Raw genomic sequence first — 57,671 nt, 5'->3', positions numbered from 1 at the left:
AACAAAGTGTCCTTCATTGATCTCGTTAAGGTGAATCTCTCTGGAGGTACACTCCGGTGCTGCATACTTGCAACGGGGCGCAAAGCGACAGCCAGGTGCCGGGTTGATGGGTGAGGTAATTTCGCCCTGCAACACTTCACGTTCCATCTTATGGTCCAGATGAATCGAAGGAATAGCCGATAACAAGGCCCTGGTATAAGGGTGAGTCGGGTTGCTGAACAAATCCCTCGCCGGTGCTTTCTCAATCAGTTGCCCCAGGTACATAACCGCGATTTCATCGGAGAAATGCTTAACCACCGATAAATCGTGAGTAATGAAAATATAAGTGAGTCCAAGCTGTTCCTGCAGATCCTGCATCAGGTTCAGAATCTGCGCCTGAATGGATACATCCAGCGCCGATACCGGCTCATCACAGATAATGAACTTTGGTTTCAGCGCCAGCGCACGGGCTATACCAATACGCTGCCGTCTACCACCGTCCAGCTCATGGGGATAAGTGTTGACCAGTCGAGGGCTTAGGCCAACCAGCTCCATTAATTCAGCGACACGTGCAGTAAGCTCCTGCTTGTTCTTCACTTTGTTGTGAATCAGCAGTGGTTCACCAATGATCTCACTGGCGGTCATCCGGGGGTTCAAAGAGGCAAAAGGATCCTGGAAGATAATCTGCATATCTTCACGCAGTCGCCGCATCTGATCTTTGTTGAAGTGGCGAATATTCTGCCCTTCAAACAGGATGTCGCCATCGGTGGCTTCCAGCAACCGCAGGATGACCCGGCCGGTGGTGGACTTACCGCAACCGGACTCACCGACAATGCCCAGGGTTTTCCCTTTCTTGATGGCAAAGTTAACGCCATCCACAGCGTGAAGGGTGCCTTTGGGGGTCGGGAAATATTTTTTGAGGTTTCTGACTTCCAGAATAGTGTCTGACATAACCTTACCCCTGCACCCTGTTAACGTCTGTTTGTTCTACCATTGACTGCAACATAAGACAGCGGGCAACATGGCCGGTTTCCGTCAAAACCGGTTCCGGTTCTGAGGCCGCACAGGTTGCTGTTGCATCCGGACAACGGGGATGGAACTTGCAACCGGACGGTGGGTCCGTTGGATCCGGCATCATGCCTTTAATGGGGTTCAGTCGTCCAACCGAGTGATCGAGATCGGGAATCGAACCAAACAGCCCTCTGGTGTAAGGATGTTTGGTATTTTCATACACATCGCGAATATCACCACTCTCCACCACTTCACCGGCGTACATAATCGCCACTTTGTCGCACACCTGGGCAACGACCCCCAGGTCGTGAGTGATCAGAATCATCGCGGTGTTGTAACGGCTTTTCAGATCTTTCATCAGATCCAGTACCTGGGCCTGAATGGTGACATCCAGTGCCGTGGTCGGCTCATCAGCGATCAGCAGGTCCGGGTTACAGGCAAGAGCAATGGCAATCACTACCCGTTGTTTCATACCGCCAGAAAACTGGTGCGGAAAGTCCCCCGCCCGGGCCGCCGGAATACCCACCATCTCCAGCATTTCGCCAGCTTTTCGGCAAGACTCTTTTTTGCTGACGCCTTCGTGGATAAGGATCACTTCGGCAATCTGCTCCCCAACCGTCATCACCGGGTTCAGAGAGGTCATGGGATCCTGGAAAATCATGGAAATCCGATTACCCCGAACGCCACGCATTTTCTCTTTGGGCATTTGCAGCAGGTCTTCACCATCAAAGACCACTTTACCACTGACAATTCGACCCGGAGGGTTAGGCACCAGGCCCATAATACCCAGAGCCGTTGTCGTTTTGCCGGCACCGGTTTCTCCGATCAAACCAAGAGTTTCCCCCCGCTTCAGACTGATATTCAAGCCGTTGACCGCGTAGGTGGTTTCACCATCCACTTCATACACGATGCTGAGGTCTTCTATAGACAACAGATCCTGTTTGTTTGCTTGTTCTGTCATAGCATTTCTCTAATAGAACGTAGGGCCTGTTAATGTTTCAGTCGTGGATCAAGGGCATCACGAAGACCATCACCCAGCAGATTCAGGGCAAGAATCGTGATCATAATGGTCAGACCCGGGAAAGTAGTCACATGCCATGCATGGCGCAGATACTGACGACCACCGGCAAGCATCGCCCCCCACTCCGGTTCGGGTGGCTGAATACCAAGACCAATAAAGCTCAAACCCGCTGTGGACAAAATGGCACCCGCCACTCCCAGCGCACCCTGTACAATGACCGGCGACAAACAGTTAGGAATGATATGGCGGAAAATAATCCGCAGATCGCTGGCACCAATAGCCCGGGCGGCTTCGATAAATTCCTGGTCACGAATGGTCAGCACGGATGCTCGCACCACACGTGCGTAAGTAGGAACGCTGGAAATCGCGATGGCCAGCATCAGGTTCATCAGGTTGGCCCCGAGAGCGGAAACAATGGCAATGGCCAACAGAATACTGGGTACGGCCAGGAAGATATCCATCACCCGCATGATAACGTTATCTATCTTGCCGCCGTAGTAACCGGCCACCGCACCGAGTCCGCCGCCCATGACAATGGCGATGGCCACAGAGAGTACACCCACCATCAGAGAGACCCGGGTGCCGTGAATGATCCGGGCAAAAATATCCCGACCAAACTCATCGGTTCCCAGCCAGTACTGGGCACTGGGTCCCTGCAGTCGATCAGCAAGATTCTGGGCAATGACCACCGTCTCATAGTCTGCAATCAGATCTGCAAAGATGGCCGCCAGCACCACCAGGGTGATGATAAACAGACCCAGCATGGCCATTTTGTCACGCTTTAGACGATGCCAGACTTCTAACCACTGGCTGCGTTTCTTCGGTGCCCCTTTTGCCGGGCTCTTATCCAGCTGACCCTGTACCGGATCCAGCGTCATTTCCTGAGACATGATTCTTGCTCCTTAGGCGTACTGGGATTTGATACGAGGGTCAACAAAACCGTACAGCAGATCCACCAGCAGGTTGACCAGACTGAACGTTGTGGCGAGGAATACCACGGTACCCAGGACGGTTGGCGCATCTTTCTGGCGAATCGCGTCCACCATCATCCGGCCAACACCTGGCCAGGAGAACACGGTCTCGGTCAGTACCGCACCGCCGAGCAACATACCAAACTGCAAACCGATCACCGTGATCACCGGGATCAGGGCATTTTTCAGGGCATGGCGGTTAATCACCACATTCTCAGCCACACCTTTGGCGCGGGCGGTACGGATGTAATCCTGACGGATGACTTCCAGCATGGAGGAACGGGTCATCCGGGTAATAATGGCGGCAGAACCGGTACCCAGAGTGATAGCGGGCATGATCAGTGAACTCCAGCTGGAATAGCCACCGGAGGGCACCCAGCCCAGGTTGACGGAGAACAACAGAATCATCATCAAGCCCAGCCAGAAGTTGGGCATGGAGACACCCAGCAGGGCGAAAAACATCGAACCACTGTCGATCATTGAATACTGTCGTGTAGCAGAGATGATCCCGATGGGGATACCAATAATCACTGCAATCACCACACCCAGCGCTGCAAGAATCAGCGTGTTAGGGAATCGGGAAAAAATTTCATCAAATACATCTCGGCCACTGGTGTAGGACTGGCCCAGGTCACCCGTCGCCGCATTCCCGACAAAACGGGCATAACGCAGCAAAAACGGATCATTTAGCCCCATTTCTTCACGCAATTCGGCCACTGCTTCAGGCGGTGCATTTTCCCCGAGAATCAATTGTGCCGGGTCGCCGGGGGTGAAGGACATGATGGCAAATACCAGCAGGGAGACACCCAGTAACACGGGTATCAGCAGCAATAGCCTTTTGAGTATAAATCTATGCATGGTTCACCTGATAAGGGGCTGAGCCCATCGGTAAAGCGTTTTGATGGGCATAAAGCTCACGCTGCTGGAAAGAGCAGCGTGATGGTCAGATTCAAATTAGCCCTGGAAGCGGACACCTCTGATTTTGTGGTGGCCCGCAGGTGCCATGTGGAAGCCAAGCACATTCTTCTGGATACCAATGTTCTGGTACTGATCATAGATGGAGAATGTTGGCACTTCGTTTTGCAGAATTACCTGAATCTTGCCGTACAGCTCTTTTCGTTCACCGGCGTCAGTAGAAGTACGGGCCTGATTCAGCAGCTGGTCCACCTCTGCATTGCTGTAGAACGAACGGTTACCGGCACCGCCGTGGGTAGCGGAGTTGAACAGTGCATAGAGACCGTAGTCAGCATCGCCGGTCACGGTTACCCAGCCCATAATGAACATGTCGTGGTCACCACGGGAGGTACCGTCCAGGAATGCGCCCCACTCAACCACTTCGATGGACATATCGATACCGATCTGACGCAGTTGCGCCTGCAGGACCTGGGCGATCTGGACACGGGTAGGATTGTCGTTGGTCCAGATAGAGGTTTTGAAACCGTCGGCATAACCCGCTTCTGTCAGAAGCTCACGGGCTTTATCAAAGTTCTGCTTGTATCTTTCAATATTCGGGTTGAATCCAAATACCTTGGGACCAATCGGTGAGCTTGACGGGGAACCGGCACCCATCAGCACCGCTTCGACAATGTCATCCGCATTGATGGCATAAGAAATCGCCTGACGTACTTTCACATTGTCGTAGGGTGCTTTTTTGGTGTTGAAGCCCAGGTAGGCAACAGAGAACGACTCTTCTTCCACCAGTGCCAGGTTGTCCTTACTGCGAACCGTGTCTTTGTCGATAGGTTCAAGGTCATAACCGATATCGATTTCTCCGGTTTCCAAAGCGATGGCACGGTTAGTGCCTTCAGGAATATTACGGAAGATAACGTTAGGAATTTCCTGTTTGCCACCGTAGTAATTATCGAAGGCTTTCAGCGTTATGCGATCACCCACAGCCCAGTCAACAAACTGGTATGGTCCGGTTCCCACTGGTTTCTGGCCATAGCTGTCACCCGCCGCTTTAACGGCTTTCTCATTCAGAATGGACGCAGCAGTGTGCGTGAGATGATAAAGCAGAGGACCAAAAGGCTCTTTGGTGATGACGTTCACCGTGTAGTCATCAACTACTTCTACAGTGCTGATGGAGTTGACGATATGAGCCACCGTTGGCGAAGCGATCATGGCTTCCAGTGTGAATTTAACGTCAGATGCCTTCAGTTCTTCACCATTATGGAATTTGACACCTTTTCTCAGCGTAAACTGAGTGGTTTTGTCATCCAGACTTTTCCAGGATTCAGCCAGACCAGGCACGATATTCATGTCCTTGTCTGTCTCAACCAGCTGGCTGTAAATCTGAACCGCCACCCGGGAAGAAGGCTGGTCATTGGTGGCATGAGGGTCAAGAGTCTTGGCATCTGCACCCTGGCCAACCACCAGCGTGTCTTTCATCTTGACTGCTTCTTCTGCTCCCCCGCAAGCGGAAAGGACAACTGCCATGCCGACGGCTATGGCAGCTTTTACTGCTTTTATCATCACTAAGCCCATCAATATTTCTAATTTATGATATGGAACTGCTAACTATATAAGCCCTGGTGCATGTTTATGCATCAGTCGTCGTGTTGCCAGGCTCCCGGGCTTTATCAGTAGCCATTCAAGAATTGCCGATATACCGACACGAATGCTTATAAAGAAAATTCAAGAAAAAATACCGCTCAGCGAGTATAAAATAAGAGTTTTTTCTTAATATTGATTTAAATCAGATGTTTATCTTGGGTAGGGCTTTCTTTCGGTGGTCGTTTGCTGAGAGGTTTGGTGTGCATTCCCAAGGGGAGAGGATTGCAAAAGTTATAAAAGCCTTGAACCACAAAGACACGAAGGCACAAAGGAAATCTTCTGTTTGCTGAGTGTAGCTCAGACAAACCCGGGAAAACCTTTGTGTCTTTGTTAAGAAATCACGGATGGACTGTAGTCAAACAGAAAGCGATCAAAAGAGTCTTCAGTATTGTCAGAAACCCGCAGGAGTGTGGTTTTTACATTCTCAAGATGTTGCCACATGGCATCCCGTGCCGCTTCCGATTTGCGCTGGGATAAAGCCTCAATAATCCTTTCATGATCGTTTACCCACTCTTCAAGATAGTCTACCTTATCAATCCATTCATGGAGACGTTTCCACATGGCGCTGTTTTTGCGGATATCCCAGAGTTGCTGGGTTAAGGCAACCAGCACACTGTTCTGGGTGGCTTCAGCGACTGCAATATGGAAAAGCTCGTCACCCTTGCCACTATTGATACCCTGGCGAATTTCCTTTTTCTCCAGTTCGAGAGCCGCTTTCATGTTTTGCAGGTTGGTTTTATTCAGCTGTGTTGCTGCAAATGCCGCGACATGGCTTTCGATGAGCTGCCTTGCCTGCAGTAGCTCAAATGGGCCAACGTCATTGGCACTGACGAGATCGTGGTCGTCGGATGCGGTGGCAGGCTGGTTACGTTCACTGGCGATAACATGAATGCCTGAGCCTTTACGCACTTCAATCAGACCTTCCAGTTCGAGCATAATCAGCGCTTCACGTACAATAGTGCGGCTGACATTGAGCATGGTTGCAATATCCCGTTCAGCCGGCAGGCGGCTGCCTACCGCGTAGACACCATCAATAATCTGCTGGCGGATATCACGTCCAATTTTCTGATATAGCCGCTTGGGTTCTGACAGGACAAGCATTGGGTTTTGTGCCACTTTTTGAGTCTGTTGGTTTATTTTATACCGCAATACCCGAGAAGTATTGCGGTAGGGAATCAGCGTGCCAACTGTTTAGCTAACAACGTTATTTCCCTCCAGTTGCCACTTTCAACCACCGATTTAGGTACCAGCCAGGAACCACCGACGCACAGAACATTATCCAGTGCCAGATAATCCTGGTAGTTTTCCGGATTAATGCCTCCGGTAGGACAAAAGGTCACCTGAGGAAACGGGCCAGCCAGAGATTTTAACATAGATTGTCCACCTACGGCTTCTGCCGGGAACAACTTCAATACATCGAACCCATAATCAAGGGCCTGCATAACCTCTGACGGAGAAGATACACCAGGCAATAACAGGATATTTTGCTCTCTGGACGCCGCAAGAAGCGCGGGGGTCGCACCCGGAGAAATAACAAAATCGGCACCGGCCTGATGAACGGCCAGTAATTGTTCCGGGTTCACCACCGTACCGGCACCCACCAAACAGTCAGGCATCTCCTGTTTAATCCGTTGAATCGCTGCAACGGCACACTCGCTGCGCAGTGTCACCTCAAATACCGAGATACCGCCATCGTACAGGGCTCTGGCCATGGGCAGAGCCTGGTCAATGTCGTCGATCACCATCACGGGCATGACGGGAAAAGCACGGTTTAAAACATCACGGGCGGTTAACATGACTGTGTTTGTTCCAATAATCGGGAGGTAACAGATGTGGGGATGATAGCGCCTTTGTACTGTATGACACTTGCCGCCAGACGGTGGGCAAAAGCGGCTGCGGTTTCCGGTACATCGCCTGACATTCTGCGGGCAAGATAACCACCATTGAAGGAGTCACCGGCGGATGTGGTATCTACGATCTGACTGACAACTGAGGCCGGTACAAAGGACAATGCCTGGTTAACAATGATGCTGCAGCCATCACCACCCTGTTTAATCACCACTTCCTGAATAGAAGACAGTCGATTTCTGGTGTCGGTAATAGACTGATCGCCAAACAGTGCCTGCTCGTCATCAAAGGTAACCAGCGCGATATCGGTTAACGCAAGAAACTCGTTGGTCACTGACTGGGCCTGTTCTCTGGACGACCAGAGACGTGGCCGATAGTTGCTGTCGAAAGCGACCTTTGCGCCTCGCTCTCTGGCTCTGGTCAGGGTTTTTTTCAGCAGTTCCCGGCTACCTTCATCCAAAATAGCCAGACTGATACCTGACAGGTAGTAGAGGTCGAATGATTCCGCCAGTTCAGAACGCTGTGCCGGTGTAAGACCATGGCTGAATAACGCCCTGGCAGCAGAATCGCTTCTCCAGTAACTGAAACTGCGCTCTCCATAGGCGTCCAGTTCAATGGCATACAGGCCCGGTACTTTTTCGGGTAGCCGTGAAATCCATTGGCAATTGATCTTCTCACTCTGGAAAAAATCAATCATGCGATCACTGAAGCTATCTTTGCCAATGGCGGTGATATAGCTGGTATCAATCGCGTGTGCTGCGGTTCGGGCTATATAGATAGCGGTATTGAGCGTGTCGCCGGCAAAGGCCTGTTTGAACAGGCCATTCTCTGCAGGTGACAGCTCCACCATGCACTCGCCAATACAGGCGACACGCACAGCATGGGCTGTCTGACTGATCATTACAGGCTCCGTTCAATGCCCATCATCAGGCCACGAAGTTCGGCAAGGCCACGCATACGGCCAATGCAGGAGTAGCCCGGGTTGGTTTCCTTGTTAAGATCGTCCAGCATCTGATGACCGTGGTCAGGACGCATGGGGATCATGCAGTCTACCCGACCTTCAGCCTTACGACGACGCTGCTCCATAACCAGTGCACGAGTAACGTCGTACAGGTTGGCCATGCCTTCCAGATGGTTGGCTTCATAGAAACTGCCATCGTCTTCCCGCTCCACACTGCGCAGGTGGACAAAGTGAATACGGCTGCCCAGACGCTCAACCATACCCGGCAGATCATTATCTTCCCGTGGGCTGAGTGAGCCGGTGCAGAAAGTAATGCCGTTATATATGCTATCTACTGCCTGGGTAATACGAATAAAGTCGTCTTCTGTGCTGGCAATGCGTGGCAGACCCAGGATCGCCCAGGGTGGGTCATCCGGGTGAATGCACAGACGTACGCCAGCTTCTTCCGCTGCAGGTACGACTTCACGCAGGAAGGCAGACAGGTGCTGGCGCAGGCCTTCGGCATCAATGTGCGCGTAGCTGTCCAGCGCCTGCTGGAACTGCTCCAGGGTGTAACCTTCTTCTGCACCGGGCAAGCCGGCAATCAGGTTTTTGGTCAGGCGCTGGATATCTGCTTCGGTCATGGTCGCAAAGCGTTCTTTGGCCCTGGCCTGCTCTTCTTCGCTGTAATCCACTTCCGCCCCCGGGCGCTTCAGAACATACAGTTCAAATGCTGCAAACTCGTAGCGGTCAAAGCGAAGCGCACGACTTCCGTCTCTTACTTCATAAGCAAGGTCGGTACGGGTCCAATCCAGCACTGGCATAAAGTTGTAGCACACCACATCAATGCCACAGGTACCCAGATTGCGAATGGTCGTGGCGTAGTTTTTCAGATGACGTGCAAAGTCACCGGTCCGTTTTTTGATGTCTTCGGAGACCGGCACACTCTCAACCACCGACCAGCGCAATCCGGTAGGACGGCCTTGTTCCTCATCCCACTCAATTTCCCGCTTGCGCTTTTCAATTTCCTCAACACTCCATACTTCACCATTGGCAATGTGATGCAGTGCCGAAACAATACCGGTTGCTCCGGTCTGCATAATGTCACGAATGGTGACCGGGTCTTTAGGGCCGTACCAGCGCCATGTCTGTTCCATGATGTTATCCTCTCCCGGGCAGAAGCCGGTTATTAAATCATTGGTTAAATTGTTTGTGCCAGCAGTGCCATTGCCTGTTTGGCACCATGCTCGCGGATTGAGTGGTAGGCTTTAGTCACTTCAGAAACGAATCGTTCATTATTCGCCAGGGCCGGATCAAACACTGCATCCAGCGCCAGAAATGCCTTTACCTGCTGTTCAGGATGTTCCTGATGTTGGCTCGCTGTGGCCTTTAACTGTTCTGCCATTGGGTCACGCACATCGATTTTATTGCCCTGCTCATCGGTTCCCGATACGTAATGCATCCAGCCAGCAATGCCCAGTGCGATGGCAGCAAATGCCTTATCTTCCGCCAGCAAGGTTCTGGCAGAATTCAGCCAGCGCTGAGGCACTTTCTGGGAACCGTCCATGGCGATTTGCCATGTCTGGTGTTTCAGGCCCGGGTTGGTAAAGCGCTCAATCAGTTTTTCAGCATAGCTGGCGAAGTCGGTAGGCTCCGGCATCTCCAGCGTGGCGGCCGCTTCATTATTCATGTAGTGACGGGTCACTTTGACAAACTGCGGGTCCTGCATACAGACGTCGATGGTTTTATAACCGGCCAGGTAACCCAGATACGCCAGAATGGAGTGGCTACCATTGAGCATACGCAGCTTCATCTCTTCATAAGGCTGCACATCGTCGACAAACATGGCACCGTCTACGTTGTCCCAGGGTGGACGCCCCATAGTGAAATGGTCTTCAATCACCCACTGGCGATAGGCTTCGGTAACAATGGCCCCTTTGTCGTCAGTGCCCAGATAAGCCTGAACATCGGCAAAGCTCTCTTCTGTCATCGCTGGCACGATACGATCGACCATGGTGCATGGGAACGCCACCTCTTCACGAATCCAGCCTGCCAGCTCCTTGTCCATGGCTTCTGCCATCTGGATCACCGCTGCACGGGCACGCTTACCATTGTCTGGTACGTTGTCACAGCTCAGAACGGTAAAGGGTGCGATGCCTTTGGCACGACGCTGATCCAGTGCCGTGACGATCAGGCCAAGGGCTGATTTCGGGTTTTGTGGGTTGGCCAGATCGTGGGCAATAAGGGCGTTATCCAGCATCAATCTGCCGGTAGCGGGGTTCAGACAATAACCTTTCTCGGTAATGGTCAGAGAGACAATACGAGTAGTGTCAGCACCCATAATTTCCAGCAGAGGACGTCGATCGTCTTCTACAGCAAGGGATTGCCGGATAGCCGTTGCCAGCTTCACCGTACGGGAGCCATCCGGATTCATTTCCGTGACGGTGTAAGCGTTGTCCTGACTTTGCAGGTCCGCGACCAGCTCCTGACCACCAAAAATATTGGCAGCACAGATGCCCCAGTGAAATTCGCCGGTGGCAGAAATCGCTTCATGGGTATAAAGCGCCTGATGAGCACGATGAAACGCACCAAGGCCAATATGCACAATACCGGCGCTCAGCTCCGAGGCGTCGTAGCTGTTGGCTACAATTTTGTCGCTGCTATATTGTTTATTAATCATCTCCGTCCCCTCACAATCGGTAAGCTTTCCTGGCCAATCCGCTGGTTAGCTCGTGAGCCAGTTCAAACGCTTCTTCTTCGGTAATGCGATGCTCACATACCAGCGATGCCAGAAAGTTACAGTCCACCCGACGGGCAACATCATGACGGGCAGGGATACTCAGGAATGCACGGGTATCGTCGTTGAAACCCACGGTGTTATAGAAACCGGCGGTTTCTGTCACCATGCGACGGTAGCGCATCATGCCTTCCGGACTGTCGTGGAACCACCAGGCAGGACCCAGCTTCAGAGCCGGATAATGACCCGCCAATGGTGCCAGCTCACGGGCGTAAACATCTTCGTCCAGAGTAAACAGAATGATGGTCAGGTTCGGATCATTACCCACTTCATTCAACAGCGGGCGCAGGTTGTGAACAAACTCCGCCTTCAAGGGAATATCTGCCCCTTTATCCGCACCAAAACGTGCCAGCAGGCTTTGGTTGTGATTGCGGTAAACGCCGCAGTGAATCTGCATCACCAGGCCGTCTTCCTGAGACATGCGGGCCATTTCAACCAGCATATGGCCACAGAACTGCTGCGCTTCTTCCGCAGAAATCTCTCCGGCCAGTGCTTTCGTCAGTAGTAACTGACAAGTGTCTTCTGATAGAACCGTGGTGTAAGGCGTTGGATAGCTGTGGTCAGTGGCGGTAGCACCTGTGCTTTGGAAAAACGCCCGACGTTTGCGTAATGCCGTCAGATAGTCAGACCACTGATGGACATCTTCACCGGTCTGCTCCGCCAGCAATGCCATATGGGCTGAGAAATCAGGATGGTACGGATCCGTTACTGAATCCGGGCGGAAGGTAGTGATTACACGTCCCTGCCAGTCACTGGCATTAATTTTCAGATGGCTCTTCAGCGTATCAACAGCGGTTTCCGTGGTCGCCAGCACTTCAATATTGAAGCGCTCATAAAGGCTGCGAGGCAGGAATGCTTCGGTCTTCAGCTGAGCATCAATATGATCGTAAATCCCTTGTGCTGTTTTGCTGTTTAACGGCTGATCAGCACCAAGCACTTCGGTCATGGCGTGGTCCATCCACATACGGGTTGGGGTGCCACGGAACAGAAAGTAGTTGTCGGCAAAAATCTGCCACGCTTTGCGAGGATCCTGCTCAACCTTTATGAATGGGTCTTGACTCTTGATACCAATGCTTTCCAGGGAAATACCCTGACTATGTAACATCCGAAACGCATAATGATCCGGCTGAAGAAACAGTGCAGCAGGGTTGCCGAACGGCTGATTGTCTGCAAACCATGCCGGATCGGTATGACCATGGGGGCTAATAATAGGCAAGTGTCTTATTTCCTGATACAGGGCACGTGCAACACTGCGGGTGCTGTTATTTGAGGAAAAAAGACGATCCGGATGAGGCCGATAGGATTGGTTGGACGTTTTGTTAAACATTGTATTACCGGCTTACCTTCGGGTTGCTAATGTAGTTCATGTTAGGACTTTTATATCAGACTTGATCAAATTGGATCAACCAATTTTACGGTTAAACGGAAATGATTTGATCTAAAGCAAGTATGCTGATTTCCGGGGAATGACGGGGAATGATAAGGATGGTCTGTCGTCAGGTTTTGGTATTAATTGCCCGGGTGTTGACCATGTGTATCTCTATGTTCTAACCTTTCCTCCGACAATTGGACTAACAAGAATAATAAAAATGACACAATACTTCTCGCAAAGTATGACCGGCATCAATTTTTTGGTTGGATATATTGGTCTAAGATATTCCACGAAAATAACTACTGTTTCCGACTCTTGCGCTCCCAGATAAATCAGGGCCGGGAGACCCGGATGTTTTAACCAATGAGTAAGACTTTTAACGCAGTAACACCAGAAGCGTTGACGGCTCATGAGGAGTTGCAGATGGCGACAAAAACATTGTCAATGGTCAACCGGATTGGCTACGGGCTAGGGGATCTTGCCAATACCCTGTCGTTTGGTATGACAGCCGGCTTCCTTCTGGTGTACTACACCGATGTTCTGGGTATCTCCGCTGCAGCAGCAGGCACTCTCTTTCTGGTAGCGCGAGTATGGGATGCTATCAACGATCCAATGATGGGAACCCTTTGTGACAAGCTATTCCAGAAGCACAATGGTGTTGGCGACAAATTTCGACCCTTTCTTTTGAAAGGCAGTTGGCTTATGTTGGTGACCGGTATCCTTGTCTTCTGGGCACCGGAAGGTCTCTCTGATACCCAGAAGCTGATTTGGGCCTATGTGACCTACATTGTCTGGGGCATGTGTTACACATTTGTGAATATCCCTTACGGTTCTCTGGCGACGGTGATGACCCGGGATCCGGGAGAACGTGCGGCACTGGCTGGTGCCCGAGCTATGGGGAGCGTGGTAGGGCAAGTAGTACCAACCATCATCGTTCCTGTTTTCCTTTCTACCTTTGCTGACGATATCGCCAAGGCTTACCTATACAGTATCACTGTATTAGGAACCGGGTCGCTTATTTGTTACCTTCTCGCCTACCGCTTTACGGAAGAACATATCAAACACGAACCGGCACCGGTGACATGCAATGTCAAATTTATGGATACAGTTCGCACCCTGGGCAAGAACAAGCCGTTTCTCTGCGTAAGCCTTTCTTCTGTGCTGTTGCTTACCGCAATAATGGGTCAGGGCTCTGTTCTTGTTTATTATCTGTCTCAAAATCTGGGCGGGGCTGTCTGGCTAATCAGTGTTAACGGAGTGATCCAGGTGGTCGGTATCGTGATTCTCGGGACCCTTATCGGTAAACTGGTAGCACGATTTGGTGCCCGGAAAATTATGATGACTGCCTTCTGTACGGTAACCGCTGCGTCACTGGCTGCATTCCTCTTGCCAACCTCAATTTCCGGTTTATTTGTCTTCATTGCTTTGGGCATGCCCGCGTTTCTGGTTACTCATATCCTGGTATGGGCTAACGTTGCAGACTGCATTGACTACAACTACGAAATTTCCGGCCAGCGTCAGGAAGGTTTGATCTACTCCTCTTATTCTTTCATGCGCAAAATGGGACAGGCCATCGCTGGCTTTATTGCTGGCATGGGGCTCAGCGTTATTGGTTATGACGCAACGCTTGACGTACAAAGCGATAGCACATTGCTGGGCATAAAAGTGATTATGTTCATCCTGCCAGCGATCTGCGCAGCGATCTGCGCCTTGCTTTACAAAACCATGTGGACACTGGATTCAAGGAAAAAGGATCAGGCCCCGGATGCCGTGGCTGAGCCTGCAATTTGCTGAGCTGATTGTTATTCATTTGATTAATAAACGGAGCATAAAAATGACTACTTTCTTATACCCGCACGAAACCAGAACCCGTCGTATTATCGACATCAGCGGCATCTGGAAATTCCGCGTTGACAGGAAAACTGAAGGTCGCACCAATGGCTGGAAAGATGGCCTGACTGATACCACGTTAATGGCCGTTCCATCCAGTTACAATGACATCACTACCGACAAGGCACTGCGTGATCACTGTGGTGATGTTTGGTACGAAACTGACTTTTACATTGCCGAAGAATGGCAGGGTCGTGATGTATTCGTCCGCTTTGGCAGTGCTACCCACCGTGCCATTGTTTATGTGAATGGTGTGGAAGTCGCGAGCCACGATGGCGGCTATATGCCTTTCGCGGGTCAACTGAACGACGTTGTTCGTTTTGGCGAAAAGAACAAAATGGTGGTAGTGGTCAATAATGAGCTGAGCTATTCCACCATCCCTGCCGGTAAGGTTACTACCCACATGGACGGTACCAAAGAAGTTAAGCCGTTCTTTGACTTCTTTAACTATGCCGGTATTCACCGTGCCGTTAAGCTGATGGCGCTGCCCAAGAGCCGTATTGAAGATATCACTGTTATCACTGATTTTGACAAAAGCCTGGGGAAAGTGGATTACCAGGTCAGCACGATGGGCAATGGCGACGTTTCGGTTGAACTCCTGGATGAAGACGGCAAAGTTGTTGCCAACGGTGAAGGCGCTGAAGGCTCTCTGAAGATCGACAACGTTAAACTCTGGCAGCCGGGTAATGCCTACCTGTATACGCTGCAAGTCAGCATTAACGACAATGGCCAATTGGTTGACCAGTATCCACAGACTGTCGGTGTGCGTACTGTTAAAGTTCAGGGTACTCAGTTCCTGATCAATAACGAACCCTTCTATTTCAAAGGTTTTGGTAAACACGAAGATTCCGACATTCGTGGCCGTGGTTACGATGCTGCGCTGAACCTGCGTGATATGGAGCTGCTGGACTGGATCGGTGCCAACTCTATCCGTACCTCTCACTATCCATACTCTGAAGAGTTTATGCAGCTGGCCGAACGCAAAGGTCTGGTGGTCATCAATGAGACCGCAGCGGTTGGTCAGTTTGATGCGCTGATGAACTTTATCTCTGCCGGTACCGGTGGTGCTTCTCAGTCCAAGTTCTTTGACCGCCCTGAAGTACAGAACGAGGGTATGGCTGCTCAGAAAGAAGCCATCCGCGAACTGTTCCAACGTGACAAAAACTACGCGTGCGTGGTCATGTGGTCCCTGTCTAATGAGCCGGATACTTCCCAGGAAGCCTCTGAGTCTTACTTTAAAGAGATTTTTGAATATTCCCGTGAGCTTGACCCTCAGAACCGTCCGCTGACCCTGATTAACTTTATGCTGGCACCATACGGTATATGTCGTGCAAGCAAGTTTGCCGATGTGATCTGTCTGAACCGTTATTACGGCTGGTACATGATGAACGGCCTGGAGCAGCGCAATGCCGCAAAGGTGTTCAGTCAGGAGCTGACAGGCTGGGCCAATGAAGGCAAGCCAATCGTCATCACTGAGTACGGCGCGGATACTGTCGCCGGTATCCACAAACTGCCCAGCGTGCAATTCTCTGAAGAGTACCAGTGCGAGTACCTTGATCAGCAGCATGAAGCCTTTGACGGGTGTTCTGCGGTGGTTGGTGAGCAGATGTGGAATTTTGCAGACTTCCAGACCTGGGAAGGTTTTCTTCGGGTTGATGGTAATAAGAAGGGGGCGTTTACCCGTACCCGTCAACCCAAGATGTCTGCCCACCACCTGAAGCGTCGCTGGGATTCAATCAGTGACTTTGGCTACAAAGAATCAATGGACAAGTAATTTAATAAAACTCTCAGAAGTTTTTATTGACTCACGAGCCTGAATGTCATTCAGGCTCATTTTAAAAAAATCAAAACGAGTGATGGTAAGAACAATTTAATAGATTAAAGTGTCACCAAACATCTCCATGTTTAAATAAAAATATTTGAATAAACAATTTAAAACCAACCTTTCAAATGAATTAATTATTTGGGAAAAATAGTATGGCTATTCGTCGTCATGCATCAAAGATTTTCAATAAATCAATATTGGCTATCACCATTACCTGCACATCATTAACCGTTTCAGCCGATTTTATTGAAGATTCCAGCTTAAAGCTTAAACTGAAAAATGAATATCGAAGAGCTGATCGTCCCAGTGCTGATGCTCCTTACGGACCAAAGATAGATGCTTGGGTTCAAGGCTATCTCTTTGATTTTTCCAGCGGCAAAATTAACGATAAAATCAGCATTGATGCCTCTTTATACCATACTCAAAAGCTTGCAGCTGACGAAGACAAATCAACCAGGTTCTATTTGGATGGCCATGACAGCGCAACCATCGGCGGCGTGAGTATTAATCTGGATTTGGCCGACTGGGCCCAGTTCAAAATAGGTCAATTTGGCACCGACTATTTACACGGCTCATTAGACCACATGGTCCCGTTAATTGACCACTCATCAAACCGAACCGATCCAACGATGGCTGAAGGTATATTATGGCGTGGCGATTTTGCTGATAATATTCACCTGTATGGCATGGTGTCCACGAAAGAAGCAGGAAAATATAAGAAATCCTGGCAGGATACCGGATTAATCGGCTTTGTGGATGGAGCATTTGTCACTGTCGATGAAAAGACCACCTATAACTTTGCTGCTTTGTGGCAAACCGCATACTCAAATCTGAAGTTTGGTTGGCAGGGAATGGATGATCAAGCCGACCAGTTCCAGGTTGAAGCAGGTCATACATGGGCCATGCCGTTTAATAGTATGATGCGTGCGGAATCCCGCTTTTACTACGCAAAAACCAAAGGGTATTCCAAGGATACCTATGCACCCATGACTGGTGGCAACGATGATACTTTTCTTGCTTCTGCCGTCGCCTGGTGGATGCTGGATCAATGGACGTTAACTGGTGCCATTGGTCAAGCCGGTAATAAGCTTCTTCCCGTGCTGGAAATTGATACCGATATCGGCTACGTCTTCGACCAGAGTATCGATCGCAACGGGCAGGATATGTTTTCATGGCAGTTGGGAGTAATGTATGATTTGACGCCAAGCCTGAAAATAGGTGGTTTGGTGACTTTTACGGATGGATATGAAGACTATACCAAAACCGTTAAGCAGGAAGGCATAGGCGGCACATTGCTGTTGATGCATAAAGTGAAAGAGGGTGAGCTGAAAGGCCTGGAAACCACCTTCGTCTATAGCAATGCCACTGAAGACCGTAAAGGGGTTGATGGTCATCCGGATAGTCAGCGCGGCGGCAATTTGGATTATTACGACATCATGCTGAAAGTTCACTACCCGGTGGATATTTTCTAGCCATACAATACCTGTTTTTGATAGCAGTGCCCGTTGATGGGTACTGGCTATCCTCAACAGTTCTCAATTACCTGCTCGCCAGGTTTCGTTCCACTTCATATGGTATCCAGCGTTCATTTGTCATTTAACCTGGAGTTATACGGCTTAAGTCCATTGCAGGATTTCTTTTGGGAGTTTCAGGATCAAGTTTTTTTAATAAAGTATTTTTTAAATCTGCATGTCGGTTGGTGAGTACAAACCCCTTAAGCTCATCATTCTTTTTGTACAATCCCAATACATCTTTACCATTACATTGAAAAACCCAGTTACCCTCATTTTCCTGCGGTGGTAAAACCACTATCGGGCAGGATGGTGTTTTCGTTGCTATAGGCATGGCATCAAATTGAACTTCTGTTCTTTTTCCTGTGACTGTTTTAGCCAAAGCTCGAGCACTTTTCATCAATGGCATCACATACAGCATTACCTTACCGTCTATTTCAGCACAATCTCCCAGAGCATAGATATTATTGATCTGGGTTTCTAAAAATGAATTAACCACTATTCCTCTATTACAAGAAATATCAGCGGACTCCGCCAAGCTTGTGTTTGGCTGCAATCCAACAGCGGAAATCACGACGTCTGTATCTAATTCCAGACCGTTGTTAAGAACCGCGCATATACCATCACTCTTTTTAATAATCTCATTTACGCTGGTTCCGAAATGAAACTTAACGCCGCTTTCTTCCAGACCTTTGACTAATGCATTACCGGCAATTTCCGGAATTAAGCCTGATAGTGCCGTTTCACTGGGGTCAACAATATGCACTTCATGATCTGATCCGATCAGATCATCAGCAAATTCGCACCCGATCAAGCCTGCACCCATAATCAGAATTCGTCTTTTATTTTCTGCCAATGATCGGAATCGCCTGTAATCCTCAAGATCATTAATAGAGACGACTTCTTCAATATCTTTCCCTTTTATCGGTAACTGCCTGCATTCCGCACCAGTTGCCAGTACCAATTGGTGATAATCTATGTATTGATCATTAACAGTGATTCTTTGAGCATTGGGGTCAATACTGTCTACCCTGGTTTGATTGAATACTCGAATATTAAATTGCTTTTCCAACGCTTGTGCGGTAGCCATGACAAGCTGAGCTGGCAGTTTACCCTTGCTAAAGCTATTGGAAAGCATAGGCTTTGAGTAGCTTTCCCCCTGGTCGGAGGTTACCACCAAAATGGACTTGTCCTTATCCAATTTTCTGATTTCTTTAACCAGGGTAAGACCCGCTAATCCCGACCCAATTATTACCACATCATAGGTGTTCATCTGGGTCTCCATTAGACTTCTACCATCTCAAATTCTTCTTTGGTGACGCCACAGTCAGGACATTCCCAATCGTCAGGAATCTCTTCCCAGGTTGTTCCCGGAGCTAAGCCATCAGCTGGACTACCCTGGGCCTCATCGTAAATCCAGCCACAAATTACACATTGCCATTTTTTCATAATACAACCTGCCAATCTCAACACGGGTAATCTCCGATAGATTACCCGGACAAATTTTTCCTATTCACTAACTAATAGGTGCGAGTAAAGCGATAAAAAGCAGAACGCTTTTCGTCCTCGTTCTGACGCCAGCCCAATCTTTCCGGTGCCGTCTTTTCAATCTTAAGCGTGCCATAAATCAACCAGTCGTAGATGGCCAGCATATTATGAAGATTCTTGGCTGAATTCGGGCCCCTGCTGTGGTGTTGGTGATGTGTCGTCGGAAAGGTAAGAATATGAGCCAAACCATAAAACAGGTTACGAAGGATTGGGTTTTTATGATTCAAAAAATACAGGTCATAATGCCAGTTGGTATGAACATGCAGTGACCATACCCCTTTTATTATCATACCCACAAGGAATACCTCGGTAAGCCCCAAATACAAAGCAATGAAGCTAAACCAGATATTCGGCATGACGAACCAATAGGCCCAACCTTCGACAAAGGTTTGCCCTACCGTCATCTGAGCTTTCTCATCATCATTACCAATTAAATGGTGAGGTCTATGGGCGGTTTTAAATATTTTTTGAATGGGACGCAGTAGCTTAAATCGTGACGTTCGGCTGTGGGCAAGCCAGTGCCCGACACCGTGGAAGTACTCCTCTAACAAGATGAAGGCGATTAACGTCCAGACAAAATACTGCTCTTCCAGAAATGCCAGGGAACCTTGGTGGTTACCCAGGGCAAAACCTGCCAAGGCAAAAATGATAGCCATGACCAGGGGTCGCTGAACCAGGCTAATGGCCCCCATACACAGGGCTACCATTTTCAGATCAACCTTGCTTAACTTTTCTGCCTTGTAATTACCGGTTAGCCATTCATATAAAATACATATGATAAAAAATGAACCTACAATGATCGTTTCCATCGAAATCTTCCTTCAACTATTTGTTTTTATTATTAGATTTCTGATCATTGTGATGTTATATCCGGTCAGGTTATTCATCCAATGGATTATTAAAATGTTGATCATTGATCTGGATGATGATTAAAATTATCCCAAAAAATAAGGGGTAGGGGCATGAGTAAAGACTTAAGAAACTTCGATCTGAATCTTCTGGTTGTATTCCATGCCCTGTCTGAAGAAGCACACTTAACCAGAACCGCTGAACGCCTGCACTTGAGCCAGCCTGCAGTGAGTAATGCCTTATCAAGATTGAGAGATCTTTTTGAAGACGAACTGTTTGTCAGAGCGCCTAAAGGCATGCGCCCCACACCCAAAGCGAAGTCTTTGACACAGCCCATACAAGAAGCATTAAATCTAATTCAGAGTCAGCTAACGCCAGTAGATACATTTTGTTCTGAAACGGCGAAAAACTGTTTTACCATTTCGGTTAATGAATACGCTGAACTTATAGATCTACCGGATTTTATCCGGATGTTGAGGGCATCAGCTCCTAACGTGTCACTGGATATTTATCCTGAAAGCAATTCCACTAATATTGAATTAATCCGTTCAGGTGAAATTGATATTGCCATTGACTACCTGCCGATTACGGGCAAGGAATTGGTTAAAGAACTGTTCTATGAAGAAAGACTTGTGGTCATTGCATCGAATGTTCACCCCATATTAAGGGATAAACTCAGCACCGGACTTTATACTTCACTCCCGTACGTGGCAGTAAGGCCAAGAGACCACCGTGGTTCTCATACTCAAATAATCCTGGGCAAAAAGAGCTTGAAGCGAAATATCACCATGACAGTCACGAACATGTTGGCCATACCACAAATTGTCAGCAAGACTGATATGCTAAGCATTGTTCCAAAACGTTTAGCAGAGTACTTTCAATCATTTTTGCCCATTGCCATCCACGCACTGCCATTTGATCTGGATAGAGTGCCAATTTATATGTATTACCATCAAGACAAGGTTAACAATCAGGCTCACAAATGGTTTAGACAACAGTTGTTAACCATTTCTAACCTGTGATCTCAGGTTAGACAGCCAGGGTCTCTGGTAAGCCCCTGAGAGCCATCCTCACCCGGACTGATCTCTTTTCGCATTTTCTCCCGGAAGGGAAGAGGTGTTTTAGTGTAGTAGAACTTTTTTTGGTTTTTCTGCAGTAGAGATGAACGTTTTATTAGTTTTTTTGTCTTAATGCTGTGAACACTGATTTTTAAGTTAATTATTTTTAATGCCACCACCGGTGCTCATTCCGGCTGATTGCATCAGATGTTTCCAGTTCGATGTCAGGGGCTTTGTCAAATTAATTTTAAAAACTATTATTTGGACGATGATTGTTTCAAAGGAAAAATCAGTAGAAAGTCTCAGGGTTTCAGCTTGTGAGTTGTCCAGAATACTGGCTTAACCCGAAAAGGGCCTGGAAACAGGGCGTCTCTATCAGGCTCTGTAATATTTGAATGAACAAGCTGCACTGGCTTACTTTCCTGAGCATCTATCAGTCTATTCTGACAACCCATTACCTGAGCCTATCGCTGAATCCCTTGAAAATGGCGCATTAATGACCCGTGTTTTACGGACTTTCAAGCCAGAGGAGATATCTCATTATCTGAAAACATTCAAGAGCTATGAACTAATGAAAGATTTCTGATTATGTTCAGTCCCGTGCCCGTTTTGCAGCCACTCACATAAGTGCTCTTCCCCGGGTTCGGGTAAGATCTCTCCACCTTCCATGATCCATTGAGCAGGCATCTCAAACATGTCGGTTTCCAGCTCTTTATCCGTGAGGATCATCAATTGACAGATGCGTCTGGCCATTTCCTTTTCTAATGTTTCTCGCATCTCAGCAGTTCGGCCTTTTCGTATACCGCCATAAACATGCATGGCGACACCGTCGTTTAAAGTAGCATTTTCCCAAAACATGACGTTCACAAATGTTTCCGGAGCGCCTGTGAGACCGCAATGAACATTCATGATCAAGTTAGCTAATTCAACACGCCTGGAGTTCGGTAAGCTTTTTGGTGTGGTAACAGTATATAGTGGCATAGTGCTATCCTTGATTTATTTTTATAACGTAACACTGGTGTTGTAATAGCCTTTCTTCAAACGCCCCATCATAAAGCGCATCAGCATTTTCAGCATGGTAGATTTACGCTTGGACGGTTTGAATCGTTTGACCAAACCCTGCTGAAATTTTTCCGACTCTGAAAAATCACTGGATGCCAGAATAATCTGATCCTGCGTGCAGCCGGTAATCTCCTGCCATTTAGCGCACACTTCCGACATAAAAGGGTGCCGCCTGGACGCTGGCAGGTCATCTTGCACAGGCAGTTGTACACTGGATGCGGAAGATAACTTACCGGCCAGATAGGCCTGTCCATAGGGCAAGGTTAACCACATAAATACCAGTTTATAGTCAGACCCAAAGTGCTTCCGGTATATATCTTTTATGGAGGATTCCAGTTGTTTGATTCTGGTATACCCAAGAGAACCTTCCTGGATAGTACACATCACGCGGATGGACTTCATTTGTTCACCTGTCATGCTTTTCTTATTTTCAATTATCTTAGGAAGTAAACACGTTGATAAACAGTGAATTGTTTTTTGACCCCCTGACAATCTGGTGCATAATCCAGCAGCCCTGTGTATGCTTTTTTTTTGGAGCACAGATAAAATAAGTTCATTACCCGGAATCCAGGTCATTAGGTATATTTCATGGGCCGTTAAATTAAGCCAAATTGCTCTGAATATTCAGCCTGTTGAGGTAAATCAATCCAGAGAGTATGTCCCATGGAACGAAAGTTATTTAGTCACTTCTATCAAGATACTGTCCGCTGGGGAGATTGTGATCAACTGGGGCATTTGAATAATGCCGCTTATATGCGACTCATTGAATCTGCACGTCTGGACTACTTTTTTAACATACTGAAGATTGAGTTGAGGCCTGATTCAGAACAGGGATGGGTGATGAGAGGATTAAACTGTGAATTTAATGAGCAGCTCCACTACCCCACACAGCTGGAAATAGGTACACGATTCATTAAAGTCGGAAACAGTAGCGCTATTATTGAGGCTGCTATTTATAGAGAAGGCGAAGAACAACCGGTCTTTACCGCGAGTGTGCCGAGTATTTGGTGTAACTATAAAAAAGGCATATCCGCCAGAATACCCGACTTCATCAGAAATGCCATAAAGGATTATGAAGTCAATGTGGAAGGCCTGTAATCAAGTCCATTAAACCGTACTTGGTAGAAATAAACGGGCACAACACAGGCAGTAACACGGGCTATTGTTAACTTTTTATCCAATGCCTTTTGTTTGGTGCACAGGAAAAATAAGTTCATTACCACGGGATGAAGTCTTACGAAATAATAACCATGGTTATTAATCCATGAGGTCAGAAGAACGTATATGACAACCACATCGCCTTTATCAGAAGAACTAAAGTTACGTTCTGGTTCAGTACTCAAAAACCGTATTTGCAAATCAGCCATGAATGAAGCCATCGCCACCGGCAAAGGCGGTGTTGTACGACAATTTGAGGTCTTATACAGAACGTGGGCGGAAGGTGGCTCCGGGCTACTTATCACCGGTAATGTAATGGTCGATAAACGCCATGCCAATGAACCCCTTGCCGTGGCCGTGGAAGATTATGAGGATTTTCAACTGTTAGAGTTATGGGTTGAAGGTGCCAAGTCCAAAGGTGGTCAAATCTGGGCTCAGCTTAACCATCCGGGCAAGCAATCACCTAAATTTCTCAATGATGCCCCCCTGGCACCCTCTGCAATTCCCCTGGCGAGCGATATGTTTATCCCGCCCCGGGAACTGACCGAGACAGAGATCAAAGACATTATTCGCCGATTCACCAGGACGTCTTTGATTCTAAAGGAAGCGGGATTCGATGGCGTTCAGCTACATGGCGCCCACGGTTATTTAATCAGCCAATTCCTCTCGCCAAACCACAACAAGCGTAACGATAAATGGGGCGGTTCCCTTGAGAATCGTATGAGATTTGTCAAAGAAATTTACGCATCCATTCGAGAGGAGGTGGGTGAGCATTTTGGTATCGGCATTAAATTAAACTCTTCAGATTTCCAGAAAGGTGGTTTCACTCAAGAAGAATCCATCGAGGTGTGTAAGCATCTGGATAAAATGGGCATCGACCTGATTGAGGTTTCTGGTGGTAGCTGGGAAAACCCGGTAAACCGACGGGGCGAGCAAAAAGAAAGCACGAAGAAGCGTGAAGCGTATTTCCTCGAATTTTCTGAACAGCTTAAGAAGAATGTATCGGCACCGATCATGGTTACCGGTGGATTCAGAAGCCAGCAGGCGATGGAAGAAGCGATTCAATCCGGCGCAGTGGATGTGATTGGCCTGGCGCGACCGTTTGTGGTTGATCCCAATCTTGCCAACAATCTGCTGTCTGGCACTAACTACCGCTCCAGCGTAAAACCCATTTCCACGGGTATTAAAAAGATCGATGATATGGCTATCATGGAAATCAGCTGGTACACCGATCAAATTCGCCGGATGAGTGAAGGCTTACCCCCAAAAACCAGAGTTCGTGGTGCTTTCTCCGCGTTTAAAGTGCTATACAACTTTTGGAAACGGGGCCAACAGGTAAAACGTGTTCGAGCGTGACTGTCTTTAGTCTGTGGCCGGGAAGCCCTCTTTAAGCCAATGGTACTGACTTAAGAGTGAAAGTCTTGCCACACGTAGGCTTTAAGGCACCCTGCGATTTGAACCACAAAGCACACAAAGAGCACAAAGGAAAAGAAAAGCTCTTCTTAGTGCTCTTTGTGTGCTTTGTGGTTCCAATTCAAATCTCTCAACCTGTATCAATCCCCATGTTTGCGGGGCTTTTAAGCTTAAGTCAATGTCATTGCACTTTAAGCGTATTCATTCCGGGGCTTCTCTTTTCACTGATTACTGCGCATCCATATACTGGGCAAACAGATCCACAACCTCTTTTACAATAGGCATTAATAAGGTTTCCGGTTTTACCAGGCATTGACTCTGCCAATACACATCATAGGGAAATTCCAGTTTCACCAGCTCGCCGGATGCAAATTCATTAAGAAATAAAGATTCTGGTCCAGCCGTCACATAATCGGAATTCATGACGATGTATTTTGCCATGGTGTAACTTTCGCAAATGATGTCCGGCTCTAATTCGGCATTTTCCAGATACACCATAACCTGTCCGCCCAGGCTGGCAGGTATGTTAGGCGTAATGATTTTGTAGTTGGATATTTCTTGTAAATTCACGACCTGTCTGCCAATTGCGTCATGACCCTGTCGCACTGCCACCACCAGTTTTTCTGAGGTTTTCAGTGGGGCGACAATATCATCCGGAACATCAGCATTAACAAAGGGGCCAACCGCCAGATCAATCTTGCTTTTTTTCAGCTGATCCAGCAATGCATCAGCCGACATGGTGACGACAGAAATTTTAAATTGATAATTTCTCTCAGCAAAATCAAGCAATACTCTGGCTAACAGCTGCTGTTCGATAATGGGGCCAACCCCCACTCTTACCGTACCGCCCACCATATCTGACATAAGTTCCAGCTGACGTTCAATCACTTTCAACTGAGCTCTGAGACCATTGCCTTCTTTAATCAGAAATTTGGCGGCTTCTGTGGGTACCATGCCCACGCTATCCCGCTTAAAAAGTTCGACACCTACTTTCTTTTCAAGGCGGCTGATTTTTTTGCTCAGGGTTGGCTGTGAAACACTTAATATCTCGGCGGCTTTATTGATACTGCCTACTTCAGTAACCACTTTGATCATGTGAATATCAGATATGTCGATCACGTCATTAGCGCCCTGAACATGAGTATTGCTGATGTTTCAGGCATATTATATGTGTTCCTGTGAAATATACAGTGGTCAGTTGCTTAACCCGGATATTTCATAAAAAGGAGGATTGAAATCATTAGGCGGGTTAAGTAGCTGGCCATATGGAATCGAATATTTCTGGCTACTTGGGCTGGTACTATGCGAGGCACAACGGAGGGAGCATAGCCGTAGCTATGTGACCGGAGTTGTAACGAAGCAGAGTGCCAGCACAAGGAGTCAGAAATATACGATTTCATATGGTTAGCTACTTATATGACTGAACTTTGATCAACAGCTGATGTCAAACTTTTCAGGAAATGTTGATCGGTTCTATACATTGTCGAATTGTGCTTATCAGATGGCTATTACTACGCAAGCCTGGGGTGTAGGAGAGGTTTACCAGGGAGCCCATAGAGCAGTGGTCAATCCTCCATCAGCAAACGTTTCACCCCATATAAGGGCGAAAGCAAGGGCTTTTGGCCGGGTTGTTTCATTTTATACCGGGTGTTTCATGGGCCGTGCTTTATCTTACCTGACACTTCATACAGATTTAACCGAACGTTTAGAAAAGAATAACGCCCTTGCCCCTGCGCTGATATTGTCAACGGCGGGAATAACTGCTGTGGCGATTGCTTGTAATCATTTACTGAGCCCCGGGGGTTTTATCTATGAGCATGTTTGTGCCAGCCTTGATGCAGAGGAGCGACAAGAAGCCTCATAGTGCAGAAAAGCGTTAATATTCATACCAACACCACCGCCGTCATTCCCGCAAAGGCGGCAATCCATCGTCGGCAGTAGATCCTCGCCTTCGCGGGGGTGACGGTTGTATGGGTATCAGCACTTAGCTGCACTAGGAGGCTGTCCGAGAATAGTCTGCCCTACTGCGGTGGCAGCAAATTGGTCTAAAAAGTCGGAAATTTTTAGCAAATAGAACCACTATTCACTAAAAATTTCCGACTTTTTATCCTCAATTTTCTGCCATCCTCGCTACGGGCGCTATTCTCGGACAGCCTCCTAGGGCAGCTTTCCAACCTTGCTATTCAATATATATGCCATATCGAATACACACTAAGCACTCTTATGGGGAATATGGCTCATGGTCCATTCCGATACAGCAGTAATGCTCAGTGACGGATTAACGCCCGGGTTGGCGGAAATGGCGGAACCATCACAGACATACATATTCTCATAGCCGAAGACCTGGCCTTTATTATTGATAACACCGGTATATCGATTCTCGCCCATCACACAACCCCCCAGAATATGTGCCGTGGTTGGTGTTCCTAACAGCGCTTCTGGGGATGAAGATGAGGCTTTACCTTCTGTAATTTTTTCTACTTTGCTGGTGAGTGCCTGGGACTCTTCGATGGTACAAGAGGGTGCTTCCCCTATTCCTGTGGTACTGCTGATGATGCCGCCGACTCCCCGTTGAAAGGATAACGTGCTATTCAACTGTTGCATAAACAGCAAATAGATGGTCTTTTTTCCCCAATCAGGGGTCAGCAGTACTCGCAGGTTTTTGATGGGCTCAACGGCCATGGTTTTTGCCAGTGAAAGGCATCTGTTCAGGAAATTCTTGCCCGTTACTCTTGGAACATTCAGCAGCTTCATAAAGCCTGCACGCCTGTTTTGACTGATGGGCTCCAAATGGCTGTTGTCATCCGTATGCAGGATAGAGCCAATGGTGACACCCCGGGCGAAATCGACGTCTTTTTTAAATGAAGTCACCGCCGTAACGGTCTCATTGTTGGTGCGAATATGGTCACCCAACACCTCGGATAAGTTTGTCAGGGACTTTTTATGCTTAAGATTCAGTAACAGCTTTACCGTACCCAGCACGCCACCGGAGAAAACCACACCATTGGCCGTGACACGTTGCTTTTTTCTGCTGGATAACATGCGTGAAGATGTAAAGGTAATCTCGTAGCCTGCCTTGCCATTGGTTTTATCCAAAGGGCGTACGTCCACCACTTCCTGTTCGGAGATGATATCCGTCCCTGATTTTTGCGCCAGGTACAAATAGTTTTTGTCTAATGTGTTTTTGGCATTGTGTCTGCAACCGGTCATGCAGGATGCGCACTCAATACAGGGCTTGCGATCAGGCCCTTCACCGTCGAAGTAAGGGTCTGGGACAAAGTCACTTTTATCCTGCCGGTCTGAAAAAAAGACACCGACCCTGGCATTGTGGAAATCTTTTTCTTTGCCAATATCTTTGGCAAGATCCTGAATGACCTGATCAGCATCGGTCAGATTAGGGTTGGGAGTGGCCCCAAGCATACGCAGGGCTTCATCGTAATGGGGTTTAAGTACCTGTTGCCAGTCTTCTAACTTCGCCCAGGTGCCAGTGCTAAAGAATTTATCCTTTGGGGTAGGAAGAGTAGCGCCATAAACTAATGAACCACCGCCTACACCAACACCAGAATAGACCGTCACATGCTTAAGAATGGTTAACTTCATGATGCCACGGAAGCCAATGGTAGGAACCCAAAGCCATTTGGAAAGATTCCAGGAACCTTTCGCGTAGTCATGGTCCTTAAACCATTTTCCTTTTTCTATAACCAGGACCCTGTAGCCCTTTTGACTAAGGCGTAACGCACTGACTGAACCGCCAAAGCCACTACCGACGACGACGTAGTCATAGTGCATGTCGTTTATTGTTATTGTCGACATCATACTTCTCAATTTTTTAATTATCGATTACCGCTTTAACACCTTAAACTTAAACCAAAGCGATTTGACCAGCATGTTGTACATGGCGTTGTTCCAGGGTGGAGCCACCATTTTGGTCACATTAATCCGGCCTTTGCGCACGATGGTTTTCGCTTTACTGAAGTTCACGAAGCCTTCTCTGCCGTGGTAATGCCCCATGCCGGAGGGGCCGATCCCACCGAATGGTGCATCGTCTACCGCTACATGGCTCAGTGTATCGTTGACGCACACACCGCCAGAGTGGGTTTGGCTTAATATGGTTTCGGCACGCTTGTTATCGTAATCGAAATAGTAGAGAGCAAGCGGCCGATCACGGTCATGAACATACTTAAGCGCTTCTTCAATTCGGTGGTAAGTTTTCACTGGAATCAGCGGACCAAAAATTTCTTCCTGTTCAATAAGCATGGTGTCATTGGTATTCAGTACCAGGGTCATAGGCATCTTACGAGTGCCTTCGAAACTTTCATGGGCAGGATTGATTTCAACAATGGTCGCGCCTTTTTCTTTCGCATCGTCCAGGTAGTTCTTTAGCCGGAGCAGCTGACGATCGTTGATAATGGCCGTGTAGTCTTTATTATCACGCAAGGTCGGGTAGGCCTGGCTCATGGATTTGATAAAGGCATTGACGAAAGCATCCAGTTTGTTTTCCGGGCAGAAGATATAGTCCGGTGACACGCAAATCTGACCAGCATTCATACCTTTACCAAAGGCCAATCGATCAGCAGCCTCTTCTATAGGGAATGACTCATGAATAATGGCCGGTGACTTACCACCCAGTTCCAGGGTCACCGGTGTCAAGTGTTCCGAGGCGGCCTTCATAACGATCTTGCCCACGGATGTAGCACCGGTAAATACCAGATGGTCAAAGGGTAATTTAGTGAACTCAGTGCTTACATCCAGTTCACCGGTAACTACAGTGACATCGTCTTCTGAGAAATACCTGCCAATTAATGCCTGCATTAAATCCGCTGTTCCGGGTGCAAATTCCGACATTTTGATCATGGCGCGGTTACCTGCCGCCAATGCTGATACCAGGGGCGATAAACCTAAAAACACTGGGAAATTCCAGGGCACAACAATACCTATAACCCCCATAGGCTGGTACATCACATGAGCGCTGGCAGGTGCCAGATTAAGAGGTGTTTTTCGACGTTCGGTTTTCATCCATTTTTTGATGCGGGACTTGCTGTACTCAATGGCGTCCAGCAATGGAAATATTTCTGCCAGCATGGTTTCGGACTCTGCACGATTGCTAAAGTCCTCGTTAATGGCTGCCACGATTTCATCGGAATGGTTAATGATTAATGCTTTTAACGCATTCAGCTTTTCTATTCGCGTCCTGGCACTGGGCATGGGCTGGTTTAAAAAGGCAGCTTTTTGCCGGGTTAACAAATGACTCAGGCGCTGATATTCATGAATTTGCCCTGGAATTTGCATAGAAGTCATATTCGCTACCTGCCATTTTGTTATCGAGCCAGTCGAAAACCAGAGTATTTTTATCGCTTCAAGCATATAAAAATCCGCTGTTAACGGATAATTAATACTTTAAGGAGGGGTTGCTAACAAAAGGCATACTTAGGGTGGACATTAAGCTTACCCCTCCATTTTCAATGGTTTTCGGATGGAACCACGAAGAACACAAAGAGCACGAAGGAAAAGAAAATCTCTTCTTTGTGCTCTTCGTGACCTTCGTGGTTCGATCTTTAACTTACCCAAGCGGGGGAGTAGGCGTTTAATGTCTACCCTAAGAAAAGGCATAGCAGGACGAAGAACTTATCTTTTTCCTGGTTTCGGCAAGATGTTATCGTTAATGACCAATTGGTTATTAATTTACCCGGGAGCAAGTGATTAACTGATTAAAGAATTTTAACTCTCAATTTAATCGTATTTTTTACTTGATTGGAATGACTTCAAGTCTATTTAATTTAGGCGTGAATGAAATCCGGGGGTAGGTAACTTAATCATTTAAAATACTGTAAATGGTTTATCAAGCAATTAAATAAAGTTAACAATACAAGGAGGAATTATGGATGCCAATACAGTGGCTTCAGGCACTACACCTGTAGCAACTACACCGTCATATGCTGATAACAATAATGAAGATGGTCAACGTCAACCATATATCCCGCAGTCTGGAACAGCTTGTTACTCATCAGAAACTGCATCATTGGAAGATCGTGTTGCCACTGAGGTAATAACGGTTACCCCGGATGAAATGAAGGAGTTAATTCTGCTGGGGAATTTTTCCAACGATGTCCATTACCTGGTTGTGGGTAACCTTGCAATTGACAAATGCCCGGCAGCCGCCCTACCCATGCAGCTCACCGTGACGGGGAGCTTTGTTCTTACCGATTGCGTCAACCTGAAACACATATCCGGAAAACTCACCGTGCATGGCGATTTTTCTGTGCTCGGTAGCACCGACCTGGTGACTCTGTCTGGGAAAATCCACATCAAAGGCGACTGTAAACTTGAAAATCGCCCCAACCTGGAGAGCCTGTCTGGGGATCTCACCTTTGATGGCGGACTTAATTTAGCATATTGCGGCAAGCTGTCGGAGCTACCCAAGAAGCTTACTGTGAAGGCAAGCCTTAACCTTAATGATTGCGAAGACCTCATTAAGCTGCCCGATGACCTTAATGTGGGGCAAGCTTTGTCACTCCGGCGTTGTACTGGACTCAGGGAACTGCCCGGGAATCTCTCTGCGTACGAGCTTTATCTCGATGAGACCCGTCTGGTTGAACTGCCTGATACGCTCTTCGTAAGGGGCAGTGTTTCTCTTACCTATTGCACCGACCTCAGAGTTTTGCCTGCGAATCCATTCTGTGGGGGCCACCTGTATCTTAATGGTTGCACTAGCCTGACAGCACTGCCTAACTGGTTTATGGAGTTGGGACGAATTGAAGATGGTTGCCTCCGCGTAGTCTATATTTTTGATACCGGGTTGTCTGATGAATTACGTCAACGTATGTCCAGCATGCCGCAACCCGAAGGAGTGCAGATTCATTATGGCATGGGCAGAGGGAACTCTGAGCATGTGTTTGAATCACTGCAAGAAGGCTTGGAATTTTGGAGGGAGTTGGCATCAACCGATTCCGAAACACCGGCGCTTGTCCCTGACGATCGCCTTACTGAATTTCTGGAGCGATTGACAGGCACTGCAGATTACCAGAACCTGGCTACCCGTCCTGTCCTGGCCCAACGGGTAATGGCGGTCATGTCATTACTGGCCGATAATGACCAGTTTCGGGATGATGCTCTGGATCGTTTATCCTATGCTGGCATTTCCTGTGATGACCGGGTTATCCTGGCCCTGGATGACCTGGAAACAATGCAATTACTGACATCTGCCCAAACCATGGCGGTTGAAAAGCATGACTCCACTGAGTTGAAGGCGCTGGGTCTGCAAATGATGATTCTGGAAATGATCAAGGCAATCGCCAGATTACATATGCAAACACTTACCTTGGTGGATGAGATTGAGGTTGAACTCGCGTTTCGGATTGAATTAAGCAAGTTCTTCAAGATTCCCGGATCAACCCAAAATATGTTATTCCGTAAGTGTGCTTTGGTGGAAGATGAGGACATTGCCAGGGCTCGCGTCAACATTGAAGAATCCTGTACGGAAGCAGCGCTTGAGGACTTTCTCGCCCAGTGGGAACCCTGGCAGAAATTTCAGCGCCAGCAGGCAGTGCGGCCCTTTGATGAACTTGAACCGATGACTGTAGATCGTATTGATGACTGTTCTTTACTTAATGTAAAAACCGATGAGATGGTTGGTCTGGGTAATCAACATTTCAGTTACTACGGCCTCGTCAATAGTTACATGCTCGATGGTCTGCACCCTTACACCCGAACCCCACTGGACTGGTCGGATGTTAAAAAGCTCATAGAGGCGGTTCCCGCCCCTGCAAAAGATGAAGACTGAACGGGTGCCTGAGTGTCACCTGATGACCTGCCACAGCAGAACCGGACCTGCTGTGGTTTTCAGGTTTTCGTGAATTGATAATTATAAAAACTAAGACAGAACAGACTTAAACGTATAACTACCCAGTAGCTTTTCAAATTGCGCCTTGTCTGTCGTATCACACTCACCCAGATTAATATCTGCCAGAACGCCGTATTTGGGGTCCTGTTTTACCACCACTTTTACAGGTACTTCCGGCAGCTCCTTCATGGCCAGGGCAGTGACACACTTTTCAATTTCCTGCATTTCAAGTTTGGGCTTGTATACCTTGCCAATGGCGGTTAATGGCAGCTCCGTGACCTTGTGAACGGCTTTTGGAATAGCTGCTTTTTCCTGAATCTCTTTACTGGCGAAAGCCAATAGCTCTGTATCTGACACCTGACTGTTATCTGCTATCTGTACATAGCAAACCGGCACTTCACCTGCATGGGCATCCGGTCGGCCAACAGCTGCTGCCAAAGCGACGTCGGGGTGCTTGCACATGGTTTCTTCAATCAGTTTTGGTTCAATATTATGGCCACCCCGAACAATCAGCTCTTTTTTACGACCGGTCAGCCAGAAGTAACCATCGGAATCCTGTCGTGCCAGGTCGCCGGAATTGAGCCATGTATCACCATTGTCGTCAGTGACCCACAGGCCCTCATTCTGATGTTCCAATTGATAACCTAACGATAAATTAGGCCCTCTCATGATCAGTGCGCCAATTTCATCGGTATCGCAAATACGTACTACTTTATTGTCTTTCAGTTCAGCACAAACCATTTGTTGATAGGGGATGCGTATACCAATAGAGCCAATCTTTTTCTTGCCGTGCAATAAATTCAAGCTGGATGCGCATGTGGCCTCTGTTAACCCATAACCTTCCAGGATTTCAACGCCGGTAGCCTCTTGAAATGAACGGGCCACTTCCACGGGTAACGGTGCAGCGCCACAGATGGCTGCGTCTAATGACGATAAGTCTTTACCCTTCGTTGGGTAGTTCATCAGGGTCGAGTATACCGTGGGCACACCACTGAATGCCGATACTTTAAAGTGCGCAATGATATCCCAGAAATTCGGAAAAACATCTTCGCCACGGTAGCCCTGTGGTGTGCAGATAACGACGGATGCACCGATCATCAGCGGCACCAGTCCGGTGACCAGGGCACCATTGACATGGAACAGGGGCAAGCCCCCCAGTATGGATTTCTCCGATGTCATGGTACTTTGACTCATCATTTGCAATGCGCGGGCATTAAACAGTTCATTAGCGTGTGTGCGACGTGCAATTTTTGGCAAACCGGTGGTTCCGCCGGTACAAAACAGGGATGAAATGGTGTCTTTGGTGAACTGTCGATCAAACATTAATTGATCGGCATTTTGTTTTTTGATGCTTTGCGTAAAGTTGTAATAGGTTTTACCGGCAGGCATGGAAATGGATTTACGCATCCTTCGTTGAATCATTCTGGCGATTGGACCGGTCAATCCCTGTACATAGTGTGCGATATCTACACCGATCACATGTTCAACACTGGTCAGCTGCGGAATAATGGGTTCCAGCTTGGGCCATAAATCAATGTTTTTCATTGGATTCATGGTAACCACAGCTTTCGTATTGACAGAATTAATCAGATCTTTAATTTGTTCTGACTCTAATAATGGGTTGATGGCCAATACCTGACAGCAAGCCTCACCACCCCAGATGACGTAATGAGTTTCCGGCAGATTGGGCATGATAAATGCCACAACATCATCCGGGCCCAAGCCAATGGAGTGGAAAAAGTTGGCGGTCTGATTGATATGAGCAATCAATGACCCATAGGTTATGGTATGGGCTGAAGCGTATTCACTGCCCTTTAAAAAAAAGGATAAGGCGGTTTTGCCGGGGCGCAAATGGGCGCTGGTCATAATAGCTTCGTAAGTGCTTTCAAACTGACTCAGGCTTTCATAGGGGTAATCTTTTTCCAGCTGCTCTAAATCTTGTAACGATGTTATTTTTATTGGGTTCATTAGCTACTGCCTCAGATTGTCACTGCGATTTTTACTGCATAGTGCTGATTTGCGTTAAAGAAATATGCTAATGCAATGGGCGGGTTAGCTTAAATGAAAAGGTTTAGGTGCCATTGGCAAGAAATCGAATAGGTGCTGAAAAAGAACCTGATGATTAAGTAGTTAACCATCAGGCGTTGTTCAGATTAACGGTGGATACGGGTGCCTGTCGTCCGGTTCATCACATCCAGAGCATGGTATAAATCACCGATATTACCAATACCTCCGGTCTTCTCGGCAAAGGCACAGCAGGCATCCACTTTGGGTCCCATAGATCCGGCAGCGAAGGCATAGCCTCTCATTTCGGCGACAGTAACATCAGTCAATGGTCGTTCGCTTGGCTTGCCCCAGTCGACACACACATGAGCGCCATCGGTCAGAATAAGTAGCTCGGCAGCCCCGATCTCCTGAGCCAGCATGGACGCTGTGGCATCCTTGTCGATAACGGCCTCAAAACCTTCAATGTCCGGGCCATTTTTTACCACTGGTACACCACCGCCGCCGCCACAGATAACAATATGGTTGCGATCCAGAAGGCACTTGATGGCATCCGTTTCCATGACTTTGACCGGAGCCGGTGAAGGAACGACACGACGCCAGTAAGCACCATCGGGTTTGATGGTCCAGCCATGCTCTGCCGCCAGCTTTTCAGCGGTTTCCCTGTCATATACAGGACCGATAAACTTCGATGGATCGGCAATAGACGGATCATTGGCATCCACCAAAACCTGGGTCACCAGGGTGGTCACTTCCGCTTGGGGCAGTTCTTTGCGGATGCCCTGCTCCAGTAAATAGCCAATCATACCCTGGGTTTCAGCGCCCAGAACATCCATCGGGTATGGCGGGCAGTCACGATAAGAGAGGTTTTGCAAAGCCAGCAGGCCAACCTGCGGGCCATTACCGTGCACAATAACCAGACGATAATTTTCGCTCAGTTTGGCCAGTGACTGGGCAGTGGCGGCAACACTTTTCCGTTGATTTTCACAGCTCATTAACTCGCCACGCTGCAGCAGTGCATTACCACCGATAGCGACAACCAGAATAGGCTTATCCATAAAAGCCCTCGTTATGATTTATTGAGGTTGAATCAGAAACAAAAATGGCAGCCCGAAGTCGGGCCACCAAAACGGTTGATTAGAATCGGCTGAGGAAGGTTTCGATACGATCCTGATGGTAAGCCAGTGTTTCTTCAGTTGGCACTTCAATATGCTTATGAGTCAGGTAAACCAGCAGGGCCATCTGTGCGGTCAGGCGGTTTTCTGCTTCGTCAAAGATCACGGAGCGTGGTCCATCCATGACTTCCCTGGTGCACTCGCGTTGGTCATTGGCAGGCAGGCAGTGCATGAACATGGCATTTTCACCGGCTCTGGCCATCATCTCTTCAGTCACCACATAGTTGGGGATGAAGGTAGCCAGACGCTCTTCTTTTTCAGCTTCCTGACCGAACCAGTAGAAGCTGTCAGCAACAATAATGTCACAGCCTTCTACTTCGTTGGTGTCGTCAGTCACGGTGAGGCGACCACCGTAAATTTCGCAGTTTTCTTTGGCGATATCCTGCCACAGCTGAGGAGCCTGATACTTTTCAGGGCCAATGTGTTTGAAGTGCATGCCAAATTTGGTGCAGCAGAACATCAGGTCGGAGCAGACGTTAGTGGCATCACCAACGAAGGCAACGGTCAGATCGTCCATTTTCTTGCCTTCAGGCAGGTGTTCCATCATGGTGAACAGGTCAGCCATCATCTGGGTTGGGTGCAGCCAGTCACAGAGACCATTGATAACCGGAACAGAGGCGTGTTCAGCCAGGCCTTCGACCGTTTTATGGTCATCTACACGGGCCAGGATAACGTCACACATACGGGAAAGTACACGACCAGTGTCTGCCAGGCTCTCTTTCGCACCCAGGTGGATATCTTTTGGTGACAGGAACAGTCCATGTCCACCCAGGATGGTGGCTGCGGTTTCAAAGGAAACGCGGGTACGGGTAGATGGCTGCTCAAAAATCATGGCAACGGACTTGCCTTTGAACAATTGAGGAACAGCATTGGCCTTGCGGGCTTCTTTAAGAAGGCTCATCAATTCCAGAATGCCTTCCAGATCTTCACGGGTGTAATCCTGAGTTTTCAGGAAGTGCTTCAGTTCTGGCTTGTGCAGGTCGGTAGCACTGGAAGATGGCAGTTTCATGGTAATACTCCTGGTCTTTATGGAGTGCACGCCCTGTTTGCCCAGAGCAGTGCAACTGACTTTTCTTGGAACTGATGGTGTCTCCATCAGCAGGTCTTGGAAACTGATGCATTAGGAGCACTGTTGTCGTCTGTGCTCTCGTCGTTGGGCACACTATAAAATCCCGATATTTATCAGTATTGACTCAGATCAATATTGATAAATATTGATCTTATTTTTAATTCTGATGAAATTTTTTGCATAAATAGCAGACGCGCCCAGGACTGAATCTCACGAAAAAAACACCTGGGAATAAGTTCCACATTTGACTGAGACTTGTTAAGGTCACCACCCGTCGCCGGACACCTGCAAGCTGCCACCTAAAAAGCGGCCTGTCTTTTTCGGGCAGCGGGAAGCGGGCAGCGTTTTTTTAAATTTCACAACAAATAAGAATAAATAAATGATTTAGATCAATATCAAAAATAAACCGATATTTATCATGTTTATAAAGCTGAAAATAAATCGATGTTTTGCTGATCCCGCATTCAGAAAGCTGGCTGATCCCGGTAACTGACTGCCGGATTGAATAATAAGCGGCCAATAGCTGCCTTAAAGGGGAAACAATTATGTCCAATGAAGCAACGGGGAAAATGGGGTTGCCCAGCCTGACCCTGTTCAGCGTCTGCGCTGTACTGGTGGTTGACGGGCTGACGGCCAGTGCGTCAATCGGTCCATCATCGATCGTCTGGTGGCTTATTACGCTGGTTCTTTTTGTGATTCCCTACGGCCTTATCTCATCAGAACTTGGCACAACCTATCCCGGAGACGGCGGAATATACGACTGGGTAAAAAAAGCCTTTGGCTTCAAGTGGGCAGTAAGAACCACCTGGTTCTACTGGATTAACGTTGGGCTCTGGATGCCTGCGGTATACATTATGTTTGCCGGTATGTTTGCCGAGATGTTCTTTCCGGACCTTGGGCTCTGGTGGCAAATCCTTATCTGTATTGGCCTGACCTGGCTGACTATCTGGATCTGTAATATCTCTGTGGATGCCGGTGTCTGGGTAACCAACCTTGGGGCGCTGTTCAAGGTTACTGTTATTGTGGTTCTGGGTGTCGGCGGCTTCTGGTATGCCAGCCAGAACGGTGTTGCCAATGAATTTACCCTGAGTTCAATGATGCCCTCTATTGATTCAGGCCTTGGTTTCCTGCCGGTTATTATCTTCAACCTGATGGGCTTTGAGCTGATTGCCTGCATGGGCTCGGAAATCAAAAACCCACGCCGGGATATTCCCAAATCCATTCTGATTTCCGCAGCCATTGTCACCGGGCTTTATGTCTTCGGAACCCTGGGCATTTTGCTGGCATTGCCAGTAGAAGAGATTGGTCTGGTTGCCGGTATTGTCTCCACTTTGAGAACTCTGTTTGGTGACGGTGCTTTTGGCCAATTCATGGTATACGGCATTGGTTCACTGGCGCTGTTGACGTTCATTGCCAATATGACCACCTGGACGATGGGTGCCAGCCGTGCCGCCATGGAAGCGGCGCAAGCGGGTGAACTTCCGGAATTTGTCGCTAAAGAACATCCGGTCCACAAAACTCCGGTGGGCGCGAACATGATTACCGGCATGGTATCTACCGTGGTTATCCTGCTCTATGGCCTGACTTCCGGTGAAAGTGACGAGTTGTTCTGGTCAATCTTTGCCTTCTCGTCCTGCATCTTCCTGCTGCCTTATCTGTTTATGTTCCCGGCGTTCTTCAAACTGCGTATCAGCGATCCTCACAGAGAGCGCCCTTACAAAGTACCGGGAAGCACAGCCGTTCAGGCCGTACTCAGCACCATCTGCTTCCTGTTTATTGTTCAGGCCGTTGTTCTCTTTGTCTTCCCGGACATTGGCAATGGCAATGTTGACTGGAATTACTCTCTGCCTGTTGCCCTGGGTATCGCCATTACGATTGGTATTGGTGAATGGATACTGAGCACAGCAACCAGACGCATGCAAGTGGCCACCGCCTGAGCAAACCAATGTTTAATGACTCAATTGTTGTAACAATAAAGCAGTAAGGAAAAGACAAATGAGCAAATCCCGGGAAAGCACTCCAAAACAAGACGGTTTTCGTATGCCTGGTGAACACGAACCCCACGAAGAAATGTGGATGGCGTGGCCAGAGCGGACTGATAACTGGCGTTACGGCGGTAAGCCAGCACAGCAGGTATTCGTCAATGTTGCCAAAGCCATTGCCGAAGTGACGCCTGTGACCATGGCAGTGTCTGCCGCACAGTACGACAATGCTCGTAGAATGTTGCCAGAGCATATTCGTGTGGTGGAGATGGCCACGAACGATTCATGGATGCGTGATATTGGTCCAAGTTATGTGGTGAATGATAAAGGTGAGCGTCGTGGTGTGGACTGGGAATTCAACGCCTGGGGTGGCCTGGTTGACGGGCTCTATTTCCCATGGGATCGGGATGACCAGGTAGCCCGGAAAATCTGCGAGATCAACCGTGATGACCATTACCGTGCACCATTAATTCTGGAAGGTGGCTCCATTCATGTCGATGGTGAAGGCACCCTGTTTACCACCGAAGAGTGCCTGCTCCATGAAAGCCGTAACCCTCATCTGAGCAAGGCTGAGATTGAAGAGATTCTGGGTGACTACCTGAACATCGAGAAAGTGATCTGGATTCCACGGGGTCTTTATAACGACGAAACCAACGGGCATGTGGATAACCTTATTCACGTGGTTCGTCCGGGTGAAGTGATTCTTTCCTGGTGCAGCGATGAGAATGATCCCCAGTATGAGATCTCTCAGGAAGCCTTCCGGGTGCTGTCTGAAGCAACAGACGCCCGTGGTCGTCAGCTGAAGATTCATAAGATGCATATTCCCGGCCCACTCTACATCCTGGAAGATGAGGCTGGTGGTATCGATATCTGTGAAGGCATGGAACGCAGCGCCGGTGAGCGTCTGGCTGGTTCCTACGCTAACTTCCTGATTACCAATATGCGGATCATTCTGCCACTGCTGGATCCCGCCTACGACGAAGAGGCAAAAGCATTGCTGGAAGATATCTACCCCGGCTATGAAGTGGTTGGTGTCGATGCCAGAGAGATATTGCTTGGCGGCGGTAACATTCACTGTATTACCCAGCAGGTGCCTGCTGTGTAGCCAGTCATCGGGCCAGACGGATCTGGCCCACTATTCAATAAAAACATGACCAGCATGGTGATCCATGAATACTCACCGACGCCTGACTCGCAAAGATATTACCCTGTTTACGCTCAGTGCCGTGCTGACTATTGACGGTCTGGCAGCAGCAGCGTCGATCGGGGTTCAATCCCTGACCTGGTGGTTGATTGCCTTTCTCTTTTTTGCCATTCCCTACGCTTTAATCAGCATTGAGCTGGGCACCCGCTGGCCATCCCGTGGCGGCATTGTTCACTGGGTGAAACTGGCTTTTGGCGCGAACTGGTCTGCTCGCACCAGCTGGCTGTACTGGGTGAATGTTGCGCTGTGGATGCCTGCTACGTTTATTATGATGGCTGGTGTTTTCTCGCAGATGCTCTGGCCAGCCATGTCGCTGACTAACCAGATACTGTTTGCATTGGTTGCCACCTGGCTGACGGTGTTGATCTGTTGTCTGTCACTGGACACCGGGAAGTGGATTCCCAATGCCGGAGCCTGTTGTAAGATGGTGGTGGTTTTTCTGCTTGGCATTGGTGGTGTGATGACGGTTTATCGCTCCGGGTTAGCCAATCCGATTAACCTGCAAACCCTGACGCCAAGCCTTGATGATGGCTTACGTTTTTTCCCGGTCATTATCTTTTCACTGGTTGGGTTCGACCTTATTAGCTGTATCGGGGATGAAATAAAAGATCCTGACAAAGATTTGCCGTTTGCTCAACTGATGGCCGTTGGGCTCATTACCATTCTTTACCTGTTTGCTGTGTTCGGCATATTAGCCGCACTGCCGGTTGAACAGATCGGTTTGATCAATGGCCTGTTGGCCACACTGGAAAAGATAGTGGCACCATTGCCGGGCAGTGACATCATTACCATCATGCTTGGCCTGCTGATTATGTTCAGTCTGGTTGCCAACATGGTGACCTGGAGTATTGGCGCGAACTACGCGGCGGCTGAAGCTGCTCATTCCGGAGAGTTGCCAGCGCTGTTTGGTCTTGAGCACCCAGCCTGTGGTACTCCTGTCGGAGCCAGTGTTCTGAGTGGTTTTCTGGCATCGCTGGCCATTTTGCTTTATGGCGTCATGGCGGATTCCGCTGACGCCCTCTACTGGTCGCTGTTCTCATTTGCCAATCTGGTTTTTTTACTCCCTTACTTGTTGTTGTTCCCGGCTTACCTGGTGTTGAAAGAGCGAGACCTCTCCCCGAACTCCGGGCTGCAATTGATCCGTCATGCCCGGGCGGTTAAGGCGGCGGCTTTTTTACCATGGATACTAACGGCCATGGCTGTGTTCTTTTTTGTTTTCCCGCTGGGTGCCTATGATCTGTTACACACCTCATCTACAATACTCGGCCTTTTGGTGGTGATAGGCGTCGGTGAATGGATGCTCAGCAAACGTCAGACTCGCGAGGAGAAGTTAAGTGGATGTCTTGCCAGTTAAAAAGTCGGCCAGTGAAACTGATACCCGAAAAGGCAGGCGCTTGCAGGCCAGAAGCCTGGAACGACGCCGGAAAATACTAAGTGTCGCCCGGGAGATGATTACCTCAGCATCAACCCCCAGTCTTTCACTGTACGATATTGCCCATAAAGCAGACATTCCACCCTCTTCCCTCTATCATTTTTTTCCAAAGATTGAAGTGTTGCTGCAGGCCCTGGCTGAGGAAGTATTTGACGCCTTTGATCAGTGTGTTTCAAGGCCTCTGCCTGACCAGGAAATTAACCACTGGAGTGATATTGGCTTTATTCTGGAAACACGTATGCAACAGTATTATCAGCAAAACGAGATGGCCCGGGCATTGATACTCGGGCAACATCTGCATGTTGATATTCTGGCCGCAGATCATCGGCACGATGATGATCTGGGCAGGCAGATCGAGAGTATCTATCAACGTTATTTTGAATTACCGGTGCTGCCAGGGGACTACAATATTTTTGCCATTGCCCTGCAAATAGCCGACAAAGTGTACGCCATTTCTCACCAGAAATTTGGCAATATCACCCCGACAATGGCTATGGAAGGCTGGAGAGCTGCACGGGCATATCTTGCTTTGTATTTACCGGAAAAGCTTCAGCGAAAACTTCACAGGTATTAGCGCTTTTCTGATCCAGCCTGTGATGCTTTACCACGGAAAAAATCAGCGAGCACCTCTCGTGTTTCCACCAGGGGAGATGTATTCCTCAAATCCACTGCAATGATGGGTGACAGCAGCTGCCCGGTATCTTTATCGAAGTAATCTCCTCTTTCGATATCCATCGATAAAAGAGGTTTGTTGCTGACATGTTTACTCTTATGCTCATCGATATACTGCACAATATCTCTCAGAAAGTGCAGGGTCATGACGATACGCGGAATCAACGCTGACTCTGCCCAGTGACTGAATTTCAGTTGCGAATCGGTATCCGCCCCCCACTGGTCAAAGCGGTTCATCAGTTGGCTTTCCTCACTCGAAAAACCATGGCTGAGTAACTGACGGAAAATAACTGGATATCTTTCCTGCCATTTCCGGGGATGCGTTGCCAGCTCAAACGCTATAACTGACAGATCATCACAGTTCAGTGAATGAATGTTCCTTAGCCGGTCGTCCAGGGATTCCCAGTAGGGATCCAGGCGATACGCGAAGAGGCTGTGTTGCTGCCTGGCAAACGACACCATCAAGTGACTGACCCTGTCCATGATTCCGGTATTACCAGTCGGTAATGCGTCAAGCCATATATCCCTGGCCAGACGGAAGAAGACCGGATAATCCAGATATACGCCTGGCTTGAGTAGCAGAAAATCGAGAGGCGGATTTTTGATCAGGTTCTGAATCTCCCGGGGAAACTCACCGAAATAGTGTTGAAATTCCTCTTGAGAAAGATCCTCACAGTCCTTTGGATCAAAATGTTCAAAAATACTGGGAAAATCAGGGTGAATGCGCGGATGGGCACGGGGGTAATCAGAACGATATAAACGACAGACATCAGTAACAGACTTGAAGTCACACAAGAACTGTCTGGAATACATGCCAACCGTCAAAACCGGCCAGCCATAGCGGACATAGGCAGCCGACTCCTTCAGGGACTCTGGCCACTGGCTGACAATCCGGGACACTGCTTGCAGGTCTGGCCAGGCCGAGGAGAGATGCATGTTTATTTCACTTTTCACACATTCATGTATTGACCGGGCGAGCGTCACGACCTCTCTGGCCATGGAGGCTTTCGCCTTGAGGCCGGGAGTGTTGGAGATCATCTGAAGAATATGATCCTTCAGAGGTGTGATTGCCCGTTCATGCAGTTCCTTTTCTGCGTCTGAAATATCCCGTTCTGTGTCTGAAATATCCAGCTCGGAATACTCCCGCATCCGCAGGTTCCCGGGCTCCGGCAAGTCAATAGCTGTGCTTCTGGAATCGAAGGTTGCCGATGGAAGGCAGGAAGCCTCCTGATCTGCCGAAAGCAGTACTTGATTGATAGCACCTCCGACAACAGGGTGAGAGTCGGATGGTAGTGATGGGAAGGGATTACTCATGAAAACTCCTGATTAAGGGTGAACACCACAGTTGTTAGCATGATTGAAAAACGACAGTCTTTTGACAAACGGGTCAGAATTAAGTTCCCAAATTCAAGTGATGCCTATTCTTGCGACTTTGGTGCAAGAGGATGACAATACTTCGATACCAGACTCTCCCCTCCTCATGCATGAATTCCCATGACAGAAGTCGTAAGCAAACAGCGCAAAGTATCCCGCAAGACTCAGGCCAGAAGTCTTGAGCGGAGAAGTACCATTCTCACGGTTGCCCGGGAACTGTTGGAAGAGAACGCTATTAATGAACTTTCACTGTACCAGGTAGCGGAAAAAGCCGGGATGCCTCCATCCTCTGTCTATCACTTTTTCCCCAAAGTAGACGCAATACTGGAAGCATTACTGGAGGACATTTTTACCGATTTTGAAGCGATTCTGGATCAGCCCCTTGATGAGAGTGCAATTCATCACTGGACAGATATCATGCGACAACTTCAGGTCAGGTATGTGAGCTACTACCGACAGCACAAATACGTTCGGGACCTGATTCTTGGACAGTACACACCCGGTGCCCTGCTACATGCTGACTATCAGCATGACGATATGCTGGGTTGTCGAATCCGGAAATGTCACGAAGCGTATTACCAGCTGCCACCCCTGCCAGCCGGGTTCAATATTTTTGCCATTGCGCTGCAAATAGCGGACAAGGTTTATTCAATATCCCATCAGGAGTATGGCAATATCACTGATGTTATGGCCCGTGAGGGGGTCAATGCTGCGCTGGCTTATTTGGGGGAGTATATCCCAAGGCAACTTATTAGCAGACAATCAGCGTTGTCTGCCCTGGGAGGCTGACCGAGAATAGACTGCCCTACTGCGGTGGCAGCAAATTGGTCTAAAAATTTCCGACTTTTTATCCTCAATTTTCTGCCATCCTCGCTACGGGCGCTATTCTCGGACAGCCTCCTGGCTTGAGCTGCTCCAGTTAAAATGTTGCACCAGAGCTTCAGTGGTCACAAAGCCTTCCTGCCTGAGCAGGGTGATGATCATTTCATGGCGTCGGCTCTGTGGGATCTGTTGCTGTTTATGCACAAGCTTTGTCGTTTTGTGAACGTCCATAAGTTTTGAATTCTCATGCTAATGACTGTGCCATGAGGGTCAACGGGTGCAGCACTTTATGAGCGGTGTTCATTTCTATCTGCATCTTGCAGGACTCGCAGTCAGTGACCACATAATCCACATTAAGCGCTTCGATCTGATCAAAGACACCCTGGCCAATGTTCTGAGAGGTTTGATAGTTCTCTTTTTTAAAACCGTAGGTACCCGACATTCCGCAGCACTTCTGATCCAGCATGATCACCTCCAGCCCGGGAATACTGTTTAACAGTTCCATGGTGTGAATCACGCCACCCTGTTTGATCAGGTGGCATGGGCTGTGATAGGCAACTCTCAGGTTAACGGGCGTCATATCCGGCTTATTGCCTTTGGCAAATTCCCTGGTAATAAACGCAGAGGCAAACAGAATACGTTCTTTGATGGCGTGGTTATCCACATGAAGCACTTCCGGGTATTCGTCCCGAAGTGTCATGGCACAGCTGGGTTCTGTTGCCAGTACACATTCACTGTCCGCTAATGAGTCGGCAAACTGCCCCATATTCAGTTCGGCATTTTTGCGGGCTTTATCGAAGAAGCCATTGGCTATCAGTGGGACACCACAGCACTTTTCTTTCTTTAACAGCGTGACACCGATATTCATGGCATTCAGGACTGCTACCAGGTGTTTTCCCACGGTGGGGTCATTGTAGTTAGTGAAACAACCGTGGAAGAAACTGATTTTACGATCGAAGCGGTTCTGCTGCGCCTTCTGCTGTTGAAACCAGCGACGAAATGTTTGATGGGTGTATTTTGGCAGGGTTTGTCGTTGATCAATTCCAAACACTTTATCCAGCAGCTTTTTAACGGGTTTCAGCTGTGTGGCGATGTTGACGACAGGTGCCGCAGGGGTAGAAAGTGACCCCATCATATCGGTGTGGCTGAGAATAAATTCCCGGGGGCCTTTTTTGAAACCGCCATGCCGGGCTTTGGCCAGTTGAATAACCGTACCTACATGAACACCCGACGGACAGGCAACTTCACAGCGTTTGCAGTTGGTGCAGTGTTGCAATGCTTCATCATACAGTGCCGGGTTTTTGATGCGTAAACGCTCCCCGTCCGGGCCTGCCTGTTTGGGGCCAGGGTAGTCCGGGTTTACTTCAGCGACCGGACAGCGGGTTGTGCAGACGGTGCATTTAATGCAGCTGTCAAAGCTGGTATCAATGGTGTTCAGCATGTTTCTTCCGCCTGAGGCATCGTTGCAATAATCCTGTTTGCAGCAAACCAGCCGGTGCCGATGGCTACCCCACCCGAACTGGCTTCCTGAACCGGATTGAAACCATTGAGCACCGCACCTGCGCAGTAAAGATTATGGATTTTCTGACCGTTCCGGTACGGGTTTAACTGTTCACTGGTGTTAATACCGAAGTGGCTGAGATTATGCGGCTTACCATCCATAAAACGATGATCTGACCACTGATCCCTACTGTCCGGTGCATCAACATCAAGGCCAAAAACCGGCTCGGACAGATGATGGCGGTCACTGGCCAGCCCCTGGCTGAAAAAGCTGCCGGTTGCCAGAATAAAGTGGCTGGCGGATATGGGCATATCGGGGTTCAGTCTGGTCTTCACCGAGCTCAGTCGGTTTTCTGCAAAGCAACCACAAAGCACCTGGTCACCTTCCAGGAACATACCGCCCAACTGCCGGAATCGCTGCTTCAGGGCAGAGGCCATGCGCATTCCGGGGAGTGATGGCGGCAAGGTTGCGACTTCACAAATACGCAGGCCGGTCAGTGTTTCAAGTTGACGGATCAGCTCATTACCACCTTCTACAGCGAGGACGGAGGGTATAACCACCAGATCAGCATTACCGGCTGCCTTCTGTAAAGCAGACGACAATATGTTTATACCATTAGGCTGGCTGAACAGGTCACGCTTAAGGGTTCGGGCTAACTCCAGAGAGCGCAGCTCATAGGCATTTCTGGTGTTAATGTTCAGGGTTGCTGTTTTGATATCCGCCAGTATGAACTCTGCCTCAGAGAATCCGGGATGTCGCTTCATACCTGCGGCCATCAGTGCCGGCTGGAAGTCACGAAAGCCTGCAATATTGATGATGGCAACACGACGTATGCCTTCGGCAGGAGCCAGCAACGGCAGGCTGTCAGCACCTTCCTGGCTCAACCAGGCTGGGCGAATGGCCCCCAGTGCTGTCAGACGACCATGGTTCTGCTGGCCAAAATTGCTCAATTGGATGCCAGCTGCTGCCATTTGTTCGGTAAAAAATGTCAATCCCTGCTGTAAAGATGCTGCTCCCACTTTCTGGTAGGGATGGGTGGATGGCAGGTGACGGATTGCTGCAAATGGACATTCCACGAAAGAATTATCTTGTTCAATGCCAAACACATCGATAGCACCGGAGGCAAAGGCCAGGGCGCTCTCTCCAGCACTGATCACAACGGTTTTCAAGCCTGCTTCTGCACAGCGGATTGCGCCGGTTAAACCCGCAAGGCCTCCGCCAATCACAATAACGTCGTAGTTCATGGGGCTACCTCTTCCTTTGACTCTTCCCCGCGGAGCACAGCAGCTTCGCCAGGATTGACACTGTGGGAATCCGGATCACTGGGTTCCAGCTGGCTGTAGCCCAGAAGGTTGTTGTACAGCCAGTAGCTCAAATCGGCTTCGCGCATCGCATCACCCCACAGCACCGGCCTGACTCCCTTCCAGCGTTCCTGCATAAACTCACCTACGCTGTGCAGCGCTTGTTTACCGTTATCGTCGTGCGTTATTTCGCTGACAATACCGGCCGCCCGACAGGCACACATTTTTCCCTGGCAAGGCCCCATGCCAATGCGAGTCCGACGACGAAGGTCAACCAGATCTCTGGCATTGAGATTATGGACGGCGTATTCAATTTCACCGCGAGTGACCATTTCGCACTCACAGATAACCGCATTCTGCTTTTTGTCGTTGGCAAGAAACTTTGCCGCTCTTTCTCCATGGCGGTACTTTGCAGAGCCTGATACCGGGATAGAAACCTGGGGGGCGTAAATATCGCTGTGTTTGCCATTAGCTCCGGGCAGTGGTCGTATAGCTGTGACACAGGGTTTGCTGTTGCCCAGGTTTTTTGCCACCGCATCCGTTGCCATTTCAGCCATCAGTCGATAGGTCATCAGCTTTCCGCCGGTAATGGTAATAAGACCCGGCAAGGCATCCGTTTCACCGTGGTCAAGCAAGACAATCCCCCGGCTGATATTTCGACCCGATGGATCATCCCCCAGAGAGATCAGCGGGCGAACACCGCAATAGGCACGAAGTACACGGGTCCTGGCCATGATCGGACAGAGTTTCTCGCCCTCAGCTAACAGTACGTCAACCTCGTCGGGGGTCACCCGGATGTTCTCGATGTCCCGGTAGGGGATTTTCTCCGAGGTGGTACCAATCAGAGAGATGGTGTCCCCGGGTACCAGAATGTCGGCATCGGAGGGTTTACGACAACGGTTAATCACCATGCCATTAATGCGGTAATCAACAATCAATAACGAACCTTTAGCCGGGAACATGCGAATGGCCAGGTCTGCGTATTCAATAATCTGCTGGCCCCAGATACCGGCAGCATTCACCACCTGCTGGGCATGAATATCCACTTTCTCACCAGTTTTCACCTTGATACAGTGTACCCCCCGTACCCGGCCATTGTTGATGATCAGGCCAACGACTTTGGTATAGCTGAGCAGACGACCACCGTATTCTTCTGCATCAAGAATATTGGCAGCGGTTAAACGAAAAGGGTCTACGGTACCGTCTGGAACACGCACAGCGCCCAGCAGCCCGGGGTTCACATTTGGCTCAATGCGCAGGGCATCTGCAGGTGTTAATGCCTCTGCCTGTATACCCGCAGATGTACAGGCGGTAATGAATGTTTCCTGAAAGGAGAGTTCGTCCTCAGGCAGGGTGATGAACAGCCCACCGGTCTCTTCGATACAGTGGCTGGCCACTTTCCTCAGAATCTGGTTTTCACGGATGCATTCAATGGCAGAGTGAGGGTCGGTCACTGCGTAGCGGGCACCGGAATGGAGCAGACCGTGGTTACGCCCGGTAGTACCGTTGGCGATATCATCCTTTTCGACCAGGATTGCACGCATTCCCCGTTGCGCACAGTCGCGAAGAACGCCCGCTCCGGTCGCGCCCCCGCCGATGATGACAACGTCGGTCTCTATCTGCCTCATTGAATTTGCTCTTACATGTTCGTTTATGTTCGCGGCGCGCACTATAAATAAACGGCAATATTTAGCAAATGACACAAATCAACAAAAAAACACGAATAGTTATCCGCTCAGACAAAAAACGAACATCAGAATTTTCTGGGTGTGGTTAATGATTAATCGAAGTTCATGAGGTGCATGAAAATTAATGTTGTTTAGTTGATTCGCTTTGTGCGTATTTCCCGCAATTGGCTTTCTTTATAGGTAATTGATTGATTTATATCAATCTTTCAGGATTGATAATGTTTGTTGTTGTTTGTAAAAATTCGCCGCCAACAAGGCATTCGCTGAATTCAGTATTTACGACACTGCCTTAACTAATAATTGTTGATCTGCGTGAAGCAGGTGGAAGTAGCCATTATGAGAAAATCATTGCTGGGGGAATGTCTTGCCGAGTTTATTGGCACCGGGCTCCTTATTTTCTTTGGTGCGGGTTGTGTAGCGGCGCTCGTTCTGGCCGGTGTTGATTTCGGTCAGTGGGAAATATCCATCGTCTGGGGTCTTGGTGTTGCCATTGCCATCTATGTGACCGGCGGCATTTCCGGTGCTCACCTGAATCCGGCAGTGACGCTTGCCTTAATGGTCTTTAAAGGCTTCAACAAGCAAAAGGTCATTCCCTTTATTATTGCCCAGATGCTGGGTGCGTTCTGCTCTGCGGCCCTGGTTTACTTCCTGTACAGTGGCTTATTCGCTGATTATGAGTTGGCTCATAATATGATTCGTGGCTCTGAGCAGAGTCTGGCCACAGCGGGTATTTTCTCCACTTATGCACACTCGTCACTCACTAACCTGCAGGCCTTCGCTGTTGAGTTCGTCATTACCGCAGTGCTGATGGGCGGCATTCTGGCTATTGGTGATGAGAATAATGGTGTTTCCAACGGCGCACTTTCCGCCCTTCTTATCGGTGTTCTTATCGCGGTTATCGGGGCATCTTTCGGCCCTCTGACCGGTTTTGCCATGAACCCGGCACGGGATTTTGGCCCGAAACTCTTTGCATTTTTTGCCGGCTGGGGCGAAGTGGCGCTGACGGGGGCACGAGCCAATCCCTATTTCTGGGTACCGATTGTTGCTCCCATCTGTGGTGCCATGACCGGCGCATGGCTTTACATCAATGTGCTGGGCAAGCAGGTAGAACCTGCTGTGTGCGCCACACCTGGTTGTGAAATCAGAACCGCCTGATCGATTGTTAGCCGATTTTTGTGAGAAGGTAGGGGTGATACCCCTGCCAGCTAAGGAATTAAGGACAAAAGAATGACCACTGAAAAGAAATACATTGTTTCTCTTGATCAGGGTACAACCAGTTCACGGGCCATTATTTTTAACCACGATGGTGACATCGTCGGTACTTCTCAGCGGGAGTTTACCCAGTATTATCCTCAACCGGGCTGGGTTGAGCACAACCCGATGGAGATCTGGGCGACCCAGAGTTCGGTTCTGACCGAGGTGCTGGCAAAAACCAATATTCGACCGGACGAGGTGGCCGCTCTTGGTATTACCAATCAGCGGGAAACCACTGTTGTCTGGGATAAAACTACCGGTCAGCCGGTCTATAACGCCATTGTATGGCAATGCCGTCGTACAACGGAGATCTGCGAACAATTAAAAAAAGCCGGTCTGGAAAGCCATATCCGTGAAACCACCGGCCTGGTTCTGGACGCCTATTTCTCTGGCACAAAAATCAAGTGGATTCTTGATAACGTCGAAGGTGCCCGTGAAAGTGCCGAGAAAGGTGACCTGTTGTTCGGTACCGTGGATACCTGGCTGACCTGGAAGCTCACCAATGGCCGCGCCCATGTGACGGATGTCACCAACGCTTCACGGACCATGCTTTTTGATATCAACCGTCTGGAGTGGGATGACACCATTTTGCAGGTGCTGGATATTCCACGCAGTATGCTGCCTGAAGTGAAGTCCAGCTCGGAAGTGTATGGCAAGACCAACATTGGTGGTAAAGGTGGTACCCGGATTCCAGTTGCTGGTATGGCAGGTGATCAGCAGGCTGCCCTGTTTGGCCAGATGTGCCATGAGAAAGGCATGGCCAAGAACACCTATGGCACAGGCTGCTTCCTGTTGATGAATACCGGTGAGGCCCCTGTTAAGTCTGAAAATGGTCTCTTAACGACCATTGCCTTTGGTATTGATGGCAAGGTGCATTATGCCCTGGAAGGTTCTGTCTTTATGGGTGGTGCTTCTGTTCAATGGCTTCGTGATGAACTTGGCCTGGTCCGTGATGCGGCGGATACCGAATATTTTGCCAGCAAAGTAAAAGACACCAATGGTGTATATGTAGTACCGGGCTTTGTTGGCCTGGGAGCGCCCTACTGGGATCCTTATGCCCGTGGTGCCATTTTCGGTCTGACCCGTGGTGCTAACCGTAACCATATTGTGCGTGCCACGCTGGAAGCCATTGCTTATCAGTCCCGTGATCTGATTGAAGCGATGCAGCAGGATGCCGGTATCGAAATGAAACAGCTGCGTGTGGATGGTGGCGCTGTTGCCAATAACTTCCTGATGCAGTTCCAGTCAGATATTTTGAATAAGGAAGTGGTCCGTCCAACGGTGACGGAGTCAACAGCAGCAGGTTCCGCTTATCTGGCAGGTCTTGCCGTTGGTTTCTGGAAGAGCATCGACGAGCTTAAGGACAAGGTAGGCGTTGATCGTGTTTATACTCCGGTGATGGATGATGAACAGCGCACAGGGTTGTACAAAGGCTGGAAAAAAGCCGTAGAACGCAGCCTGAAATGGGAAGACCAGGAATAAACACAAGTGTTCACGGGCTCAGGGTGTGTTTACTACCCTGAGCACTGCTTCTTAGGGTGGACATTAAGCTTACCCCTCCATTTTCAATGGCTTTTGAATGGAACCACGAAGGACACGAAGAGCACGAAGGAAAAGAAAATCTCTTCTTTGTGCTCTTCGTGTCCTTCGTGGTTCCGTCTTCAACTTCCCGAAGCTGGGAGTAGGCGCTTAATGTCTACCCTAAGAGCATTGCTTTGGCCAATGTGGGGTGTGGAGTCTGGTAGCCGATCTACACAACCGTAGCCTTATAAATCCAACCTTATTTCTCAGTTTGCCTGTCCTTTTGGGATGATTCTCTCCGTCTTTCATACCCACAATTAACATTTCATCACTCAACACTGACCGATAGTGCCTGTGCAAGATTGGCTGTGGATTATTACATTTGCCCAGAATTTTCGAGCTATAAGTAAATAGGTAATCCCGCCAGCAAGTGTTGTTAATTACCACTTTGTCAAAAAATCACTTACTATGTGTGCCCTGATTTATAAGAAGGGCTTCTGAGACAGGCTGCCTGTAAGGGGGCCATCTTATGAAACAGCTCAATATGCCTGAGTTTTTGCTGTGAGAATGATGTCGTATGTTGTCGGTTCCTGTGATCTTGTCAACGTACAAATCAGGTAAGAATCTTGGTCGTTTTCACAGTAAAAGTTCCAGCATTGTTGATTGGGGTAGCACTCTGAACTGGCTCCTTGTATCCGGTTCAGAAGCGCTGGGTGCTGATGCACTGAATGAAAAGTCTATTAATTTAGCTTCCGGTGACCGTTATGCGCATAGGGATCCCTGGAGAGGTCCAGGAAAACGAGAATCGTGTTGCTGCAACGCCCGATACAGTGGGCAAGTTGCAGAAGCTCGGTTTTGACGTCGTCGTTGAACGAGGTGCAGGGGTAAAAGCGAGCTTTGGGGATGAAGCATTTACTCAGGCTGGTGCCCGGGTTGTTGATCGTGATGAGGTCTGGAATTCAGACATTATTCTCAAGGTGAACGCGCCCATTGATGATGAAATTGCACTGCTAAAAGATGGCGCTACACTGGCCAGCTTCATCTGGCCAGCCCAGAATGAAGCGCTGATGAATAAGCTCAGCCAGCGTAATGTGAACATTCTGGCAATGGACAGCGTACCGCGGCTGTCGCGCTCACAGTCTCTGGATGCCCTGAGTTCAATGGCCAATATTGGTGGCTATCGTGCGGTGGTTGAGGCTTCTCATGAGTTTGGCCGCTTCTTTAATGGCCAGATCACGGCGGCCGGTAAAATTCCGCCAGCCAAGGTGCTGGTCATTGGTGCCGGTGTTGCTGGCCTCGCTGCCCTGGGTGCAGCGGGCAGCATGGGTGCCATTGTGCGTGCATTCGATACCCGGCCTGAAGTAAAAGAGCAGGTTGAGAGTATGGGGGCCGAGTTCCTTGAGCTTGATTATGAAGAAGAGCAGGACTCTTCCGATGGTTATGCCAAAGAGATGAGCCAGGCGTTTATTGATGCTGAGATGGCACTCTTTATGGAGCAGGCCAGAGACGTTGATATCATCATCACCACAGCGCTTATTCCCGGCAAACCGGCACCAAAGCTGATCACCGAAGACATGGTCAAGGCCATGAAGCCCGGCAGTGTCATTGTCGATCTGGCTGCCCAGACCGGTGGTAACTGTGCATGTACCGTCAAGGACCAGATCACTGTCGCCCATGGCGTAAAAGTGATCGGTTATACCGATCTGCCAAGCCGTCTGCCTACCCAGTCATCGCAGCTGTACGGCACTAACCTGGTGAATCTGTTGAAACTGCTCTGTCCAAACAAGGATGGGCAGATTGATATCAACTTTGATGATGAAGTGATCCGTGGCCTGACCGTGATCCGTGACGGCAGCATCACCTGGCCACCACCCCCGGTGAAAGTCAGTGCAGCCCCGGCTGCCGGGCCGGAACCGGTGGTGGCTAAAGAACCTGAACAAGAAGCAAAGGCCAGGCCCTGGCTGAAGCCGGTGCTGTTGGCTGTCGGTGCTGTGCTCTTTGGTTGTGTGGCTAACTCTGCCCCCAGCAGTTTCCTGGAACATCTCACCGTTTTTGTCCTCGCTTCCATCGTCGGCTATTACGTTATCTGGAATGTGACGTCTGCGCTGCATACGCCATTGATGAGTGTTACCAATGCTATCAGCGGCATTGTGGTGGTTGGTGGTCTGGTCCAGATGGGCAGTGACAACAATATCGTACTTGCACTGTCGGGTATTGCCATCACGGTTGCTGTCATCAATATTGTTGGTGGATTCGCTGTTACCCAGCGGATGCTCAAGATGTTCCGTCTGGATTAACAGGAGTCGCTCGCAATGTCTGAAGGATTACTGGTAGCGGCTTATCTGGTCGCTGCATTAATGTTTGTTATGAGCCTTGCCGGGCTTAGTCGACAGGATACGGCAAAAAACGGCAATATCTATGGCATCACCGGGATGGTGGTGGCCGTTCTGGCCACCCTGGCCCATGCCCATATTGCCGGTATTACCCTGGTCACTCTCTGCATGATGGTGGGTGCGGGTGTTGGCCTTTACCTGGCGCTTAAGGTTCAGATGACGGAGATGCCACAGCTGGTGGCCATTCTGAACGGCTTTGGTGGTCTGGCGGCGGTACTGATTGGTTTTGCCAGTGCGCTGGAAGTCAATGACTCACTGGCTGGTCAGTTGAAAGACCTGGTTATGTCCGCTGAGCAGTTGATTCACAGCTCGGAAATCTTTATCGGGATTATTATTGGTGCAGTGACGTTCAGTGGCTCAGTGGTGGCGGCGATGAAGCTTCATGGCAAGATTTCCAGCCGTCCGGTATCACTGCCCGGTAAGCACTGGACCAACCTGGCTATCCTTGGCCTGGCGGTGTTGATGGGTGTTGTCTATGTACAGCAGCACAGTATTCTGGCGCTAGTGCTGGTTACCCTTCTGGCATTTGGCTTTGGTATCACCCTGGTGCTGGGTATTGGCGGTGCCGATATGCCGGTGGTGGTCTCCATGCTGAACGCCTACTCAGGTCTGGCGGCGGCCATGACTGGCTTTATGCTGGGCAACAACCTGCTGATCATTACCGGTGCCATGGTGGGTTCTTCCGGTGCCATCCTCTCTTACCTGATGTGCAGGGCCATGAATCGTTCGTTTATTTCGGTGATTCTGGGTGGCTTTGGTACCGCAGAGGGGACGATCGTCGAAGGTGGTGAACAGGGTGACTATACGGAAGTCAGCGCAGAAGACGTTGCGGAACAGCTGAAGAACTCCGCCAGTGTCATTATTACGCCTGGCTATGGTATGGCGGTTGCCCAGGCTCAGCACCCGGTTCGTGACCTGGTCAAGAAGCTGCGGGACCGTGGTATCAACGTTCGTTTTGGTATCCATCCGGTGGCCGGTCGGCTGCCGGGTCATATGAATGTACTGCTGGCAGAGGCAAAAGTGCCTTATGACATCGTGGAAGAGATGGATGAAATCAACGATGACTTTGCTGATACCGATACGGTTCTGGTGATCGGTGCCAACGACACGGTGAACCCGGCGGCGGCCGAAGATCCCAACAGCCCCATTGCCGGCATGCCGGTATTGCGAGTCTGGGAAGCCGGAGAAGTGATCGTCTTCAAACGCTCGATGGCTACCGGCTATGCGGGTGTTCAAAACCCACTGTTCTTCCGTGACAACAGTCGTATGCTGTTTGGTGATGCAACCGACAGTGTTGAGCAGATTCTCAAACAGTTCTGATATTCCCTTCCCTCCAGGCGGGCAGCAAACGCTGTCAGCCTGGAACATTTCTGGCAAGAATTCTCAGTAATCCCGGTACTGTTAAAATAAAAAAACAATCATTCCTATTTGCATCTACATTTGTATTCCGAATCCTGTAACCCGGAAGCAATGAAATGACCCCTGTACTCACTTCCTGCGTAACCATGACGCCACCGTCTGATTCGGCTGACACTGATACCAGCCATAACCTTGGGCAGGGTTCTGCCTGGTCGGGTATCTGGAGTATCAGCAAGTCAGTGGCTAAATCCTTTCATCCGGACTTTGACCCCGGGCAACGGTCTGACCAGCCGGGTGGCCCATGGATACAGCTGAAAATTCAACCTAAAGAGCTGGCCCTGCGCCTGGCCCAGAGAGCCATACCTGCCAATAGCTATTTCAATACTATTAACCAGGTGGCTATGGCCTGTCTGGCGCTGGCCAGCCTGCCGGGTTGTGGGGGCGAGACGTCGCAAGACCACAATCCGGGAACCAGTAAAGAACCGACCGGTACTCCTGCCTCAACCTCACCATCGACCAGTCCTGAAACCAATGGCACTGACTTAAGGGTGAAAGCCTTGTCATACGTGGACTTTAAGGCACCCGGCGATTGGAACCACAAAGCACACAAAGAGCACAAAGGAAAAGAAAAGCTCTTCTTAGTGCTCTTTGTGTGCTTTGTGGTTCCAATTCAAATCTCTAAACCTGTATCAATCCCCATGTTTGCGGGGTTTTTAAGCTTAAGTCAGTGCCATTGGAATATAAACCGGGTTGAACCTGGCAGCCTGATTCATAATGCCATCGGTTATGCCCTGAACCAGTGGCCAAAGCTGATCATTTACTGTGAAGACGGCCTGTTGAACATCAGCAATGCCGCTGCCGAGAATGCCATTCGCCCCTTGACTGTGGGACGCCGCAACTGGCTGTTTGCCGATACCCCTGATGGCACCCGGGCCAGCGCCATTTATTGCAGCCTGATCGAAAGTGCCAAAGCCAATGGACTGGAGCCTTTCGAGTACATTTGTTACGTACTGGAGGAACTGCCGTATGCGGATACGGTTGAGAAGCTGGAAGCACTCCTGCCCTGGAATGTAAAAGCCAGCGGTGCGCTATCCCGAAACACATCTCACAGCCAGACTGCCTGACAAAACAGGTCAGCCTTCCCTGATACCGGCTGCCTAGAACTTTAACGGGCTGACTAGTTCAGTTCTATTGTTGTCATCCCCAGACGATTCTCCAACTGGAAACAGGTAATCCCCGAAGAAACCATGCAATCACCTTCCTCATCAGTAACCGCAGACACGGCATCCCCGTTAACATCCACTGAAGCCGGAAGGCACCGGCCAGCAAACAGCCGAAAACAAGAAAGAAAGCGATCCATGTCAGGTTACCAAGTGGAACAGACAACAACGGGCACTGGAACATTTCCACCGCATCAACTGCAATCTGAATCCGGGCCCATCCCATCCATAAAGCGCAGGCGTGTTACTGACAACAGCAGGAGTATTGTGTGTTCTTCAACTTCGCTACCTGCTAATCCGGAGCCAATGGAGACCGAACCAGCCATGCCTGCTGACGCAGCTTCCAGGCTTCCGGGAGTGATCAGTTCCATATCAAGAAATCTACCAACAGTCAGCGACAACAGGCTATTAACTGGCAATGAACATACCTCAGCGATGGTGCAGGTCATGCCTGACCCAATGAAGGATGTACCGCTCACTACAGAAATTAACAGTGGAACATCAATTTCAGAATTTTCTGTAAGCCAGCAAAATGAACTGCGAACACATTTAAATAATCAAGAAATTCAAGCAATATTAAAGAATGCCGGGACTCTTCTGAAAAACCTCAAAGACAGGAAAATCCAGTTAGCGCGAGACAGGGGAAAGCCGCCCGCACATTCCCTCTTTTCCAAGGTAAAAAACTTCAGCATTGTTAAAGATTCTCAGACTTTCAAAGGCTATTTTGCCAGGGCCAACACGTTCTTTTTAGCTGTAAACCCCCAGCAGATTACAAATACCAGCTGCCTTACCAGCATGCTCAACTCGAAGACTCAGATAAAAAAGTTTGCAGAAGAAAGCGAGGAAAATATTGAGGCGGTTGCTGCTAACCCATGCTTGAAACAGATTGCCTCCATGTGTAATGGCAAAGGCTTGCCCGACAAAGCAAAGGTGGAAGCGCTCAAAGCGTGGGAGTGCTGGAAGGTGAACGGCGAATTCAGCCTGGAACTGCTGCGGGCCTTTTCCTCCATGTGTAATGGCAAAGGCTTGCCCGACAAAGCGAAGGTGGAAGCGT

45 protein-coding genes and 2 pseudogenes (1 of these 47 running past the window's edge) are annotated in these 57,671 nt (G+C 49.0%); 19 read left to right on the top strand and 28 right to left on the bottom strand.

The window, feature by feature from the left end; translation table 11 throughout:
- The 11 genes from J7439_RS16045 to uxaC all read right to left on the bottom strand — a co-directional run.
- Positions 1-930, bottom strand: partial view of an ABC transporter ATP-binding protein gene (locus tag J7439_RS16045; protein ID WP_209202989.1) — the 5' portion only. Its footprint begins 66 nt before the window's first position; the window shows 930 of its 996 coding nt (coding positions 1-930); its start codon is at positions 928-930; its stop codon lies off the left edge, out of view.
- Between the two features lie 4 nt (positions 931-934).
- The gene (locus tag J7439_RS16040; RefSeq protein ID WP_209202988.1) at positions 935-1,951 is read right to left on the bottom strand and encodes an ABC transporter ATP-binding protein; all 1,017 of its coding nucleotides are present in this window, start codon (positions 1,949-1,951) and stop codon (positions 935-937) included.
- 29 nt (positions 1,952-1,980) lie between these two features.
- The gene (gene nikC, locus J7439_RS16035) at positions 1,981-2,889 is read right to left on the bottom strand and encodes a nickel transporter permease (protein ID WP_353623074.1); all 909 of its coding nucleotides are present in this window, start codon (positions 2,887-2,889) and stop codon (positions 1,981-1,983) included.
- 24 nt (positions 2,890-2,913) lie between these two features.
- Positions 2,914-3,840: a nickel ABC transporter permease gene (gene nikB, locus J7439_RS16030; protein WP_101747425.1), complete on the bottom strand. Its 927-nt coding sequence runs from the start codon at positions 3,838-3,840 to the stop codon at positions 2,914-2,916.
- Between the two features lie 96 nt (positions 3,841-3,936).
- Positions 3,937-5,454 carry a glutathione ABC transporter substrate-binding protein gene (locus tag J7439_RS16025; protein ID WP_209202986.1) on the bottom strand — a complete coding sequence of 506 codons (1,518 nt, stop codon included), beginning with the start codon at positions 5,452-5,454 and terminating at the stop codon, positions 3,937-3,939.
- 411 nt (positions 5,455-5,865) lie between these two features.
- Positions 5,866-6,636, bottom strand: coding sequence for an FCD domain-containing protein (locus J7439_RS16020; RefSeq protein WP_286198393.1), 771 nt, complete (start codon positions 6,634-6,636; stop codon positions 5,866-5,868).
- Positions 6,637-6,710: 74 nt separating this feature from the next.
- On the bottom strand, positions 6,711-7,331 hold the full coding sequence (locus J7439_RS16015; protein WP_209202984.1) for a bifunctional 4-hydroxy-2-oxoglutarate aldolase/2-dehydro-3-deoxy-phosphogluconate aldolase: 621 nt from the start codon (positions 7,329-7,331) through the stop codon (positions 6,711-6,713).
- A complete protein-coding gene (locus J7439_RS16010; RefSeq protein ID WP_209202983.1) occupies positions 7,325-8,284 on the bottom strand; it encodes a sugar kinase in 960 nt (319 codons plus the stop codon). Before J7439_RS16010 ends, J7439_RS16015 begins: the two co-directional genes overlap by 7 nt.
- A complete protein-coding gene (uxuA, locus tag J7439_RS16005; protein WP_209202982.1) occupies positions 8,284-9,480 on the bottom strand; it encodes a mannonate dehydratase in 1,197 nt (398 codons plus the stop codon). The genes J7439_RS16010 and uxuA overlap by 1 nt, the downstream gene beginning before the upstream one ends.
- Positions 9,481-9,524: 44 nt before the next feature.
- On the bottom strand, positions 9,525-11,003 hold the full coding sequence (locus J7439_RS16000; protein WP_209202981.1) for a mannitol dehydrogenase family protein: 1,479 nt from the start codon (positions 11,001-11,003) through the stop codon (positions 9,525-9,527).
- Between the two features lie 10 nt (positions 11,004-11,013).
- The gene (uxaC, locus tag J7439_RS15995) at positions 11,014-12,447 is read right to left on the bottom strand and encodes a glucuronate isomerase (RefSeq protein ID WP_209202980.1); all 1,434 of its coding nucleotides are present in this window, start codon (positions 12,445-12,447) and stop codon (positions 11,014-11,016) included.
- 408 nt (positions 12,448-12,855) lie between these two features.
- On the opposite strand from uxaC, the gene J7439_RS15990 reads away from it, so the two are divergent.
- The 3 genes from J7439_RS15990 to J7439_RS15980 all read left to right on the top strand — a co-directional run bounded on the left by J7439_RS15990 (position 12,856) and on the right by J7439_RS15980 (position 17,679).
- A complete protein-coding gene (locus tag J7439_RS15990) occupies positions 12,856-14,286 on the top strand; it encodes an MFS transporter (RefSeq protein ID WP_209202979.1) in 1,431 nt (476 codons plus the stop codon).
- Between the two features lie 40 nt (positions 14,287-14,326).
- Positions 14,327-16,156, top strand: a complete 1,830-nt coding sequence (gene uidA, locus J7439_RS15985; protein ID WP_209202978.1) for a beta-glucuronidase — start codon at positions 14,327-14,329, stop codon at positions 16,154-16,156.
- 203 nt (positions 16,157-16,359) lie between these two features.
- Positions 16,360-17,679 carry an OprD family outer membrane porin gene (locus tag J7439_RS15980; RefSeq protein WP_209202977.1) on the top strand — a complete coding sequence of 440 codons (1,320 nt, stop codon included), beginning with the start codon at positions 16,360-16,362 and terminating at the stop codon, positions 17,677-17,679.
- 124 nt (positions 17,680-17,803) lie between these two features.
- Here the strand turns inward: J7439_RS15980 and J7439_RS15975 are convergent, their stop codons facing one another.
- From J7439_RS15975 to J7439_RS15965, 3 genes are all read right to left on the bottom strand, one after another.
- Positions 17,804-18,991 (bottom strand): FAD-dependent oxidoreductase, encoded by a 1,188-nt coding sequence (locus tag J7439_RS15975; protein ID WP_209202976.1) that lies wholly within the window; start codon positions 18,989-18,991, stop codon positions 17,804-17,806.
- An 11-nt stretch (positions 18,992-19,002) separates the two neighbouring features.
- A complete protein-coding gene (locus J7439_RS15970) occupies positions 19,003-19,167 on the bottom strand; it encodes a rubredoxin (protein WP_209202975.1) in 165 nt (54 codons plus the stop codon).
- Positions 19,168-19,238: 71 nt separating this feature from the next.
- Positions 19,239-20,075, bottom strand: a complete 837-nt coding sequence (locus J7439_RS15965) for a sterol desaturase family protein (protein WP_209202974.1) — start codon at positions 20,073-20,075, stop codon at positions 19,239-19,241.
- 153 nt (positions 20,076-20,228) lie between these two features.
- Between J7439_RS15965 and J7439_RS15960 the strand changes: the two genes are divergently transcribed.
- Positions 20,229-21,137 (top strand): LysR family transcriptional regulator, encoded by a 909-nt coding sequence (locus J7439_RS15960; RefSeq protein WP_209202973.1) that lies wholly within the window; start codon positions 20,229-20,231, stop codon positions 21,135-21,137.
- A 597-nt stretch (positions 21,138-21,734) separates the two neighbouring features.
- On the opposite strand, the gene J7439_RS15955 is transcribed toward J7439_RS15960, so the two are convergent.
- Both J7439_RS15955 and J7439_RS15950 read right to left on the bottom strand, forming a co-directional pair.
- Positions 21,735-22,154, bottom strand: coding sequence for a hypothetical protein (locus tag J7439_RS15955; RefSeq protein ID WP_209202972.1), 420 nt, complete (start codon positions 22,152-22,154; stop codon positions 21,735-21,737).
- A 21-nt stretch (positions 22,155-22,175) separates the two neighbouring features.
- Entirely contained in the window at positions 22,176-22,637 is a 462-nt protein-coding gene (locus tag J7439_RS15950) for a hypothetical protein (protein WP_209202971.1), read from the bottom strand.
- Positions 22,638-22,898: 261 nt separating this feature from the next.
- Between J7439_RS15950 and J7439_RS15945 the strand changes: the two genes are divergently transcribed.
- A complete protein-coding gene (locus tag J7439_RS15945; protein WP_209202970.1) occupies positions 22,899-23,333 on the top strand; it encodes an acyl-CoA thioesterase in 435 nt (144 codons plus the stop codon).
- 186 nt (positions 23,334-23,519) lie between these two features.
- Positions 23,520-24,749, top strand: coding sequence for an NADH:flavin oxidoreductase/NADH oxidase family protein (locus J7439_RS15940; RefSeq protein WP_209202969.1), 1,230 nt, complete (start codon positions 23,520-23,522; stop codon positions 24,747-24,749).
- A 285-nt stretch (positions 24,750-25,034) separates the two neighbouring features.
- Here the strand turns inward: J7439_RS15940 and J7439_RS15935 are convergent, their stop codons facing one another.
- Positions 25,035-25,925: a LysR family transcriptional regulator gene (locus tag J7439_RS15935; RefSeq protein ID WP_209202968.1), complete on the bottom strand. Its 891-nt coding sequence runs from the start codon at positions 25,923-25,925 to the stop codon at positions 25,035-25,037.
- 382 nt (positions 25,926-26,307) lie between these two features.
- Here J7439_RS15935 and J7439_RS15930 point away from each other — a divergent pair, with 382 nt between their 5' ends.
- A complete protein-coding gene (locus tag J7439_RS15930; protein ID WP_209202967.1) occupies positions 26,308-26,670 on the top strand; it encodes a hypothetical protein in 363 nt (120 codons plus the stop codon).
- Positions 26,671-27,017: 347 nt separating this feature from the next.
- Here the strand turns inward: J7439_RS15930 and J7439_RS15925 are convergent, their stop codons facing one another.
- Complete coding sequence (locus tag J7439_RS15925; protein ID WP_209202966.1) at positions 27,018-28,622, bottom strand: GMC oxidoreductase; 1,605 nt, start codon at positions 28,620-28,622, stop codon at positions 27,018-27,020.
- A gap of 24 nt (positions 28,623-28,646) precedes the next feature.
- Complete coding sequence (locus J7439_RS15920; protein ID WP_209202965.1) at positions 28,647-30,104, bottom strand: coniferyl aldehyde dehydrogenase; 1,458 nt, start codon at positions 30,102-30,104, stop codon at positions 28,647-28,649.
- 580 nt (positions 30,105-30,684) lie between these two features.
- On the opposite strand from J7439_RS15920, the gene J7439_RS15915 reads away from it, so the two are divergent.
- Complete coding sequence (locus J7439_RS15915) at positions 30,685-32,586, top strand: NEL-type E3 ubiquitin ligase domain-containing protein (RefSeq protein ID WP_209202964.1); 1,902 nt, start codon at positions 30,685-30,687, stop codon at positions 32,584-32,586.
- Positions 32,587-32,676: 90 nt separating this feature from the next.
- Here J7439_RS15915 and J7439_RS15910 read toward each other — a convergent pair whose 3' ends face one another.
- The 3 genes from J7439_RS15910 to ptcA form a co-directional block, all read right to left on the bottom strand.
- Positions 32,677-34,614, bottom strand: coding sequence for an acyl-CoA synthetase (locus J7439_RS15910; RefSeq protein ID WP_209202963.1), 1,938 nt, complete (start codon positions 34,612-34,614; stop codon positions 32,677-32,679).
- Positions 34,615-34,799: 185 nt separating this feature from the next.
- The gene (arcC, locus tag J7439_RS15905) at positions 34,800-35,708 is read right to left on the bottom strand and encodes a carbamate kinase (RefSeq protein ID WP_209202962.1); all 909 of its coding nucleotides are present in this window, start codon (positions 35,706-35,708) and stop codon (positions 34,800-34,802) included.
- Between the two features lie 79 nt (positions 35,709-35,787).
- On the bottom strand, positions 35,788-36,834 hold the full coding sequence (gene ptcA / locus J7439_RS15900) for a putrescine carbamoyltransferase (protein WP_209202961.1): 1,047 nt from the start codon (positions 36,832-36,834) through the stop codon (positions 35,788-35,790).
- 605 nt (positions 36,835-37,439) lie between these two features.
- On the opposite strand from ptcA, the gene J7439_RS15895 reads away from it, so the two are divergent.
- The 4 genes from J7439_RS15895 to J7439_RS15880 all read left to right on the top strand — a co-directional run bounded on the left by J7439_RS15895 (position 37,440) and on the right by J7439_RS15880 (position 42,086).
- The gene (locus tag J7439_RS15895; RefSeq protein ID WP_209202960.1) at positions 37,440-38,831 is read left to right on the top strand and encodes an APC family permease; all 1,392 of its coding nucleotides are present in this window, start codon (positions 37,440-37,442) and stop codon (positions 38,829-38,831) included.
- A 58-nt stretch (positions 38,832-38,889) separates the two neighbouring features.
- Positions 38,890-39,981, top strand: coding sequence for an agmatine deiminase (aguA, locus tag J7439_RS15890; RefSeq protein WP_209202959.1), 1,092 nt, complete (start codon positions 38,890-38,892; stop codon positions 39,979-39,981).
- A gap of 64 nt (positions 39,982-40,045) precedes the next feature.
- Positions 40,046-41,434: an APC family permease gene (locus tag J7439_RS15885; RefSeq protein ID WP_209202958.1), complete on the top strand. Its 1,389-nt coding sequence runs from the start codon at positions 40,046-40,048 to the stop codon at positions 41,432-41,434.
- Positions 41,415-42,086 carry a TetR/AcrR family transcriptional regulator gene (locus J7439_RS15880; protein ID WP_209202957.1) on the top strand — a complete coding sequence of 224 codons (672 nt, stop codon included), beginning with the start codon at positions 41,415-41,417 and terminating at the stop codon, positions 42,084-42,086. The genes J7439_RS15885 and J7439_RS15880 overlap by 20 nt, the downstream gene beginning before the upstream one ends.
- On the opposite strand, the gene J7439_RS15875 is transcribed toward J7439_RS15880, so the two are convergent.
- Positions 42,083-43,498 (bottom strand): hypothetical protein, encoded by a 1,416-nt coding sequence (locus tag J7439_RS15875; protein ID WP_209202956.1) that lies wholly within the window; start codon positions 43,496-43,498, stop codon positions 42,083-42,085. The genes J7439_RS15880 and J7439_RS15875 overlap by 4 nt on opposite strands.
- Before the next feature lie 180 nt (positions 43,499-43,678).
- On the opposite strand from J7439_RS15875, the gene J7439_RS15870 reads away from it, so the two are divergent.
- On the top strand, positions 43,679-44,347 hold the full coding sequence (locus tag J7439_RS15870) for a TetR/AcrR family transcriptional regulator (RefSeq protein WP_209202955.1): 669 nt from the start codon (positions 43,679-43,681) through the stop codon (positions 44,345-44,347).
- Between the two features lie 93 nt (positions 44,348-44,440).
- Here J7439_RS15870 and J7439_RS27210 read toward each other — a convergent pair whose 3' ends face one another.
- The 4 genes from J7439_RS27210 to glpA form a co-directional block, all read right to left on the bottom strand.
- A complete protein-coding gene (locus tag J7439_RS27210) occupies positions 44,441-44,542 on the bottom strand; it encodes a DeoR family transcriptional regulator (RefSeq protein WP_353620154.1) in 102 nt (33 codons plus the stop codon).
- A gap of 82 nt (positions 44,543-44,624) precedes the next feature.
- A complete protein-coding gene (gene glpC / locus J7439_RS15860) occupies positions 44,625-45,821 on the bottom strand; it encodes an anaerobic glycerol-3-phosphate dehydrogenase subunit GlpC (protein ID WP_209202953.1) in 1,197 nt (398 codons plus the stop codon).
- The gene (gene glpB, locus J7439_RS15855) at positions 45,815-47,125 is read right to left on the bottom strand and encodes a glycerol-3-phosphate dehydrogenase subunit GlpB (protein WP_209202952.1); all 1,311 of its coding nucleotides are present in this window, start codon (positions 47,123-47,125) and stop codon (positions 45,815-45,817) included. Before glpB ends, glpC begins: the two co-directional genes overlap by 7 nt.
- Positions 47,122-48,810 carry an anaerobic glycerol-3-phosphate dehydrogenase subunit A gene (gene glpA, locus J7439_RS15850; RefSeq protein ID WP_209202951.1) on the bottom strand — a complete coding sequence of 563 codons (1,689 nt, stop codon included), beginning with the start codon at positions 48,808-48,810 and terminating at the stop codon, positions 47,122-47,124. Before glpA ends, glpB begins: the two co-directional genes overlap by 4 nt.
- A gap of 396 nt (positions 48,811-49,206) precedes the next feature.
- Between glpA and J7439_RS15845 the strand changes: the two are divergent.
- The 5 genes and pseudogenes from J7439_RS15845 to J7439_RS27525 form a co-directional block, all read left to right on the top strand.
- Positions 49,207-49,963, top strand: a pseudogene (locus tag J7439_RS15845) (MIP/aquaporin family protein); the annotation flags it as partial.
- A gap of 134 nt (positions 49,964-50,097) precedes the next feature.
- On the top strand, positions 50,098-51,606 hold the full coding sequence (glpK, locus tag J7439_RS15840; RefSeq protein ID WP_209202949.1) for a glycerol kinase GlpK: 1,509 nt from the start codon (positions 50,098-50,100) through the stop codon (positions 51,604-51,606).
- 803 nt (positions 51,607-52,409) lie between these two features.
- Positions 52,410-53,942 (top strand): Re/Si-specific NAD(P)(+) transhydrogenase subunit alpha, encoded by a 1,533-nt coding sequence (locus tag J7439_RS15835; protein WP_209202948.1) that lies wholly within the window; start codon positions 52,410-52,412, stop codon positions 53,940-53,942.
- A gap of 15 nt (positions 53,943-53,957) precedes the next feature.
- A complete protein-coding gene (gene pntB / locus J7439_RS15830; RefSeq protein ID WP_209202947.1) occupies positions 53,958-55,358 on the top strand; it encodes a Re/Si-specific NAD(P)(+) transhydrogenase subunit beta in 1,401 nt (466 codons plus the stop codon).
- A 788-nt stretch (positions 55,359-56,146) separates the two neighbouring features.
- Positions 56,147-56,521, top strand: a pseudogene (locus J7439_RS27525) (IS66 family transposase); the annotation flags it as partial.
- 290 nt (positions 56,522-56,811) lie between these two features.
- Here J7439_RS27525 and J7439_RS15820 read toward each other — a convergent pair.
- The gene (locus J7439_RS15820; protein WP_209202945.1) at positions 56,812-57,036 is read right to left on the bottom strand and encodes a hypothetical protein; all 225 of its coding nucleotides are present in this window, start codon (positions 57,034-57,036) and stop codon (positions 56,812-56,814) included.
- A 28-nt stretch (positions 57,037-57,064) separates the two neighbouring features.
- Here J7439_RS15820 and J7439_RS15815 point away from each other — a divergent pair.
- Positions 57,065-57,671: hypothetical protein (locus J7439_RS15815; RefSeq protein ID WP_209202944.1), on the top strand; the 607-nt coding region annotated here is incomplete at its 3' end.

The sequence above is a fragment of the Salinisphaera sp. G21_0 genome (genome assembly GCF_017744115.1).
Classification (GTDB): domain Bacteria; phylum Pseudomonadota; class Gammaproteobacteria; order Pseudomonadales; family Endozoicomonadaceae; genus Endozoicomonas.
Note: the sequence above shows the minus strand (reverse complement) of the source record. Positions and strands in the feature narration are given on the sequence as shown.

Coding starts and splice junctions, on each gene's coding strand:
- J7439_RS16025 (WP_209202986.1), bottom strand. CDS start 5,454: ATGATAAAAGCAGTAAAAGCTGCCATAGCCGTCGGCATGGCAGTTGTC.
- J7439_RS15990 (WP_209202979.1), top strand. CDS start 12,856: ATGAGTAAGACTTTTAACGCAGTAACACCAGAAGCGTTGACGGCTCAT.
- nikC (WP_353623074.1), bottom strand. CDS start 2,889: ATGACGCTGGATCCGGTACAGGGTCAGCTGGATAAGAGCCCGGCAAAA.
- J7439_RS15910 (WP_209202963.1), bottom strand. CDS start 34,614: ATGAACCCAATAAAAATAACATCGTTACAAGATTTAGAGCAGCTGGAA.
- uidA (WP_209202978.1), top strand. CDS start 14,327: ATGACTACTTTCTTATACCCGCACGAAACCAGAACCCGTCGTATTATC.
- J7439_RS15960 (WP_209202973.1), top strand. CDS start 20,229: ATGAGTAAAGACTTAAGAAACTTCGATCTGAATCTTCTGGTTGTATTC.
- J7439_RS16020 (WP_286198393.1), bottom strand. CDS start 6,636: ATGCTTGTCCTGTCAGAACCCAAGCGGCTATATCAGAAAATTGGACGT.
- J7439_RS15940 (WP_209202969.1), top strand. CDS start 23,520: ATGACAACCACATCGCCTTTATCAGAAGAACTAAAGTTACGTTCTGGT.
- uxuA (WP_209202982.1), bottom strand. CDS start 9,480: ATGGAACAGACATGGCGCTGGTACGGCCCTAAAGACCCGGTCACCATT.
- nikB (WP_101747425.1), bottom strand. CDS start 3,840: ATGCATAGATTTATACTCAAAAGGCTATTGCTGCTGATACCCGTGTTA.
- J7439_RS15945 (WP_209202970.1), top strand. CDS start 22,899: ATGGAACGAAAGTTATTTAGTCACTTCTATCAAGATACTGTCCGCTGG.
- J7439_RS15885 (WP_209202958.1), top strand. CDS start 40,046: ATGAATACTCACCGACGCCTGACTCGCAAAGATATTACCCTGTTTACG.
- uxaC (WP_209202980.1), bottom strand. CDS start 12,447: ATGTTTAACAAAACGTCCAACCAATCCTATCGGCCTCATCCGGATCGT.
- glpK (WP_209202949.1), top strand. CDS start 50,098: ATGACCACTGAAAAGAAATACATTGTTTCTCTTGATCAGGGTACAACC.
- J7439_RS16000 (WP_209202981.1), bottom strand. CDS start 11,003: ATGATTAATAAACAATATAGCAGCGACAAAATTGTAGCCAACAGCTAC.
- J7439_RS15970 (WP_209202975.1), bottom strand. CDS start 19,167: ATGAAAAAATGGCAATGTGTAATTTGTGGCTGGATTTACGATGAGGCC.
- J7439_RS16010 (WP_209202983.1), bottom strand. CDS start 8,284: ATGATCAGTCAGACAGCCCATGCTGTGCGTGTCGCCTGTATTGGCGAG.
- pntB (WP_209202947.1), top strand. CDS start 53,958: ATGTCTGAAGGATTACTGGTAGCGGCTTATCTGGTCGCTGCATTAATG.
- J7439_RS15920 (WP_209202965.1), bottom strand. CDS start 30,104: ATGACTTCTATGCAAATTCCAGGGCAAATTCATGAATATCAGCGCCTG.
- J7439_RS15835 (WP_209202948.1), top strand. CDS start 52,410: ATGCGCATAGGGATCCCTGGAGAGGTCCAGGAAAACGAGAATCGTGTT.
- J7439_RS15975 (WP_209202976.1), bottom strand. CDS start 18,991: ATGAACACCTATGATGTGGTAATAATTGGGTCGGGATTAGCGGGTCTT.
- J7439_RS15875 (WP_209202956.1), bottom strand. CDS start 43,498: ATGAGTAATCCCTTCCCATCACTACCATCCGACTCTCACCCTGTTGTC.
- J7439_RS15980 (WP_209202977.1), top strand. CDS start 16,360: ATGGCTATTCGTCGTCATGCATCAAAGATTTTCAATAAATCAATATTG.
- J7439_RS27210 (WP_353620154.1), bottom strand. CDS start 44,542: ATGATCATCACCCTGCTCAGGCAGGAAGGCTTTGTGACCACTGAAGCT.
- J7439_RS15895 (WP_209202960.1), top strand. CDS start 37,440: ATGTCCAATGAAGCAACGGGGAAAATGGGGTTGCCCAGCCTGACCCTG.
- J7439_RS15870 (WP_209202955.1), top strand. CDS start 43,679: ATGACAGAAGTCGTAAGCAAACAGCGCAAAGTATCCCGCAAGACTCAG.
- glpC (WP_209202953.1), bottom strand. CDS start 45,821: ATGCTGAACACCATTGATACCAGCTTTGACAGCTGCATTAAATGCACC.
- J7439_RS15950 (WP_209202971.1), bottom strand. CDS start 22,637: ATGAAGTCCATCCGCGTGATGTGTACTATCCAGGAAGGTTCTCTTGGG.
- J7439_RS15925 (WP_209202966.1), bottom strand. CDS start 28,622: ATGATGTCGACAATAACAATAAACGACATGCACTATGACTACGTCGTC.
- J7439_RS16040 (WP_209202988.1), bottom strand. CDS start 1,951: ATGACAGAACAAGCAAACAAACAGGATCTGTTGTCTATAGAAGACCTC.
- glpA (WP_209202951.1), bottom strand. CDS start 48,810: ATGAGGCAGATAGAGACCGACGTTGTCATCATCGGCGGGGGCGCGACC.
- J7439_RS15930 (WP_209202967.1), top strand. CDS start 26,308: ATGGCTATTACTACGCAAGCCTGGGGTGTAGGAGAGGTTTACCAGGGA.
- J7439_RS15955 (WP_209202972.1), bottom strand. CDS start 22,154: ATGCCACTATATACTGTTACCACACCAAAAAGCTTACCGAACTCCAGG.
- glpB (WP_209202952.1), bottom strand. CDS start 47,125: ATGAACTACGACGTTATTGTGATTGGCGGAGGCCTTGCGGGTTTAACC.
- ptcA (WP_209202961.1), bottom strand. CDS start 36,834: ATGAAACTGCCATCTTCCAGTGCTACCGACCTGCACAAGCCAGAACTG.
- J7439_RS15965 (WP_209202974.1), bottom strand. CDS start 20,075: ATGGAAACGATCATTGTAGGTTCATTTTTTATCATATGTATTTTATAT.
- aguA (WP_209202959.1), top strand. CDS start 38,890: ATGAGCAAATCCCGGGAAAGCACTCCAAAACAAGACGGTTTTCGTATG.
- J7439_RS16015 (WP_209202984.1), bottom strand. CDS start 7,331: ATGTTAACCGCCCGTGATGTTTTAAACCGTGCTTTTCCCGTCATGCCC.
- J7439_RS15915 (WP_209202964.1), top strand. CDS start 30,685: ATGGATGCCAATACAGTGGCTTCAGGCACTACACCTGTAGCAACTACA.
- arcC (WP_209202962.1), bottom strand. CDS start 35,708: ATGGATAAGCCTATTCTGGTTGTCGCTATCGGTGGTAATGCACTGCTG.